Below are 55,760 nucleotides of genomic sequence, written 5' to 3' on the forward strand. Positions count from 1 at the left end.
AACGAGTACAAGCTCACCAAGCTGAAGGACCCCAAGGGCGGCTTCGGCAAGGGTGACACCATCCGCACCATCTCCAGCAAGGACTTCCCCGAGCAGTACCCGCAGCTCACCAAGTGGCTCAAGAAGTTCCACATGAGCGAGGGGCAGCTGGCCGGTCTGGAGAACGAGATCAACAAGGCGGGCAAGGGCAACGAGCCCAAGGCCGTCGACGCCTGGCTGAAGAAGAACCCGGGCTTCGAGGAGAAGATGACGGCCGTGCAGTAGGCCGGCACCTCCGCCGAGCACCGAGGGGTGGGCGTCGCCGTGTGGCGAAGCCCACCCCTCGGGGTGTTCCGGCGGGCCCGCCGGGTCTCTAACCTCGACGGGGCCCGCCCCTGTCGAACATCCGGGCGAGCCCCGCTCCTCGTGAACAGCTGAACGTGAGACCCCACCCGTGACCGCAAGGCAGCCAAGGACCGCGCTCCTCGTCGCCGTCCTCGCGCTCGCCCTGGCCGCCGCCCTGCTCGTCGCGCAACTGGCACGGGCCGACACCGCCCCCGCCTCCGCAGGCACCGCGCGCCTGGCCGCCCTCGCCGGGGACGTCACCGCCGCCGACGGCCACCGTTACGACGCCCGGGACCACACCGGTCGCACCATGGACGCCGCGCAGATCGAGCAGGCCCAGGACGGCACGTACCTCGCCGTCTACCACACGCTCCTGTCCGACGGCCGTTTCCACGCCGCCGTCGCCACCTCCGCCGACCTGCGCCACTGGCACCGCCGCCACGACTTCGGTCCCGGCACCCACCAGGCCACGCTCGCCCACGACGGCCGCGGCGGCTACGTCCTCGCCTACGAGAAGGACCCCCGCAACCACATCGCGGTCCGCGCCTACCGGAGCCTGCCGGCGCTGCTCGCCGGGCGCGCCCACCGTGCCTTCGACGCCCCGCGGACCCTCTCGCGCTGCGCCGAGGGCACCCCGAGCATCACCGCCGTACGTGGCGCCACCGTCCACCTCACCGGGCACTACCGGGCGGGCTGCGACACCGACCGCCAGCTGCGCGCCACCCTCACCGGCTTCCGGCACTGGCACGCCGAGCCCGACCGGCGCCTGGACCGCGCCGTGCGGAGCCGGGGCAACGGCGGCAACATCGGCGACCGGGCGCCCGTGGAGCTGGGCGGGCGGCGCGTGGTGCTCGTCGAGGGGCAGGGACGGCCCGGCGACTTCGGCAGCTGGGGGACCTACGCGTACGACCCCGTCAGCGGCCGGGCGGACCGTCTCGCCATCCGGACGCACGGCGGCAGCCACGCCTTCGCCAACCCCTCCGCGACCCTGCTCACCGACCCGCGGGGCCAACCCGCCCTGCTCGTCAGCCTGTTCGTGCCGAGCGAGGGCTCCGCCCCCGGTGAGGCCGGGCAACTGCTCTACTGGCGCGAGCTGTAGGGGCGCGAAAAACAGGCGCGCGGCGCACTTCCTTGCAAGGGTGGTGGTGCACGACGGGTGCGCGTCCGCGCAACGGGGCAAAACCGTTTGGCGAACATGCGTAGGGTGCAGGGAACCCCTCAGGGTGAGAGCGGGCCGATGCGCTGAAGGGAGCCGAGGCGATGGACGAGCACAAGGAGACCCTCCGGGTGGGCTCGGCCGTGCGGCGGCGCCGTCGGCAGCTCGAGCTCACCCTCGCCGTCGTCGCCGAGCGCAGCGGCCTCTCGGTGCCCTTCCTCAGCCAGATCGAGAACGAGCGGGCCCGCCCGAGCATGCGCTCCCTGCAGCGGGTCGCGGACGCCCTGTGCACCACCGACGTGGAGCTCCTCGCCGCCGCCGACCCGGCCCGCACCGTCGAGGTGGTGCGGGCCGGCGACGACACGGACCTGGACGGCTCCACGCCCGAGGCGCGGGTGCGCGAGCTGGCCCGCGGCCACCACCAACTGCACGCCCTGGAGTTCATCGGCGACCACGACGAGGGACGCGAATTCCAGCACCGCAACGACGAGTTGATGTACGTCGTGGAGGGCGCCGTGGAGATGGAGGCGGAGGGCCGGGCCTACCGTCTCGGGCGCGGCGACACGCTCTTCCTCACCGGCGGGGTGCGGCACCGGTGGCGGGCCACGGTGCCCGATACCCGGGTCCTGGTGGTCGCGGTCGGCGACCACATCGAAGCGGTGGACGACAAGGGGCGCTGAGGTGCGGGTCGTCTCGCTGGTGCCCTCGCTGACCGAGGCGGTGGCCGTCACCGTGCCGGGCGCGCTGGTCGGGGCCACCGAGTGGTGCAGCCACCCGGCGGACCTGGATGTCACCCGGGTGGGCGGCACGAAGAACCCGGACGTGCCCCGCATCGTCGGCCTCGCACCCGATCTGGTGATCGCCAACGAGGAGGAGAACCGGGCGCCGGACCTGGCGGCGCTGCGGGCGGCGGGACTGGACGTCCTGGTGACGGAGGTCCGGACGGTGGAGCAGGCCTTCCGGGAGCTGACCCGGGTGCTCGCGGCGTGCGGGGCGGGGCGGCCGGAGTGGCTGGCGGCGGCGGAGAGGGCGTGGGGGGAGCCGACCCCGGCGCCGGAGCGGCTGCGGGCGGCGGTGCCCATCTGGCGGCGGCCGTGGATGGTCCTCGGCCGGGACACCTTCGCGGGCGACGTCCTCGCGCGCCTCGGCGTCGACAACGTCTACGCGGGCCACACCGAGCGGTATCCGCGCGTCCCCGTCGAGGAGCTGCGCTCGTCGGGCCTCGACCTGGTGGTGCTGCCCGACGAGCCGTACCGCTTCACCCGCGAGGACGGCCCCGAGGAGTTCGTCCCGCACACCCCCGTCGCCCTGGTCGGCGGCCGCTACCTCACCTGGTACGGGCCGTCCCTGGCGGAGGCGCCGGCCGTGCTCAGCGCGGAGCTGCGAGCAGCCTTCCGCTGAGGACGCCGCGCAGGGTGTGGGTCAGCGCCACCGCCACGGCGGTCACGAGAAGGGCGAAGAGGCCGGTCGCGAGCCAGTCGAACACCGCGAGGCCGGTGTGCTTGCCGAGGCCCTCGGCGCCCGTCACACAGGTGCCCACCGGGAAGGTGAACGCCCACCAGGTCATCGCGAAGCCCATGCCGCGGCGCCGGGCGCGCACCACCAGGGCCGCGGCGAGCGCCAGCCACATCAGGGCGAAGCCCATCACGGGGACGCCGAAGAGTACGGCGAAGACGAGGAAGCCCCGGTCCAGCGGAGCGTGCACGACGCCCGGCGCGAAGTCGGCGAGCTTGTTGGTGGCGGTCGTGGACTGGCCGAGCGGGCCGAGTACCAGGAACAGGGTGGGGGTGAGGGCGAGGGGCAGCGGGCCCGCGGTCACCAGGCGGGCGAAGATCACCGGCAGCATCACCAGGGTGGCGAGCAGGCTCAGGCCGAACATTGCGAAGCAGGCGTAGAGCATCGTCTGCTGGGCCTGGCCCGCGGGCAGATGCGGGATGAGCAGGGGGCCGACGGCCGCCGACACCATGGGGGCCACGACGGGCAGCAGCCATACGGGGGAGGCCTGGTCGGCGGCGATGCGGTGCCGGGCCACCATCAGGTAGGGGATCGCGACGGCCGCGGCGAGGCCGATGGCCGTGCCCAGGGCGTACAGGACGGCGCCGAGCGCGACGGCGGCCTCCGTGCCGATCCAGTCCCGGCCGACGATCAGGGTGCCGCCGCCGACCGCGAGCAGCGCCATCGACAGACAGCCGTAGAACGGGGCCACCGCCGGGTCGAGGAGGTGGGCGCGGGCCTGGTCGCGGTGGTGGACCCAGTGGGCGGCGCGGGCGGTGAGCAGGACGGTGAGCATCGCGAGGGAGCAGGCCCACACGACGGTGCAGCCGCCGCGCAGTCCCGGAAAGCCGTACGGCAGGGTCGCGCCCGCGTTGGCGACGATGGCGGTGCCCATGACGGCGGCGTACCAGTTCGGGCCGAGGTGGCGGACCGCGAGGAGGCGGGTGCCGAGGGCGGGGACGGCGGTGCCCGCGGCGGCTGCGGGGTGTGCGGTGGTGACCATGGGTCCACGGTCGTACGGGGGAGGGGACGCCACCAGAGGCCGTCCTTCTATGGGGGCATAAGCTGATTTTATGAGTTCGTCCCCCGTGTCTCCCGAACCCACCGAGCCCCCTGGGCCCCCCGTACCTCCCGCGCCTTCTGCGTCCCCTGCGCCCTACGCCTACCCGAGCGCCACGGAGGCGTCGCTCTCGCACCGCGTCCCCGATCTCGGCGCGTTGCAGTTGCTGCTGGCCGTCGCCCGGCTCGGCAGCCTGGGGCGGGCGGCGCGGGAGCTGGGCATCACCCAGCCCGCGGCGAGCAGCCGGGTCCGTGCCATGGAGCGGCAGCTCGGCGTCGCACTCGTGGACCGCTCGCCGCGCGGCTCGCGCCTGACCGCGGCGGGCGCCCTGGTCACCGACTGGGCGGGCCGGATCGTCGAGGCGGCGGAGGCCTTCGACGCGGGGGCGCAGGCGCTGCGCGACCGCCGGGACTCGCGGCTGCGGGTCGCGGCGAGCATGACGATCGCCGAGTATCTGCTGCCAGGCTGGCTGATCGCCCTGCGGACGCAGCGGCCGGACACGGCCGTGTCGCTGCTGGCCGGCAACTCCGCGGCGGTCGCGGCCCGGCTGCTGGCCGGCGAGGCGGACCTCGGCTTCGTCGAGGGGCTCAGCGTGCCGGCCGGCCTCGACGAGGTGGTCGTCGCGCACGACCGCCTCGTCGTCGTGGCGGCGCCGTGGCACCCCTGGGCGCGGCGCAGGAAGCCGCTGGCCGCCGCGGAGCTGGCGGCGACGCCGCTGATCCTGCGCGAGGAGGGCTCGGGCACCCGGCAGGTCCTCGAAGCGGCGCTCGGTGCGCTCGCCCGTCCCCTGATCGAGCTGTCGTCCACGACGGCGGTGAAGGCCTCGGCGGTCAGCGGCGCGGGCCCCTCGGTCCTCAGCGAACTCGCCGTGGGCGAGGAACTGGCGGCCCGGCGCCTGGTGGAGATCCCGCTGGCGGACGTACGGCTGCACAGGGACCTGCGAGCGGTCTGGCCGACGGGGCACCGACCCGCGGGACCGGGCCGAGACCTGCTGTCGCTGACGCGGCGGACGTGAGTCGGTCCGGCAGCGGTACGAGCGCCTGGGGGCGCGGACGGCGAGTGACACCGGGAGCGCGGAAGGGGCCGCGAGGGCGAGTCCTGGCAACGCCTACGGAGTCGGCACCGGCGCGTAAATGCGTGGCGGGTGGCCGGGGCCGTCTCTCACCATGAGGGGCATGATCCCCACCGCGCCCCCGGCCACCGGCGTCCGCACGCCCTGGCGGCAACTCCCGGTGCACGTACGGGAAGAGCTCGCCGCCGCCCTCGGCGCGCCCGTCGTGGGCGCCACGACGCAGCGCGGCGGCTTCTCGCCGGGTGTCGCCGCGCGGGTCCGGCTCGCCGACGGCCGGCGGGCGTTCGTCAAGGCCGTCAGCGCCGACGCCAACCCCGGCAGCCCGGCCCTGCACCGCGCCGAGGCCCGCAACTCCGCGGCGCTGCCCGGCTCCGTGCCCGCGCCGAAGCTCCTCGCCTCCTACGACGACGGGACCTGGGTCGCCCTGGCCTTCGAGGACGTCGAGGGGCGCCAGCCCCACGTGCCGTGGCGGGCCGCGGAGTTCGCGCTCGTCCTGGACGCGGTGGACTCCCTCGGGCGCGCCCTGACGCCCGCGCCGCTCGGCGCTGCCTCCGTGGTCGACTCGGCGGCGGACGACTTCCTGGGGTGGGAGCAGCTGATCGCGGCGGAGGCCGGGGACGGGGCGGGCTGCGCCCGGCCGGTCGGGGTCTCGCGGCTCGACCCCTGGGCTCGGCGGCACCTGCGCGCCCTCGCCGAACTGGCCGCCCCCTGGCCCGAGTTCACGGACGGGGACACCCTTGCCCATGGTGATCTGCGGGCCGACAACATGCTGCTCACCGCCGACGGCGAGCGCGTCGTCTTCGTCGACTGGCCGCACGCCGTACGCGCCGCGCCCTGGTTCGACCTGCTCCTCATGCTGCCGTGCGTGCGGGCCCAGGGCGGGCCCGATCCGGAGGCCGTGTTCGCGTCCCGGCGGGTGGGCCGGGACGCGGATCCGAAGGGGGTGACGGCGGCGCTCGCCGCCCTCGCCGGCTACTTCGTGCACCACTCGCTGCTGCCCGGCCCGCCGGGGCTGCCGACCCTGCGCGCCTTTCAGGCGGCGCAGGGCGCGGCCGCCCTGGACTGGCTCAGGACGCGGCTCGGACCAGCGCTGCCATGACGCGCGTGTCCGCACCCATCTCCGGGTGCCACTGCACTCCCAACGCCCATGCGGGGGAGGGGAGTTCGATGGCCTCGGGTGTGCCGTCCTCCGCGTGTGCCGACACCGTGAGGTCCCGGCCGACGCGGTCCACCGACTGGTGGTGATAGGTCGGCACGTCCGTGGACGCGTCCGGCGCGATCGACTCGTACAGCGTGCCGGGGACCGGTTTCACCGTGTGGGTGCCGAAGACGCCCACCTCTTCCCGGTGCCCCTCCAGGTGCTGGACCAGTGTCCCGCCGAGCGCCACATTGAGCAGCTGCATGCCGCGGCAGATGCCGAGCAGCGGTGTGCCGGAGGCCAACGCGGCCTCGATCAGGGCGAGTTCCCAGGCGTCCCGCTCCCGCGCGGGCGGACCCGTACGCTCCTCGGGCCGTGCTCCGTACCGCGCCGGCTCCACGTCCGGGCCGCCGGCGATCACCACGCCGTCCAGCCGGGCGACGACGGCCGCCGCGTGCCCCGGGTCGTCCGGCGGCACCATCGCCGCGATGCCGCCCGCCGCCTGGACGAGGCGCGGATATCCGGCGGGCAGCAGGGCCGCGGGCAGCCGCCACACGCCCCAGCTCACCTCGGGCTCCAGATAGGTGCTGACACCGATCAGCGGCCTGGCGCCCCTTGCGTTCTCCCTCACCGTGCTCCGTTCTTCCTCACCGTGGTGATCAGTTGCGTTCCAACTCTGCCTCGGCCGCCGCCAGCGCCGCGAACTCCTCCTCCGGCGCGCGCGCCACGAGGTGCTTGCGGCTGTACATCCCGAAGTAGGCGATGGCGACCACGTACACCGCGAGCGCGATGACCGCCGCCGTGACGTCCACCAGGAACGTCGCGACCAGCGCCGCGCAGGCGAGCACCAGCGCGACGGACGAGGTCAGGACGCCACCGGGCGTCCGGTAGGGCCGCTCCAGGCCCGGCTCGCGGCGGCGCAGCACGATGTGGGAGAGCGACATCAGGGCGTACGAGATGGTCGCGCCGAACACCGCGACGTTCAGCATGCGCGCGCCGTCCCCGGTCGCCGCCGCCAGGCCGAAGCCGATCGCGCCCGGCACGAGCAGACCCAGGTAGGGGGCCTTGCGGCTGCTGGTGAGGGAGAGGAACCGCGGCAGGTAGCCGGCCCGGGAGAGCGCGAAGAGCTGGCGCGAGCCCGCGTAGATGAGGGAGAAGAAGGAGGCCACCAGTCCGGCGAGCCCCGCGTAGTTGATGACGCGGCTCAGACCCGTCGCCTCGCCGTCCGGCTGCAGGGCCTCGACCAGCGGGTTGCCCGCGTCCTGGAGCGCGTTCGCGCCGCGCGCGCCCGACGAGGCGAAGAAGGTGAGCAGCGCGAGGGCGACCAGGATCGCCATCGACCAGCGGATGGCGCGCGGCAGCGTGCGCGCCGGGTCCTTGGTCTCCTCGGCGGCCAGCGGCACGCCTTCCACGCCGAGGAAGAACCACATGCCGAAGGGGAACGCCGCCCAGATGCCCAACAGCCCCATCGGCAGCCAGGAGTTGGCGCCGAACGCGTCCGCCTCCACGGGGATGTCGTTGAGCTTCGAGGCGTCGAAGTCCCAGAACGCGCCGACCGCGAAGATCAGCAGCGCCGCCACCGCGACACCGGTCACCACGAAGCTGAAGCGCAGCGCCTCGCCCACGCCCCAGAGGTGGATGCCGATGAAGACGGCGAAGCAGGCCAGATAGACCGGCCAGCCGGAGGTCAGGCCGAAGAGGCCGAGCGACTCCACGTAGTCGCCGATGAAGATGGAGATGGCGGCCGGCGCGAGAATGTACTCGATGAGGATCGCCGTGCCGGTGAGGAAGCCGCCCCAGGGCCCGAGCGCCCGGCGCGCGAAGCCGTAGCCGCCGCCCGCCGTGGGCAGCACGGACGAGAGTTCGGCCAGCGAGAAGACCATGCACGCGTACATCACGCCCATGAGCCCCATGGCGATCGCGAGACCGCCGAAGCCGCCCTCCGCGAGGCCGAAGTTCCAGCCCGAGTAGTCGCCGGACACCACATAGGCGACGCCGAGCCCGGTGAGCAGCAGCCAGCCCGCGCTGCCCCGGCGGAGCGTCCGGCGTTCCAGATAGTCGTCCGCCGGTTCGGCGGAACTCGGCTCGGTGGCACTCGGCTCGGTGGACTCCACGGTCATGGCACGGCTCCTATGCGGCGGCGCTGAGGGCTTGCTGCGGGGCGACTCAATGGAACGGATCCATACCTTTGCCGTGTCGGGCGGGATAAATCAAGCCCCGTGCGTTACCCGCCGGTTAACAGCCCCTCACGTCAGGAAGCCCCGCAGCAGCGCCGCCGTCCCCGAGCAGTGCTCGCGCATCATCTCCCGCGCGCCGTCCGCGTCCCCGTCGAGCACCGCCTCCACCAGCGCGGTGTGCTGGCGCTGCGAGTGCTCCAGGTTGCGCACCAGGAGCGGGATGCAGTCGAGCAGGTCGTTGACGGTGGCGCGGACCGCCGCGTACTGCGCGGTGAGGGTCGGCGACCCGCACAGCTCGGCGAGGGTGAGGTGCAGCAGGGTGTCCAGGCGGCGGTAGTCCGCGAGCGGCGCGTCGTGCGTCCGGTCGAGCGCCGCGCGCAGCCGGTCCGCCTGCTCGCCGGTCAGCCCGTGCGCCGCGCAGAGCCCCGCCGCGCCGACCTCCAGGACCTCGCGGAAGCGCAGCGCGTCCTCGACGTCGACGTCCTTGATGCGGCGGCGCAGCTCGTCCTCGCCGGGCGCCTCGGGCCGCGCACGGACGAACGTCCCGCCGTACCGCCCGCGCCGCGACTCGACCAGGCCCTGGTCCTGCAGCACCTTCAGGACCTCGCGCAGCGTGACCCGGCTGATGCCGAGGCGGTCGGCGAGCTCCCGCTCCGACGGCAGGCGCCCGCCGCCGGGCACCAGGCCGAGGCGGACGACCTGGAGGATCTGCTCCAGGGCCTCCTCGAAGCCGTTGCCCGCGCGCACCGGACGGAGGACCGGCGTCAGCCGGTCGTCCTGCTGAGCGGACGCGGCGTCACCCGTGGTGCCCTCTTCCGTGTGCGACATGCCCGTACCCCCTTCCCAAGCAAAGGTTCTCCGCAATACCTTATGGCTTCCGGCTGACCCAAGGAGGCTTTTCCCGTGGCAGACCGCACACCCCCGCTCGCCGTCGAGGAGCTCGAAACCCTCGTCACGAGCGGCGAGATCGACACTGTCGTCCTGGCCTTCCCCGACATGCAAGGGCGGCTCCAGGGCAAGCGGTTCGCCGCCCGCTTCTTCCTCGACGAGGTCCTCGAACACGGCACGGAGGGCTGCAACTACCTCCTCGCCGTCGACCCGGAGATGAACACCGTCGACGGGTACGCGATGTCCTCCTGGGACCGCGGCTACGGCGACTTCGCCATGCACGCTGACCTGACCACCCTGCGCCGGGTCCCCTGGAACGAGGGCACCGCGATGCTCATCGCGGACCTGGCCTGGAACGACTCCTCGCCCGTGGTCGCCGCGCCCCGCCAGATCCTCCGCCGCCAGCTGGAGCGCCTCGCCGAGCTCGGCCTCACCGCGCACGTCGGCACGGAGCTGGAGTTCATCGTCTTCAAGGACACCTACGAACAGGCCTGGGACGCCGGATACAAGGACCTCACCCCGGCGAACCAGTACAACATCGACTACTCCGTCCTCGGCACCGGACGCATCGAGCCGCTGCTGCGCCGCATCCGCAACGACATGGCGGCCGCCGGCCTCGTCGTCGAATCGGCCAAGGGCGAGTGCAATCCGGGCCAGCACGAGATCGTGTTCAAGTACGACGAGGCCCTCGTCACCTGCGACCAGCACGCCATCTACAAGACCGGCGCCAAGGAGATCGCGGCCCAGGAGGGCGTCTCGCTCACCTTCATGGCCAAGTTCAACGAGCGCGAGGGCAACTCCTGCCACATCCACCTCTCGCTCCAGGACGCCGACGGCACCAACGTCATGGCGGGCTCCGCCGACGACCCGGGAGGCATGTCGCCCCTCATGCGGCACTTCCTCGCGGGCCAGCTCGCGGCGCTGCGCGACTTCTCCCTCCTCTACGCCCCGCACATCAACTCCTACAAGCGGTTCCGGCCCGGCTCCTTCGCGCCGACCGCCGCCGCCTGGGGATACGACAACCGCACCTGCGCGCTCCGCGTCGTCGGCCACGGCCGCTCGCTCCGCTTCGAGAACCGTCTGCCGGGCGGCGACGTCAACCCGCACCTCGCGGTCGCCGGCCTCGTGGCCGCGGGCCTGTACGGCCTGGAGCAGAAGCTCGAACTGCCCGAGGAGTGCACGGGCAACGCCTACGGCGGCGACTACGCCCACGTCCCGACCACCCTGCACGAGGCCGCCGAGCTCTGGGAGAACAGCCCCATCGCCAAGGCCGCCTTCGGCGACGAAGTGGTCGCGCACTACCGCAACATGGCGCGGGTCGAGCTGGACGCCTTCGACTCCGCGGTGACCGACTGGGAGCTCCGCCGCTCCTTCGAACGCATGTGAGGACCGACGTGTCGTACGAGCAGGTGCACGAGCACCAGGTACTGAACCCGGCGACGGAAGAGGTCGTCGCGACCGTCCCCGCCACCACCGCCCACGACGTCGACGCGGCCGTCGCCCGCGCCGCGCAGGCGCAGGAGCAGTGGTCGGCGGCCGCCCCCGCCGACCGCGCGAGGCTGCTGCGCCGCTTCGCCGCCCAGGTCGACGAACACCTCGAAGAACTCGCCCGGTTGGAGGTCCGGGAGGCCGGCCACCTCATCGGCAACGCCCGCTGGGAGGCCGGCAACGCCCGGGACCTGCTGGAGTTCGCCGCCGGGGGAGTGGAGCGCCTCAACGGCCGGCAGATCCCGGTCCCCGGCGGTCTGAACGTCACCGTCCTCGAACCCCTCGGCGTCGTCGGCGTCATCGCCCCTTGGAACTTCCCGATGCCGATCGCCGCCTGGGGCACCGCCCCCGCCCTCGCGGCCGGCAACGCGGTGATCCTCAAACCCGCCGAGACGACCCCGCTCACCGCGCTCCGCCTCGCCGAACTCGCCCTGGCCGCCGGGCTCCCCGAGGGCCTCTTCCAGGTCCTGCCCGGCGCGGGCGACGTCGCGGGCAACGCCCTGGTCGAACACCCCGGCGTCGCCAAGATCGTGTTCACCGGCTCCACCCGCGTCGGCAAGCAGATCATGGCCAAGTGCGCCGACCGGGTGAAGCGCCTCACCCTCGAACTCGGCGGCAAGAGCCCGAACATCGTCTTCGCCGACGCCGACGTGGAGGCCGCGGCGCTGGCCACCCCCATGTCCTACCTCGACAACTCCGGACAGGACTGCTGCGCCCGCACCCGCGTCCTCGTGCAGCGCTCCGTCTACGACCGCTTCCTGGAGATCGTCGCGCCCGCGATCGAGTCGGTCGTCGTCGGCGACCCCGCCGACGAGAAGACCCAGATGGGCCCGCTCATCTCCAGGGCCCAGCTGGAGCGCGTCCGCTCGTACGTCACACCGGGCACCGGCATCCACGGAACGGCGCCGGACGGGCCGGGCTTCTGGTTCCCGCCGACGCTGCTCACCGACGTCGGCCCGGACGCGCCGGCGGCGACCGAGGAGGTCTTCGGACCGGTCGCCGTCGTCCTGCCCTTCGAGGACGAGGCCGACGCGATCCGGCTCGCCAACGCCACCGAGTACGGCCTGTCCGGCTCCATCTGGACCCGTGACGTGGGCCGGGCGCTGCGCGTCTCGGCGGCCGTCAGGGCCGGCAACCTGTCCGTCAACTCGCACTCCAGCGTGCGCTATTGGACCCCCTTCGGCGGCTACAAGCAGTCCGGACTCGGCCGCGAGCTCGGCCCGGACGCCCTCACCGCCTTCACCGAGACCAAGAACGTCTTCATCAGCACGGAACGCACCGACAGCACGGAGGCCTGAGCACCCATGACCGAAGAGAACATCTGCCGCCGTCTCGTCGGCCGCACCGCCGTCATCACCGGCGCCGGCAGCGGCATCGGCCTCGCCGCCGCGCGCCGCCTCGCCTCCGAGGGCGCGCACGTCGTCTGCGGCGACATCGACGCACGGGCGGGCAAGGCCGCCGCCGACGAGGTCGGCGGGACCTTCGTACAGGTCGACGTCACCGACGCCGAGCAGGTCGAGGCGCTCTTCAAGACGGCGTACGACACCTACGGCTCCGTCGACGTCGCCTTCAACAACGCGGGCATCTCGCCGCCCGACGACGACTCCATCCTGGACACCGGCCTGGAGGCGTGGAAGCGCGTCCAGGAGGTCAACCTCACCTCCGTCTACCTGTGCTGCAAGGCCGCGATCCCCTACATGCGGCGCCAGGGCAAGGGCTCGATCATCAACACCGCGTCGTTCGTGGCGCGGATGGGCGCGGCCACCTCGCAGATCTCCTACACCGCGTCCAAGGGCGGCGTCCTCGCCATGTCCCGCGAGCTCGGCGTGCAGTTCGCCCGCGAGGGCATCCGCGTCAACGCGCTCTGCCCCGGGCCGGTCAACACCCCCCTGTTGCAGGAGCTGTTCGCCAAGGACCCCGAGCGGGCCGCGCGCCGCCTCGTGCACATCCCCGTGGGCCGGTTCGCCGAGGCCGAGGAGCTCGCCGCCGCGGTGGCGTTCCTCGCCAGCGACGACTCCTCGTTCGTGAACGCCACCGACTTCCTCGTCGACGGCGGCATCTCCGGCGCCTACGTCACGCCCCTGTAGTTCCGGCAGTTCACCCTCCAGCCACCACCCCGTCAGCCGGGCGTCGCGCGACGCCCGGCTGACCTGCGTAGACACAGGAGTGTGTACATGAACCTCAAACGCCGCTGCACCGCCGCAGCCGCCGTGCTCGCCGTCGCCGGGGCGGGCCTCCTCGGCGTCCAGGCCACCGCCGAAGCAACCCAAGCCCACCGGCCGAAGGCCGCGAAGTGCCCCACGCTCACCGTCTCCGACGGCTGGTACGGCGACAACAAGGCCAGGATCCAGCGCATGGTGGACCGGTACGGCCGCTGCGGCGGGAGCCACGGCGAGCAGCGCCCGGTCGCCGTCTTCGACTGGGACAACACCGTCGTCAAGAACGACATCGGCGACGCCACCATGTTCTGGCTGCTGCGCCACGGCAGGATACGCACCCCCGAGCACCGCGACTGGCACACCACCAGCCGCTATCTGACCGACCCGGCCGCCGGGGCCCTGGCGAAGGCGTGCCCGGCGACCGGCACCACCCTGCCCACCCACCGGAACACCGCCTGCGCCGACGAGATCCTCTCCGTCTACGGCGAGGGCACCACGACCGCGGGCACGGCGGCGTTCGCCGGCTTCGACCACCGCCGCATGGAGCCGCAGTACGCCTGGCTCGCCCAGCTCACCCGCGGCTGGACCACCGGCCGGGTCAAGGAGTTCGCGGCCGCCGCCCGCGCGGAGAACCTCGCCGCACCCGTCGGCGCACAGCAGCGCGTCGGCACCGGGCAGGTCACCGGCTGGGTCCGCTACTACGACCAGCAGCGCGACCTGATCCGCACCCTCAAGAAGGCCGGCTTCGACGTCCACATCGTCTCCGCCTCGCCCGAGCCCGTCGCGGAGGTCTGGTCGCGGGCCGTCGGCGTCGACGCCCGGCACACCCTCGGTATCCGCAACGTCACCGCGCACGGCCGGCAGACCGCCCACCTCAAGGGCTGCGGCACCGTCAGGGACGGCGACGACACGATGATCACGTACATCGACGGCAAGCGCTGCTGGATCAACCAGGAGATCTACGGCGTGCGCGGCGCGGCCGCCGAGAAGGCACAACCCGCCGCCCGGCGACCGGTGTTCGCCGCCGGCGACTCCGACACCGACGTCACCTTCCTGCGCGACGCCACCGGCCTGCGGCTCGCCCTGAACCGCAACAAGGACGAGCTGATGTGCCGCGCCTACGACAACGGCGACGGCCGCTGGCTGGTCAACCCCATGTTCATCGAGCCCAAGGGGAAGAAGGCCGACCCCTACCCCTGCGCCAGCACCGGGTACGTCCGGGGGGACGGCAGGAAGGCTCCGGTGCGCCGTACGGACGGCTCCGTGATCCCCGATCAGAGGGACACGGTGTACGAGGCGTCGACGCCATCGTCAGCGTCGTAGGACTGATGTACGGTCCACTCGCATGCGTAACAGAAACATTTTGGCGCTGACCCTGGCCGCGGCCGCCGCCCTGGCGGCCGTGCCGGCAGCCTTCCCCGCGGCCGCCGCCACGGCCGCGAACTCCCCCGCGGCGGCGGCGCATTGCCCGCAGCTGTCCAAGAAGTTGTCCTGGTACGGCGACAACCGCGCCCATCTGCAGCAGCTGATCGACGAGCGCGGCCGCTGCTCCCACCCGCGGCTCGGCCACGGCGAGAAGCGCCCGGTCGCCGCCTTCGACTGGGACAACACCGTCGTCAAGAACGACATCACCGACGCGACCATCGCCTGGGCCCTGCACCACGACAAGATCCTGCGGCCCAGGAGCTGGAAGTCCACCAGCAAGTGGATGACCGACGCCGCCGACCGCGCGCTGACCGAGGCGTGCGGCACCGAGGTGCCCGTCGGCAAGCCGCTGCCCACCTCCACCGACACCGCCTGCGCCGACGAGATCTTCGAGGTCCGCGAGGACGGGAAGACGATGAGCGGCGCCGCGGCGTTCGCCGGCACGTGGGACCACCGCCACACCGTCCCGCAGTACGCCTGGGTGCCGCAGCTCTTCGCCGGGCACACCGTCCGCGCGCTGGAGTCGTACGCGGCGAAGGCCCGCAAGGAGGCGCTCGCCGCCCCCGTCGGCGCCACCCAGACCGTCGGCACCCACGAGATCGCCGGGTACGCCCGCTACTACCCGCAGCAGCGCGACCTGATCCGCACCCTGAAGAAGGCCGGCTTCGACGTCTACATCGTCTCGGCGGGCTCGGAGCCGGTGACCGAGGTCTGGTCCGGCGGCAAGGACGGCGTGGGCATCGACCGCGAACACACCATCGCGATCCGCTCCGTCCTCGACCGCAAGGGCCGCATCACCACCTGGAACCAGGGCTGCGGAGACGTCCCCGTCAACAAGGGCGAGGCCATCCCGTACATCGACGGCAAGCGCTGCTGGATCAACCAGGAGATCTTCGGCGTCAAGGGAGAGAAGGCCTGGCACAAGCAGGACCGGGCGCACCGCATCGCGCTCGGCGGCGGCGACGCCGACACCGACGTGACGTTCGTCGGCGACGCGACCGGCGCGCACCTCGTCCTGAACCGCAACAAGAGCGAGGTCATGTGCCGCGCGTACGACGACGCGGACGGCCGCTGGCTGGTGAACCCCATGTTCATCGAGCCGCTGAAGCAGAAGCCCGACCTCTACCCCTGCTCGACGAGCGCGTACAACGAGCACGACGGCGACAAGGGCCCCGTCCGGCGCCCGGACGGCTCCGTCGTTCCCGACCAACGGGACTCGGTGTACTGATCTTCGCGGCAGGTCCTAGAGTGCCGGGATGAGCATGACGACCCCTCCCGGCTGGTACCCGGACCCCGCGGCGCCCTCCGTCGAGCGCTGGTGGGACGGGACCGCCTGGACGGAGCACCGGCGGACCCCCGAGTACGCCCAGGTGCAGGGCACGACGCAGGGTTTCGGCCCGGCCGCGCCCACCACGGCCGTGCCGGTCCCCGCCGCACCGGGCGGCGGCCGCGGCAAGGCCGTCGCGCTCACCGCGGCGGGGGCCGTCCTCGTCGGCGCGATCGTCGCGGGCGCCGTCGTCCTCACCAAGGACGACGGCGACCCGGCCGGCGGCGCACCGGCGACCGGCGCACCGGTCAAGAACGACCCGGCGCCCACCGCGACGAAGTCGAAGACGGCGGCGCCCAGCTCCGACCCCGACCCGGACACCCTCATCGACGACCTCAACGGCATCACGCTCCCCGTCCCCGACGGCTGGGAGAAGGACGACGACTCCCTCGGCGGCGGCGCCACCGTCCAGACCCCCGACATCGTCGACTGCCCGGGCGACTCCGGGCTCTGCCGCGAGGGCTCGGTCACGTCGAGCACCGTGACCGGCACCGACGAGACGGACCCCAAGGCCCTCGCCCTCGGTGACATCAAGGACGCGGCGGACGCCGCCTACGGCCACGACAAGCTGGACAACCGGCCCTACGGCGGCATCACCGGCCACGAGAAGGTCAAGGAGGGCCAGGTGGCCGTCGCGGGCCGCAGCGGCTACTTCGTGCGCTGGCGGGTGCGGACCGCCAAGGGCGCGGGGGGATACGTCCAGTCGCTCGCGTTCAAGTCGAGCGTCGGCTCCCAGTCGCCGGTCGTCGTCCGCTTCGCCGTCGGCGCCGGCGACGGCGCGCCGCCGGTCGCCGTCATGGACGAGATCACCGAGGGGATCCGGTCGGTCGACGACAGCGTGACGGGCGGCGGCGTCGGCGAGGACATCGGCCCGACGCCCTGACCCGACGCGGCCCCGGGACGGGCCGGGGCAGGCCACATCAGGTCAGCTCAGGGCAGGCCACGTCAGAGGAAGGTGTGGCCCTCGCCCCGGTACGTGGGCACGCTCGCCGTCACCGTCTCGCCCTCGACCAGGTGCAGCGTCGCGAACCGCTCGCACAGCTCCCCGGCCTTGGCATGCCGGAACCACACCTTGTCGCCGATCCGAAGGTCGTCCGCGGCCGGCCCGTGCAACGGCGTCTGCACCTCACCCGCGCCCTCCTGCGCGTCGTACCGCAGCCCCTCCGGCAGATACGGCACCGGCGAGCGGTCGGGCCCCGCGACCCCCGACGCCGGATAGCCGCCGCCGAGCACCGTCACGGTCCCCGGGCCGGGCCTGCGCACCACGGGCTGCGCGAAGAGCGCGGCCGGACGGCCGCTGAACGACGTGTAGTTGTCGAAGAGTCGCGGCACGAACAGCCCCGACCCCGCGGCGATCTCGGTGACCGCCCGCTCGGCCGCGGTGTGCTGCACGCTGCCGGTCCCGCCGCCGTTCACGAACTCCAGGTCCGGCGCGACCGCGCGGACGGCCGCGATGGTCTCCCCCCGGCGCGCGGCCAGTTCCCTGCGGGCCGCGCTCTGCATCAGCCGGATCGCCCGCGAGCGCGCCGGGCGCCCCTCCACCGCGTCGCCCACGCCCGCGACATGGCCTTCGTACGCCATCACGCCCACCAGCCGGAAGCCGGGCCGCCGCACGATCGCCCGGGCCAGCGCGGCGACCTGCACGGGGGAGTGCAGCGGGGAACGGAGCGCGCCGACGCGCACCCGGCCGCCGAGCACCTGGTACGAGGTGTCCAACTCCAGGCACACCCGCACCTCCTCGGTCCCGCCGTCCCGCGCCTCGTCGATCAGCCGCAGCTGCGCCGGGTCGTCGACCATCACGGTGACGGAGGCCGCGAGCTTCGGGTCGGCGGTGAGCCGCGCGAAACCGGCGCGGTCCGCCGAGGGGTAGGCGAGCAGCACGTCGTCGAAGCCGGACTCGGCGAGCCACAGCGACTCGGCGAGCGTGAACGACATGATCCCGGCGAACCCGTCGCGGGCCAGCACCCGTTCGAGCAGGGCACGGCAGCGCACGGACTTGCTCGCGACGCGGATCGGCTTGCCCGCGGCGCGGCGCACGAGATCGTCCGCGTTGGCGTCGAAGGCGGCCAGATCGACGATGGCCACGGGGGCGTCGAGATGCGCGGTGGCCCGGTCGTAACGGGCCCGGTCTGCTGCGGTCCGCGGCGCGTCGCGCGGCGTCGAGGGACGGGGGCCGGGGGACGGGTGGGCTGTCATGGCCGAAGCCTGCCAGACACGATTACCGGAGGGTAGGGGGATGATCCGGGCAGAACGCCCGGGGGTCAGGACTGGGTTCCCGTACGTCCGGCGTCAGTGCGTAGAGTGACGCGCACGGAGTCTGACGGAGCGGCGTGCACCAAGCCTCGCCGGCCTCGCGCTCCGGCCGGCCGAGCGCGAGGAAACGGGGGAGCATGAGCACGGAGGCGGCTCGCAGCCCCATCCCCCCACGCCCCGCCGCGCCGCCCCGCCCCGCGGACCCGCCGGAGCCCGCCGCGGCCCCGGCCGACGAGAGCGCCGAGCCACCCCCGGCCCCCTCCGCCCGCTTCCCCGACGTCCGGCCTTCCGTCGACCGGGACTGGGTCCTCGACTCCCCACGCCGGTCACCCGCCGGTGACGCCGACGACGGGGCGGACCAGGCGGCCCGCATCCAGGACCTGCTGGCCCCCTTCGAACAGGCCCGCGCAGACCGCGCGGCACCGGCCACCCCGGTCCACCGCCCGGAGACGCCACCGGCCCCCGCCGCACCCCCACAGACGCCCGCGGAACGCGAGACGGCCTCCGCCCCACCGCGCCCCGTTGTGCCGCCGCAGGTGCACACGGAACTCGAGGCCGCAGCGGCCCCGGCGGCTCCGCCGGCCTCGGCCCGTCTCCCGGAGACCCCGCCGCCCCCGACGGAGCCGGCCCCCACGCACGAACCGACCCCCGCACCCCCGCCCGCCTCGGCCCGCCTCCCCGACGCCCCTCCCGCACCGGCGGAGGCGGCCTCGGCCCGCGACGCGGCCGCCGCGCCGCCGCGCCCCGTCGTACCCCCGCAGCCCACCGGGCCCCCCGGCGCCACCTCCCCGGGCTTCGCCTCCGTGGTGCTGCCCGCCCGTGAGGGGCAGGACTCCTCGGCCGAGGAGACGACGGCCCGGTCGCGGCCCGTTCCCGGTGAGCCGGCGGGGCCTCCCGCGGCCGGTGACGTGGTCGCGCCGGCCTCCGCACCCGAGCGCGCACGGGCCTCCCGCCGTGCCGTCGGTGCCGTGGATCTGACGCCGGGGCCCGGGACCGGGCGGCCCTTCGTCTCCTTCGCGCGACCCGCGATGTACGACGACAGCACCACCCGGCTGCGGCCCATCGGCGCCTGGGCGCGGCCCCGCGTGGCTGCCGCCGCGGCCTGCGTCGTCCTCGGGCTCGGCCTCATCGGCGGTGCCGTGACCGGGAGTTGGCTGACCGGCGAGTCCGCGGCCGGCGGCTCCGACCGCAGCGCGTACACCGTCACCGGCGCACTCTGGCACAGCGTCTCCGTCGACCGGCTCTTCCCGCCCGCCCTGAAGGGCGAGGGCGCGGGCCCCGGCGGCGCCGACCGCTCCTGGACCCGGGTCGCCGTCGCCCCCGACAGCGGCTGCCGGGGAGCCTTCGACCCGCTGCTGCGCAAGGCGCTGGCCCCGGTCGGCTGTCTGCGGTTGCTGCGCGCCACGTACACGGACGCCACCCGCAGCCATGTCACCACCGTGGGCCTGCTGTTCACCAAGGCGGACGCCGACGCGATGCAGACCCTGCGGAACCGTTTCACGGAGGAGGGGCTCGACCGGCGCCCCGACCTCATGCCCCGCCCGTACGCGGCCAAGGGCACGCCGGCCGAGGGGTTCGGGGACGCGCAGCGCGCGTCCTGGACGATGTCCGTCCTGCCGGACGCCCCCGTCGTCGCGTACGCCGTCTCCGGATTCGCCGACGGCCGCGCCGTCACGGACCCCGAGCCCGCCACCGAGGCCATGGGCACCAACACCGCGTCGGCGCCCGCCCAGTCGGGCCTCGGCCACGAGGCGAAGGGCATCGCCGACCGGATCGAACGAGGTCTGCGCAAGACCATCGCGGCAGCGGAGAAGGCATCATGAGCGCCCGTCGGATCAGGAGCCGTCGGGTGAATGGCCGCCCCCTGAAGGCCCGCATCCTGAAGGCCCACGCCCTGAAGATCCGCCCCGTGGGAGCCCGGTACGCGCTCGTCGCCGCCGTCGCGGCCACCTTGGCCCTCGCCCCCGTCACCCCCGCCCGCGCCGACGACGGCATCCGCGCCCAGCAGTGGGCCCTCGCCGCCATGCACACCGACGAGGCCTGGCGGACCACCAAGGGCGCCGGCATCACCGTCGCCGTCCTGGACACCGGCATAGACGCCGAGCACCCGGACCTCGCGGGCAGCGTCCTCAAGGGCAAGGACATGGTCGGCTTCGGGGCCGGCCGCGGCGACCGGCCCTGGGCCCGGCACGGTACCGCCATGGCCGGGATCATCGCGGGCCACGGGCACGGCGACGGCCGCACCGACGGCGTGCTCGGCATCGCGCCCGACGCGAGGATCCTGCCGGTCCGCGTGATCCTGGAGGACGGTGACCCCGCCCGCAAGAAGGCCCGCGACACCCGGGGCAACGCCCTCGCCGACGGCATCCGCTGGGCCGCCGACCACGGCGCCGACGTCATCAACCTCTCCCTCGGCGACGACTCCAAGTCCGCCCACCCCGAACCGGCCGAGGACGCCGCCGTGCAGTACGCCCTGAAGAAGGGCGTCGCCGTCGTCGCCTCCGCGGGCAACGGCGGCGAGCGCGGCGACCACGTCTCCTATCCGGCCGCCTACCCCGGCGTGATCGCCGCGACGGCCGTCGACGAGAACGGCGCCCGCGCCTCCTTCTCCACCCGCCGCTGGTACGCCACCGTCGCCGCGCCCGGCGACGACATCGTCATCGCCGACCCCGACCACAAGTACTACGAGGGCTGGGGCACCAGCGCCGCCTCCGCCTTCGTGTCCGGCGCCGTCGCCCTGATCCGCGCGGCCCACCCCGGTCTCGCCCCCGCCCAGATCAAACAGCTCCTGGAGGACACCGCACGGGACGCCCCCGCCGGCGGCCGGGACGACTCCCGGGGCTTCGGAATGATCGACCCCGCGGCCGCGCTCACCCGGGCGGGCGGGCTCGAACCCGACGAGCCGCACACGGTGGCGTACGGCACGAAGTACTTCGGCGCGGGGCCGGACGCGACGGCCGGCGACGACGGCCCGGCGGGCTGGGTGGGACCGGTCGCCGGCGGCCTGGGCGTCGCGCTGCTCGCGGCGGCGGTCCACCTGTGGCGGACCAGGGCCGGGGCGACCCGGCGCGGCTGAGCGCGGCTGACCCGGGAGGCGTCGGCGGAGCCCCGGGCGACCGACCGGGACGGCACGGCCACTCTGTAGGGTCGACGCCGTGGCGAACATGGCGAACAAGAACATTCCCGACCCGGGCTTCTCCGACGACGACGGCACGGCCGACCCGCGACTGGCCGCGGCGCTCGCCGCCTGGTCGAAGGACCGCACGGCGCACGGCCCCGTCCTCGCGGCCCTGGCCGGCGCCCGGCTCCTCGTCCCCGTCGTCGCCGTGCTCGGCGAGGTCGAGGAGGACGAGAACGGGCTGCGCCGCGAGAAGACCAGCGACATGGCGGTGCCCACCCTCAAGGCGGGCGACCGCAAAGCGCTGCCCGCCTTCACCTCCATCGAGGCGCTCGCCCTGTGGGACCCGGCGGCCCGCCCCGTCGCCGTTCCGCTGCCCCAGGCGCTGCAGGCGGCCGTCCACGAGCAGGCCGACACCATCGTCCTCGACCTCGCGGGCCCCGTCCCCTACGAACTGGGCCGCTCCGCCCTGCTCGCCCTCGCCGAGGGCCGCGCCAGCGCCGACCCGCTCGCCGACCCCGCCGTCACCGACGCGGTGCGCGCGGCCGTCGCCGCCGAGCCCGCCGTGCTTCGCGCCCACCTCGGCCCCGGCCAGGCGGACGGCACTCTCGCCCTGGTCCTCGACCCCGCCGCGGAGCCCGCGGAGGCCGCCCAGCGGGTGGCCCGGCGGATCGCCGCCGACGAAACACTGAGGGCCCGCCTGGTGCGCGGTCTCGACCTGGCACTCCTGCCGGCCGAGGCGACGCCGCCGGGCGAGCCCCTCTACGTACGTACGGTGTGAAGCCACGTACGCACGCGTCAGCACGTACGTACGGTGTGACGGGTCAGCCGTAGACCGGGCCCGTGTACTTCTCGCCCGGGCCCTGGCCCGGCTCGTCCGCCACCAGCGACGCCTCGCGGAACGCCAGCTGCAGCGACTTCAGGCCGTCCCGCAGCGGCGCCGCGTGGAACGAGCTGATCTCCGTGGCGCTCGCGTCCATCAGGCCGGCCAGCGAGTGGATCAGCTTGCGGGCCTCGTCCAGGTCCTTGTGGCCCTCGCCGCCCTCGGCGAGGCCGAGGTTCACGGCCGCGGCGCTCATCAGGTGGACCGCCACCGTGGTGATCACCTCGACCGCGGGGACGTCCGCGATGTCACGGGTCAGGGTGTCGAAGTCGGGGGAGTCGGGCCCGGGGACCGCGGGGGACTCGGGGGTGGGGGTCGCGTCGCTCATGCCCTCCACGATATGCCGAGCCCCGTACGGCCCCGGCCGCGGGAGTCCCGTGCGCGTCGGTTCGCCCCACCCCCGCGGAGCTGCTAACCTTGTGTGACGACCGGCCGGATACCCGCGTGTCAGCGCGAGACCCGGCCCACAAGTGGAGGCTCCGATCTCCCACCTGGCCGCTCCTAGGGGCGGCGGGTCACCGGTCAGGCGGCCGAAGTCCCCGAGGCTTCGGGTCGCCCGATGTGCGCCCCGCGATCACCGCGGAGGTGCTCCGGTAGTACGTGGAGCCCCTTCAGTGTGATCGGTCGGGGCATTTTTTGTGGCCTCGTTCGGTTGGTCCAGTCAACAGACGTAACGCGGCTGTCCGCCAGACGGTCGCGTGGTGCTACCGAGGAGGATCCATCAGCGCCGAGCCCCGCATCAACGACCGGATTCGCGTTCCCGAGGTGCGACTTGTCGGTCCCAGCGGCGAGCAGGTCGGGATTGTTCCGCTTGCCAAGGCCCTGGAGCTTGCACAGGAGTACGACCTTGACCTGGTCGAGGTGGCCGCCACCGCGCGCCCGCCGGTCTGCAAGCTCATGGACTACGGCAAGTTCAAGTACGAGTCGGCCATGAAGGCCCGTGAGGCGCGCAAGAACCAGGCGCACACGGTCATCAAGGAGATGAAGCTCCGGCCGAAGATCGACCCGCACGACTATGACACCAAGAAGGGTCATGTCGTCCGGTTCCTCAAGCAGGGCGACAAGGTCAAGATCACGATCATGTTCCGTGGTCGCGAGCAGTCCCGCCCCGAGCTGGGCTTCCGACTGCTGCAGCGTCTCGCTTCGGACGTCGAGGACCTTGGGTTCATCGAGTCGAACCCGAAGCAGGACGGCCGAAACATGATCATGGTTCTCGGTCCGCACAAGAAGAAGACCGAGGCGATGGCCGAGGCCCGTGAGGCCCAGGCGGCTCGCAAGGCGGACGCGAAGGCCAACCCGGGCCGCTCGCAGAACTCCGCCGAGGGAGAGGAGCTCGACGAAGCTCCCGCCGAGGCCCCGGCCGAGGCTCCTGCCGAGGCCTGATCCCCCGGACGTGAGTCCAGGGGACGCCAACCGATACATATGGCTCCCGGATGCCCGGTTTCACGACCGGGCATCGGAGTGCCACTGACGAGGAGAGAACGGCGCTATGCCGAAGAACAAGTCGCACAGCGGTGCCAGCAAGCGCTTCAAGGTCACCGGCTCCGGCAAGGTGCTCCGCGAGCGCGCCGGCAAGCGCCACCTGCTCGAGCACAAGTCGTCCCGTCTGACGCGTCGCCTCACCGGCAACGCCGAGATGGCCCCGGGCGACGCCAAGAAGATCAAGAAGCTTCTCGGCAAGTGAGTCCGGGCGCGGATCGCGCCTGAACTCTGACCGGGACCCAATCGATATCGGGCCGTGTGAGTCCAACCACGGCCCCGCTACAAGGAGTTAACAAGTGGCACGCGTCAAGCGGGCAGTCAACGCCCACAAGAAGCGTCGGGCGATCCTCGAAGCGGCCAGCGGCTACCGCGGCCAGCGGTCGCGCCTGTACCGCAAGGCCAAGGAGCAGGTCACCCACTCCCTGGTCTACAACTACAACGACCGCAAGAAGCGCAAGGGCGACTTCCGTCAGCTGTGGATCCAGCGCATCAACGCCGCTGCCCGCCAGAACGGCATGACGTACAACCGCCTCATCCAGGGTCTGAAGGCCGCCAACATCGAGGTGGACCGCAAGATCCTCGCGGAGCTGGCCGTCAACGACGAGAACGCGTTCGCCGCGCTCGTCGAGGTCGCGCAGAAGGCGCTGCCGTCGGACGTCAACGCGCCCAAGGCTGCCGCCTGAGCCGTGCGTCTCTGAACGCCCTCCTCGGACCCGCAGGCCACCCGTGGCCTGCGGGTCCGAGTGCGTAGGTCGGCTAGGTCGGCTGTTCCCCGCGGGCCGTGGGGGCTTGTCGCGCAGTTCCCCCGCGCCCCTATGGGGCGCTCAACCCCCGCTCCACGAAGGTGAGTCCATGCCCGCCGCCCCCGAGTTGATCTCCCCCAGGTCGCCCCGCGTCAGTGCCGCGCGGCGGCTGGCCAAGCGGAACTTCCGGGGCAAGGAGCGGCTGTTCCTCGCCGAGGGGCCGCAGGCCGTACGGGAGGCCGCCGGGCACGGGCGGACGCTCGTCGAGCTGTTCGGCACCGTCGACGCCGCCGAGCGGTACGCCGACATCGTGGCCGAGGCCCGCGCCGCCGGGGCCCGGGTGCACCTCGCCGACGAGGACGTCATCGCCGACATCTCGACCACGGTCACCCCGCAGGGCCTGGTCGGCGTCTGCCGCTTCCTCGACGTGCCCTTCGAGGAGATCCTCGCCGCACGCCCGAAGCTCGTCGCCGTCCTCGCCCACGTGCGCGACCCCGGCAACGCCGGGACCGTGCTGCGCTGCGCGGACGCCGCGGGCGCCGACGCCGTGATCCTCACCGACGCCTCGGTGGACCTCTACAACCCCAAGTCGGTGCGCGCGTCCGTCGGTTCGCACTTCCATCTCCCCGTCGCCGTCGGCGTCCCCGTCGAGCAGGCCGTCCAGGGGCTGAAGGACGCGGGCGTCCGGATCCTCGCCGCCGACGGGGCGGGCGAGGACGACCTCGACACCGAACTCGACCGGGGCACCATGGGCACCCCCACCGCCTGGGTCTTCGGCAACGAGGCCTGGGGCCTGCCGGAGGAGACCCGCGCACTCGCCGACGCCGTGGTGCGCGTTCCGATCCACGGCAGAGCCGAAAGCCTCAACCTCGCGACGGCCGCGGCCGTGTGCCTCTACGCGTCCGCCCGCGCCCAGCGCGCCCGCGGTCCTCGCTGAGGGGGTCCGCTCGGTCACATCGAGCTAGTAGTGTGACGGCCTCGGGGGCGCAGGGAGGCACCCCCACCGACAGTGCGAGAGGTGGGGTACGGGGCATGAGTGTCGGCACGAGCAGAGCACCGGGAGTGCGGGACGTGGTCCGTGCCCGCGCGGACCACGACGCCCCCGGTGCCCTCGGCGACCTCGGACTCGACCCGGACGAGCTGCCCGACGGACTCGTCGTCGCCGACGAGGCGGGCCGCATCATCTGCTTCAACGCGGCGGCGGTACGGATCACCGCAGTCCCCGCGGCCGACGCCCTCGGCACCCCGCTGGAGCACGCGCTTCCGTTAGAAGACCTCGAGGGCCGCCGCTGGTGGCAGCTGACCGATCCCTACGGCGGCCTCGCCATCCGCATCGGCCAGCCCGAGCGCAACCTGCTGCTCCCCGGCGGCCGCGAGGTCCTCGTCTCCGCCCGCTACGTACGCACCGCCCGCACCGGGCCCGTACGCCGGGTGATCGTCTCCCTGCGGGACACCGAGGCCCGCCGCCGCACCGAGCGCAGCCACGCCGAGCTGATCGCCACCGTCGCGCACGAGCTCCGCTCCCCGCTCACCTCCGTCAAGGGCTTCACCGCGACGCTGCTCGCCAAGTGGGAGCGGTTCACCGACGACCAGAAGAAACTGATGCTGGAGACCGTCGACGCCGACGCCAACCGCGTCACCCGGCTGATCGCCGAGCTCCTCGACATCTCCCGCATCGACTCAGGACGCCTGGAGCTGCGCCGCCAGCCCGTCGACATAGGCGCCGCCGTCGGCCGCCACATCCAGGCGTACGTCGCCTCCGGGCAGGACCCGGACCGCTTCCTCGTCCGGGTCGCGCAGCCGCTGCCCGACTGCTGGGCGGACCCCGACAAGATCGACCAGGTGCTCAGCAACCTGCTGGAAAATGCGGTGCGCCACGGCGAGGGAACCGTCACCATCGAGGTGGCCGCCTCCTCCTCGGCACGCGAGCGGGGCGGCGCCGAGACCGCCGTGACCGTGAGCGACGAGGGTCCCGGCATTCCGGAGGAGTCGATGGGCCGCGTCTTCACCCGCTTCTGGCGGGGCAGCAAGCGCGGCGGGACGGGACTGGGGTTGTACATCGTGAAGGGCATCGTGGAGGTGCACGGCGGGACGATCACCGTCGGCCGCGCTCCCGGCGGCGGCGCCCGGTTCCGATTTACGTTGCCCGTGGGGGCCCCGGCGTATCTCCAGTGACCCTGCTGAGGACGCCCCGAGCAGCCCGCGGGCTCATGCGTTCACCGCACCCCCGTTAGACTCGGTGGTTGGCACTTTGTGTCCCCGCACCTGGGACAGCTTGTCTCCGAGTTGTTGACGGGGACCCATCCGCCAGCCAATCGGAAGCACGGGAAGAGATGTCGGCACCGAACAAGTCGTACGACCCTGTTGAGGTCGAGGCACTGAAACCTGAAGAGATCGAGCGCATGCGGGACGAGGCGCTCGCCGCCATCGCCGCCGCGGACACGCTCGACGCGCTCCAGGAGGCCAAGGTCGCGCACACCGGCGGGACCTCGCCGCTGGCGCTCGCCAACCGCGAGATCGGCGCGCTGCCGCCGCAGGCCAAGGCCGAGGCGGGCAAGCGCGTCGGCATGGCGCGCGGCGCCGTGAGCAAGGCCCTGGCCGCCCGCCAGACCGAGCTCGAGGCGGAGCGCGACGCCCGCGTCCTGGTCGAGGAGGCGGTGGACGTCACGCTGCCCTACGACCGCACTCCCGCCGGCGCCCGGCACCCGCTCACCACCTTCATGGAGCGCGTCGCCGACGTCTTCGTGGCCATGGGCTACGAGGTCGCCGAGGGCCCCGAGGTCGAGGCGGAGTGGTTCAACTTCGACGCCCTCAACTTCACGCCCGACCACCCGGCCCGGCAGATGCAGGACACCTTCTTCGTCCAGGGCCCGGACGGCGGGACCGGCGACGAGTCCGGTGTCGTGCTGCGCACGCACACCTCGCCCGTGCAGGCCCGCTCGCTCATCGAGCGCCGTGAGCCGCCGGTCTACGTCGTCTGCCCCGGCCGCGTGTACCGCACGGACGAGCTCGACGCCACGCACACCCCGGTCTTCCACCAGATCGAGCTGCTCGCCGTCGACGAGGGTCTGACCATGGCCGACCTCAAGGGCACCCTGGACCACATGGTCCAGTCGCTCTTCGGCCCGGACATGAAGACCCGCCTGCGGCCGAACTTCTTCCCGTTCACCGAGCCGTCCGCCGAGATGGACATGGTCTGCTACGTCTGCCGCGGCGAGTCCGTCGGCAACCCCGACCGCCCCTGCCGCACCTGCGGCAGCGAGGGCTGGATCGAGCTCGGCGGCTGCGGCATGGTCAACCCCAAGGTGCTCACCGCCTGCGGCGTCGACCCCCAGAAGTACAGCGGATTCGCCTTCGGGTTCGGCATCGAACGGATGCTGATGTTCCGCCACAACGTCGAAGACATGCGAGACATGGTCGAGGGTGACATCCGGTTCACCCGGCCGTTCGGGATGGAGATCTGATGCGGGTCCCGCTTTCCTGGCTGCGGGAGTACGTCGACCTCCCCGCCACCGAGACCGGCCGTGACGTGCAGGCCAAGCTGATCGAGGTCGGCCTCGAGGTCGAGACCGTCGAGCAGCTCGGCGCCGGCCTCAAGGGCCCGCTCGTCGTGGGCAAGGTCCTCACCATCGAGGAGCTGGAGGGCTTCAAGAAGCCCATCCGCTTCTGCACCGTCGACGTCGGCGCCGCCAACGGCACCGGCGAGCCGCAGGAGATCGTCTGCGGCGCCCGGAACTTCGCCGTCGGCGACAAGGTCGTCGTGGTGCTGCCCGGCGCCGTCCTGCCCGGCGACTTCGCCATCGCCGCCCGCAAGACGTACGGCAAGACCTCGCACGGCATGATCTGCTCCGGCGGCGAGCTGGGCATGGGCGACGACGGCAGCGGCGGCATCATCGTCCTGCCGCCCGAGCACGAGGCCGGCACCGACGCCATCGAGCTCCTGGAGCTCGTCGACGAGGTCCTCGACATCGCCGTCACGCCCGACCGGGGCTATGCCCTGTCGATGCGCGGTGTCGCCCGCGAGACCGCCATCGCGTACGGCCTGCCGCTGCGCGACCCGGCCCTGCTCGACGTGCCCGCGCCGAACTCCTTCGGCTACCCGGTCAAGATCGCCGACCCGATCGGCTGCGACCGCTTCACCGCGCGCACCGTCACCGGTCTGCAGCCCGGGGCCCGCTCCCCGATCTGGCTGCAGCGCCGGCTGCAGAAGGTCGGCATGCGCCCGATCTCGCTCGCCGTCGACATCACCAACTACGTGATGATGGAGCTCGGCCAGCCCCTGCACGCGTACGACCGCTCCCGCGTCCAGGGCGCGATCGGCGTGCGCCGGGCCGAGCAGGGCGAGAAGCTCACCACCCTCGACGGCGCCAAGCGCGTCCTGGACGCCGAGGACCTGGTCATCACCGACGACCGCGGTCCCATCGGCCTCGCGGGCGTCATGGGCGGCGCCAACACCGAGATCGCCGACTCCGAGAGCCCGGCGTTCGACCCGACCGGGACGGCGGCCGCCGAGGCCCGCGGCACCACCGAGGTGGTGATCGAGGCCGCGCACTTCGACGCGATCTCCATCGCCCGCACCGCGCGCCGCCACAAGCTGGCCTCCGAGGCGTCCAAGCGCTTCGAGCGCGGCGTCGACCCGCAGGCCGCGGCCGCCGCCGCGCAGCGCACCGTCGACCTGCTCGTGCTCCTCGCGGGCGGCAGCGCAGAGGCCGGCGTCACCGAGGTCATCGCCCCGACCGCGCCGCGCACGATCACCATGCCGGCCGACCACCCGGACAAGGTCGCCGGCGTCGCCTACGGCCGCGAGACCGTCGTGCGCCGCCTCCAGCAGGTCGGCTGCGACGTCTACGGGCAGGACGCGCTGACCGTCACCGTGCCGTCCTGGCGCCCCGACCTCGCCGAGCCGAACGACCTCGCCGAGGAGGTCATCCGCCTGGAGGGGTACGAGAACCTCCCCTCGACGCTGCCCAAGCCCCCCGCGGGCCGCGGCCTCACCGAGCGGCAGCGGCTGCACCGCAGGGTCGGCCGCGCGCTGGCCGGCGCCGGTTTCGTCGAGGCGCTCAGCTACCCCTTCCTCGGCGAGGCCGCCTTCGACCAGCTCCAGCTGGCCGAGGACGACCCCGACCGCCGCGTCGTGAAGCTGGTCAACCCGCTCTCCGACGAGGAGCCCGCGCTCCGTACGACGCTGCTGCCCGGACTGCTCGCCGCGCTGCGCCGCAACGACGGCCGCGGCAGCCACGACCTGGCGCTCTTCGAGACCGGCCTGGTCTTCCACCCGCGGGACGAGCTGAAGGTCGCGGTGCGCCTGCCCGTCGACCGGCGCCCCACCGACGAGGAGATCGCGTCCCTGACCGACGCGCTGCCCGTCCAGCCCCGGCACGCCGCCGTCGTCCTCGCGGGCGCCCGAGAGCAGGCCGGCTGGTGGGGCAAGGGCCGCCCGGCGGACTGGGCCGACGCCGTGGAGTCGGCGCGGACCATCGCCCGGGAGGCCGGCGTCGAGCTCATCGTCGACCAGGGCCAGTACGGCCCGTGGCACCCCGGCCGGTGCGCCGAGCTGAAGGTCGTCGTCGACGGCGAGATCGTCACCGTCGGCCACGCGGGCGAGCTGCACCCGCGCGCCGTGAAGGCGTTCGGTGTGCCCGCGCGCACCTGCGCGATGGAGCTCGACCTGGACCTGCTCGAGTCGGCGCGCGACGGGGTCGTCCGGGCGCCGCGCATCTCCACCTTCCCGGTCGCCACCCAGGACGTCGCCCTGGTGGTCGACGCCGCGGTGCCCGCCGCCGTCGTCGAGTACTACCTGCGCGGCGGCGCGGGCGAGCTCCTGGAGTCCATCCGGCTGTTCGACGTCTTCGAGGGCGAGCAGATCGGCGAGGGCAAGAAGTCCCTGGCCTACGCGCTGCGCTTCCGCGCGGCCGACCGCACGCTGACCGTCGACGAGGCCTCCGCGGCGCGTGACGCGGCCGTCGCGTGCGCGGCCGAGGCGACGGGCGCGGTGCTGCGCGGAGCGTAGTCACCGCCCGTAGCCGACACCAGGCGCATCAGGGGCGTACCGAGGGGCTTGTCCGGACCACCGGGCAAGCCCCTCACTCGTTCGGGTGACTAGGGGCGTCACCCCCGTCCGATCGGACCACACGGTCGACAGAATCGGTCCGGCCGTAGGGGCCGGCCTGCGCGCGGACACGCCCTAGGGGGGCCGACGGCATGATGCGGATCAGAGCGGGCGTGCCCCGCCGGGACGTGCTCCGGACCGGGCGACGCGGCCGGCGCCCTCGAAGGATCACCCGCATCCTCCCGCGGGTGCTGCGCGGGGCCCGCCCGGCACGGTGCCGCTGGGGCCGGCGCGTGTTCTCGCTGGGCCTGCCCACCATGTGGGGCGCCGTCGCCGTCACGTACAAGCTGACCTGTCCGCTGGCGCAGCAGGAGGGCATGGAGGCGCGGATCGTCAGCAGCGCCGTCTTCTTCGCCGTCGGCACCGGACTCGTCCTGCACGTCCGGCGCGCGCTGGTGCGGGAGCTGCGGCAGGTCAAGGAGGTCGCGGGCGCCGCGCAGAACGTGCTCCTGCGCCCGCTGCCGCCCTGCGTCGAGGGGCTCGCGCTTGCCGCCGGGCGGCTCTCCGCCTCGCGGGGCGCCTCGGTCGGCGGGGATCTGTACGAGGTGGCCGCCACCGAGTACGGGGTCCGGATCGTGATGGGCGACGTGCGCGGGCACGGTCTGCCCGCCATCGGGACCGTCGCCGCCCTCCTCGGCAGCTTCCGCGAGGCGGCTCACGACGAGCCCGAACTGCCGCTGGTGTTGCGCCGGTTGGAGCGCGCCCACGGCCGGCATCTGCGGGAGCGTGCGCGCACCGAGCAGCTCATGGGCGGGGCAGCGGCGGTGGATGCCCCGCCCGCCGAGGAGTTCGTCACCGTGCTGCTCCTGGAGATCAGCGAGGAGGGCGAGATCTCCGCGCTCAACTGCGGGCACCCCTGGCCGCATCTGCTGAGCGGGCACGCACGGCCGCTGACGGACGCCGACCCGCTGCCGCCGCTCGGCCCCTTCCCGCTCCCGGCCGAACTGCCCGTACTGCGCTGCGGGACGCTCCTGCCCGGTGAGGCGCTCATCCTGCACACCGACGGCATGGAGGACGAGCGGAACGCCGCGGGTGCCTTCTTCCCGCTGCGGGCCGCCCTCACCGAGGCCGCCCGCGGCCGGCCCGTCGCGCCACAGGCCCTGGTCCGCGCGGTCTACGCCCGACTGGCGCGCCACGCGGGCCGGTTGCCGTCCGACGACGTGGCCCTGCTCGTGGTGCGCAACGACCGGCCGCGGGTGCCCGCGCGGCCGGCCGAGTCCGGGCAGCACGCCCGCACGATGCGCTGATCCGACGTCAGGAGCGGACAGCGCGTCGGGAGTCGAACCGAGGGCGGCATGCGCCGTCCGCCCCGCCATGGAGTTGTCGGGCAGACGGCGGGACGGACGGCGCCCATGAGGGCCGCCGCACTGTAAGAGGGGGAGCCGGCGGCCCGGCCGGCCTCCTTAACTGATGAGGCATCTCAGTCAAGCGATTCCACACACCGTGCGGCAGAGCGCACACCCCCCGGATCCGGGCACTCCGTTCACACCCCGTGTGAAGGGGCCTGGACTACGCTGAACAGCACCGAGCCACCGGAGGGCATCCATGCAGCCCAACACCCTGCTCGACGCGATCCTCGACGAAGCGGGCATCTCCCACGCGGGACTCGCCGCACACGTGAACCAGGCGGGCAAGTCCAGAGGACTCGCGTTGCGGTACGAACACACGGCCGTCTCCCGCTGGTTGAAGGGGCAGCGCCCACGCGGTCAGGTGCCCGACCTGATCTGTGAGGTGCTCGCCGCCCGGCTGCAGCGGCCCGTCACCCTCGACGACATCGGCCTCGGCCTGCCCGGTGTACCCGCCGCCCGGGTCGGCTCGACGTCCTCCACGCTCTCCGGCTTCGTGGAACGGGCGACGGCCCTGTGGCGGTCCGACGAACAGCAGCGCCCGCATCTGCTCGGCGCGCCCGCCGTCACCGGCACGCCCGCGGTGATGCCCGTCTGGGAGTGGGAGAACCCGCCCGAGGACGTCGACGTCTCGCGCGGCGGGCGCCACCCGGTTAGCACGGCCGACATCGAGATGATGCGCGCCGCCCGCGCCCACTACGAGCAGATGTACCGCAAGACCGGCGGCATCGCGACCCGCACCCGCATCGTCGGCTTCCTCAACGCCGAGGCCGCACCGCTGCTGCGCGGCAGCTACACCGACGAGATGGGCCGCCAACTGCACCGCTCCACCGGCGGGTTGGTGGCCATAGCCGGGATCTGTGCCTATGACTCCGACGCGCACGGCCTCGCCCAGCGCTATTTCCACCAGGCGCTGCGGCTGGCGAAGGCCAGCGGTGACATGGGGCTCGGGGCGTATGTGATCGCGCTGCTCGTCAACCAGTCCCTGTTCATGCGCGAGTACCGCCAGGCCGTGGCGTTCGCGGAGGCCGCGCTGCGGGCCGCGGGGCGCGATCTCACCCCGGCGCTCGCCTCCGACCTCTACGCGATGCAGGCCAAGGCGTACGCGCACCTGGGCGACGGCAGGAGCGCGCTGTCCTGCATCCGGCGTGCGGAGGTCGCGGCCGACCGGATCCTGCGCGGCCGTGAGCCGGACGAGACGGGCTATGTCCAGCCCGGTCTCGTCAACGTGCAAGTGGCGGAGGCACTGTTGAGCCTCGGTGACCTGGCCAGCGCCCATGAACACGCCGCTGCGGCCGTGGGTACTCCGGCGCACGACCGGGGCCGGGTGCACCGGCTCGCCATGCTCAGCCAGATCGAACTGCGGCAGGGCAACACCGATGAGGCGGTGGCCACGGCGGTGGAAATGGCGGAACAGGCCCGGGGAATGGAGTCGCAGCGGCTGCGCGACCGGCTGCGCGCGGTCCGCGAACATCTGGTGCGCAGCGACTGCGCGGGCACGGCCGAGGCCGCCGAGCTGATCGACGGGGCGCTGCGCGTACCGCTGTGACAACCGGGCGCGGCCGTTCATCCGGGTAGGCGTACGCACCGCTCCGCGCCGCACACACTCTGCTCTGACGTTCCCCCTGCTGCGATATTGCCATCTACTCGTCGGAAGGTGGCAGAACCGTGCAGTGGACGAAACAGAGCGAACAAACTGTGTATGGAAACCGGTGGTTCACGGTCAATCTCGCAGACGTCGAACTACCCGACGGCCGGCATCTCGATCACTTCCTCATACGGCTGCGGCCCGTCGCCGTGGCGACCGTCGTCAACGAGGCCAACGAAGTGCTGCTGCTGTGGCGGCACCGCTTCATCACCGACAGCTGGGGCTGGGAGCTCGCGGCCGGTGTGGTCGAGGACGGTGAGGACATCGCGTACGCGGCGGCCCGTGAGATGGAGGAGGAGACCGGCTGGCGGCCGGGACCGCTGCGGCACCTGATGAGCGTCGAACCGTCCAACGGACTCACCGACGCCCGGCACCACATCTACTGGTCCGACGAAGGGACGTACATCGGCCACCCCGAAGACGACTTCGAATCGGACCGCCGCGAGTGGGTCCCGCTCAAGCTGGTCCCCGACATGGTGGCCCGCGGCGAGGTCCCGGCCGCCAACATGGCGGCCGCTCTCCTCCTCCTGCACCATCTGCGCCTCGGCCAGGACGCGCGCTAGCTAATGGCCGATGGCCTGCCAGACCGCCACGACGATCGACGCGACAGCCGCGAGGGCGACGATCGTGGGCAGCGGCCAGCGTGTGTGCTCCAGTGCGGCGACCCGGGCCTCCATGGTCTCCACGTTCTTGGACGTCTGCTCGTCGTGTTGGGAGAGCAACGCCAGCCGTCCGTCGACGCGGGCGAGGCCCACGTCCAGGCTTCGGCGTAACTCCGCGAGTTCTTCCGGGACCACGGCACTCTCGCCGTCGGTGGTCACGAGTCCACTCCTCTCTGTAGTGGCGCGTCCCCCCTTCATCCGCACGGGCAGTCAACTCGCGTGGTGACCAGGGCGGGAGAGTGTGCGATGGGCATATGCGAGCCCCCTGCGCACACGGTGTGTGAACGCCGCGGGCCCGGCACTCGCAGAGTGCCGGGCCCGTCGTGCACGGAGCGTGTCCGCGCGGGGAGTGAATGCGTCAGGCGTACGTGTAGAAGCCCGAGCCGGACTTCCGGCCGAGGCGGCCGGCGTCCACCATCCGCTGCAGCAGCGGGGGAGCGGCGTACAGCGGCTCCTTGTACTCCATGTACATGGAGTCGGCGACCGAGGCGACCGTGTCCAGGCCGATCAGGTCGGAGAGCTTCAGCGGGCCCATCGGGTGGGCGCAGCCCATCTCCATGCCGTTGTCGATGTCCTCGCGGCTCGCGATGCCCGACTCGAACATCCGGATCGCGGAGAGCAGATACGGGATGAGCAGCGCGTTGACCACGAAGCCCGAGCGGTCCTGGGCGCGGATCGCGTGCTTGCCGAGGATCTTCTCGACCACGGCCTGGGCGCGGCTGATGGTGCCCTCGGACGTGGTCAGCGCCGGGATCAGCTCGACGAGCTGCTGCACCGGGGCGGGGTTGAAGAAGTGGATGCCGATGACCTGGTCCGGACGCGAGGTCGCGACGGCCAGCTTCACCAGCGGGATGGAGGAGGTGTTGGAGGCGAGGATCGCGTCCTGCCGGGTCACCACCTGGTCGAGCACCTGGAAGATCTCGGTCTTGACCTGCTCGTTCTCCACCACGGCCTCGATGACCAGGTCCCGGTCGGCGAACTCGCCGAGGTCGGTGGTGAAGCTGAGGCGCTCGAGGGTCGCGTCGCGCTCCTCCTCGGAGATCTTGCCGCGCTCGGCCGCCTTGGAGAGCGAGTTGTACAGCCGCGTGCGGCCGATCTCCAGAGCCTCGCCGGTGGTCTCCGCGACCTTCACATCCAGTCCGGAGCGGGCGCAGACCTCTGCGATTCCGGCGCCCATCTGGCCACAGCCCACCACTCCGACGCGTGCGATATCGGTCATGGAGTCGGTCACCTCGTGCCTTTCGCTGATCTACGGGGCCGGCAGGTCCCCCGTATGGATGCGGTGCCTGCCTCGGCCGTGAACGTTACTCCGCAATGAAGGGTCCCCGGAGGGCCGGGTCGGGCATGCTGTGCGCAACCGGCCGGGCGTGCCGGAGGACAGCGAGCTCAGGGGGCATGCAGATGAGGCGTATGTCACGTCGGAGTTTCTCGGTGGTGGCGGCCGCGGCGGTCGCGGGCCTGGCGACGGCGGGGGACGCGGCCGCGTCCCCCGGCAGGCACCGGAGGAAGGAGCGCGAGCTGCGGGCGATGTGGCTGGCGAGCGTGGTCAACCGCGACTGGCCGTCCCGGCCGGGGCTCACGGCGGAGCAGCAGCGCGCCGAGCTCCTCGCCCACCTGGACACGGCCGTGCGGCGCAGACTCAACGCGGTGGTCTTCCAGGTGCGGCCGACGGCCGACGCGCTGTGGCCCTCGCCGTACGAGCCGTGGTCGGAGTACCTCACCGGCGTCCAGGGCCAGGACCCGGGCTGGGACCCGCTGGGCACCGCCGTGCGCGAGGCACACCGCAGGGGCCTGGAGCTGCACGCGTGGTTCAACCCCTTCCGGGTCGCCAACCACACCGACCCGTCACGGCTGGTGGCCACGCACCCCGCGCGCGTCCACCCGGACTGGGTGCTGCCGTACGGCGGGAAGCTCTACTACAACCCGGGCCTGCCCGCGGTGCGGCGCTTCGTGCAGGACGCGATGCTCGACGCGGTGCGCCGCTACCCGGTCGACGCCGTGCACTGGGACGACTACTTCTATCCGTACCCGGTCGCGGGCCAGGTCTTCGACGACGACGCGGCCTTCGAGCGGTACGGCGGCGGCTTCCCGGACCGGGCGTCCTGGCGGCGCGACAACATCGACCGGCTGGTGCGCGAGATGTCCGTCCGGGTCAAGAAGGCACGGTCGCGCACCCAGTTCGGCGTCAGCCCCTTCGCGGTCTGGCGCAACATCGCGACCGACCCGACCGGTTCGGACACCCGGGCCGGGGTGCAGACCTACGACGACCTGTACGCGGACACGCGCGGCTGGGTGAAGAAGGGCTGGCTGGACTACATCGTCCCGCAGGTCTACTGGAACATCGGGTTCGCCGCCGCGGACTACGCCAAGCTCGTCCCGTGGTGGAGCGACGTCGTGCGCGGCACGGACGTGAAGCTGTACATCGGCGAGGCCCTCTACAAGGCGGGCGACCCGGCCCAGCCCGCGGCCTGGCAGGACCCGGCCGAGCTCTCCCGCCACCTCACGTTCGCCGACGGCCGCCCCGAGGTGCGCGGGCACGTCTACTTCTCGGCGAAGGAGGTCGGCGTCGACAGAAACGGCGCGATGGACCGGGTGGTCGCCGACCACTACCAGGAGCCGGCGAAGCCGCCGCGCTGATCCCAGCCGTCAGGTGGCCGGGCCCTGATGCCGTACGACGGTGTCGGGGCCCGGCGACAGCAGGGTCTCGTGGCCGTCCTCGAAGCGGACGCGGAACGGCGGCCCGCCGTCCGCGCCGAGCACCTCGACGACCCGCGCGACGCGGTCGTGCTGCCCGACGATCCTGCCGTGCAGCACCAGGTCGTCGCCAACCGTTGCACGCATCTGGAGTGCCCCCTCGTCCCGCTCTGCGGTCGCGATCCGTGGCGGCAAGTGTACGACGGGTGGCGGGAGTTGAGGCCCTGTCGGGCGGGCGTGGGGTCAGTCCCGGGCGCGCTGGGTGACCGCGATGCACACGAGGACGGCCGCCGCCGTGAGCGGTGCGGCGGGCGTGAGGTGCTCGCCGAGCAGGAACACCGACCAGACCAGGGTCAGCAGCGGCTGGGCGAGCTGCAGCTGGCTGGCCCTCGGCACGCCGATCTCCGCCATGCCGCGGTACCAGACGACGAGGCCGAGGAACTGCGAGCCGATCGCGGAGTACAGCAGCCCGGCCGTGCTGTGCCCGGTGAGCTGGAAGGACTCGTGCGGCAGCGCGACGAGCGCGCCCACGGCGTTGAGCGGCAGGCACAGGACCAGGGCCCAGCCGATGACCTGCCAGCCCGGCATCTCGCGGGCGAGCCGGCCGCCCTCGGTGTAGCCGGCCGCGCAGATCAGCAGCGCGCCGAAGAGGTAGAGGTCGGCGGTGGTCAGGGCGCCGCCGCTCTGCTGCACGGTGAAGGCGATCACCGCGGCGGCCCCGGCGAGCGCCGCCGCCCAGAACGCGCGCGAGGGGCGCGCCCCGGTGCGCAGCACCGAGAAGACCGCGGTGGTCAGCGGGAGCAGGCCGACGACGACGGCGGCGTGCGCGGTGGTGGAGGTCTGCAGCGCGAGCGTGGTGAGCAACGGGAACCCGACGACCACTCCGGCGCCCACCACCGCGAGCCCCGCCCAGTGCCGGCGGTGCGGGACGGCGACCCGCAGGGCGAGCAGGCAGCCGCCCGCGACGAGCGCGGCGAGCGCGCCGCGCAGCGTCACGAAGCTCCAGGGGCCGATGCCTTCCAGGCCCCAGGCGGTGGAGGGGAAGGTGAGCGAGAACGCGGTGACGCCGAGAGCGGCCAGCACGGTGCCGGCGCGGCGGGAGGCGTGGGGCGCCTGCGGGGCGGGGCGCGGGGCGGCGTGTGGGGCCGGGCGGCCCGGCCCCGGCGCCTCGTCGAGGGCGGTGACCGCTATCCGGCTCGGGCGAGTAGCGCTATCCTGTGCTGTCATGCATGACAGTAGCAGTGTGGGTGAACTGGCGAAAAGGCTGAGAGTGGAGCTCGACCGCTACTCTCCGGGTGGGAAGCTGCCGTCGAGCCGGGCGCTGGTGGAGCGGTTCCGGGTGAGCCCGGTGACCGTGTCCCGCGCCTTGGCCCAGCTCGCCGCCGAGGGCCTCGTCGTCACCCGGCCCGGCGCGGGCGTCTTCCGCGCCGAGGCGCCGGTGGCCGCCGCCCCCGTCGGGGACACCTCGTGGCAGGAGGTGACGCTGAGCGCCGACGCCGCCGCCGAGCTGGTGCCGCGCTCGGTCGACGCGTCCGGCGTCCTCGCCACCCTCACCGCGCCGGCCGCGGGCATCATCGAGTTCAACGGCGGCTATCTCGCTCCCGCGCTGCAGCCCGAGCGCGCGATGGCGGCGGCACTGGCGCGGGCCGGGCGGCGGCCCGGGGCGTGGGGACGGCCGCCCGTCGACGGCCTGCCCGAGCTGCGCGCATGGTTCGCGCGGGGGATCGGCGGGCCCGTCACGGCCGCCGAGGTACTGATCACGGCGGGCGGCCAGAGCGCGCTGACGACGGCGCTGCGGGCGCTCGCCCCGCCCGGGGCGCCGGTCCTCGTCGAGTCCCCGACCTATCCGGGCCTGCTCGCCATCGCGCGGGCGGCGGGGCTGCGGCCGGTGCCCGTACCCGTCGACACGGACGGGGTGCGGCCCCACCTCCTGGCGGCCGCCTTCCGCGCGACCGGCGCCCGGGTCTTCGTCTGCCAGCCGCTCTTCCAGAACCCGACCGGCGCGGTGCTCTCCGCCGAGCGCCGCCCCGAGGTCCTGCGGATCGCCCGTGAGGCGGGCGCGTTCGTCGTCGAGGACGACTTCGTGCGCCGCCTCGTCCACGAGGACGCCGGGCCGCTGCCGCGCCCGCTCTCCTCCGACGACCGCGACGGCGTCGTCGTCCACGTCTGCTCGCTCACCAAGGCCACCTCGCCGAGCTTCCGCGTCAGCGCCCTCGCGGCCCGCGGCCCGGTCCTGGAACGGCTGCGCGCCATCCAGGTCGTCGACCACTTCTTCGTGCCGCGCCCCCTCCAGGAGGCGGCCCTCGAACTCGTCGGCTCCCCGGCCTGGCCGCGCCATCTGCGAGCGGTGGCGGGCGAGTTGAAGGAGCGCAGGGACACTATGACGGCGGCGCTCCGGCTCGACCTGCCCGAACTCGCCGTCCCGCACGTCCCGGCGGGCGGCTACAACCTGTGGCTGCGGCTGCCCGACGGCGCGGACGAGTCCGCGTTCGCCTCGGCGGCGTTGCGCGCGGGCGTGGCCGTGGCCCCGGGCCGCCCCTATTTCGCGGCCGAACCCCCGGCGGCCCACATCCGGTTGAGCTTCGCGGCGGTCGCCGGGCCCGGGGAGATCAGAGAGGGCGTACGGAGGCTGGGGGTGGCCTGCGACGAGGTGCTGGGGTGAGCCGGCGGCCGCCCGCGGGCCGGGCCGCACCGGCCCCGCAGGACCCGTCTCACCAGCCGAAAACGCTCGCCCCTGCCCGATCGTGGCTGACATGCTCGCACACATGACTGACAGGATCACGCTCCCTGACGGCTTCGAGATATCCGCCGACCCCGCCCGCATCGACGCGGCCCGCGTGCACCACTGGCTCTCCGCCGACGCGTACTGGGCGCTCGGCCGCTCGCGTGAGAAGCAGGACGCGGCGATCGCGGGGTCGCTCAACTTCGGGGTGTACGAACGGGCTTCGGGCGAACAGGTCGCGTACGCACGCGTGGTCACCGACCGGGCGACCTTCGCCTGGCTCTGTGACGTGTACGTCGCCCCGGAGGCCCGCGGCAAGGGGCTCGGCACCGCCCTCGTCGGCGCGGTCTGCGCCCACCTGGAGCCGTACGGCGTGCGCCGGACGCTGCTCGCCACCGGCGACGCGCACGGGGTCTACGAGAAGCTCGGGTTCGAGGCCCTCGAAGCGCCGGGGGACTGGATGGCACGCGGCGGCCCGTGAGGGGCGGTGCTGCGCGGGGGTACCTCCGGCTCACGCCGGCCGGCGGTACTCCGTGACGAGCAGCAGGTCCTTGGCGGGGCCGCCGACCCGCCACCGGGTGCGCCAGTGGCCGGCGTCGACCACCTCGAACTCGCCGCGATAGAGGTCGGCCGCGCAGGGATGGTCCGTCGTCCAGTGGCCCGTGCGCAGGTCGAGGTCGTGGAAGAAGCGCCCGTCGGCGAACTCCACGCGGGCGGTGCCCGCCGCCTCGCCGGGCAGGAAGCGCAGGGTGCGCTCGGCGGGGCGGGCGACGCCGTGCCAGGTGAAGGTGCCCGACTCGTGGTGGAGCAGCCCGTCCTCGTCCGGCGCGGGCAGCGGCGAGAAGAGCGTCGTACCGCTGAAGCGGCCCTCGGATCCGTCCGCGAGATCGCGGACGGTCCGCTCCACCCCCCAGGCGCCGCACAGGTGGGCCAGGACGTCCGGCACGGGGTGGAGCGGCGGGCCGGGACGTACGTCCGCCGGCCGGCCCCGGTGCGCGGCGGCCGCGCGCTCCTCGGGAAACGACATGCCCGCAGGTTACGCGGCCGCCCGCGAAGCGGACGAAAGCCCCTGGCGGACGAAAGCCCCTAGCCGTTTACCACCGCCATGCTGCGCTCGTCGTAGCGCGTGCCCGCCACCTGGCCGGCGGGGGCGGCCGCGTCGATGGCGGCGAGCTCGCCGGGGGACAGCTCGATCGCGACGGCCGCGACGTTCTCGGTCAGGTACTTCTCGCGGCGCGTGCCGGGGATCGGCACCACGTCGTCGCCGCGGTGCTGCACCCAGGCGAGCGCCAGTTGCCCGGCCGTGACGCCCTTGTCGGCGGCGAGCGCGTCCAGGGTCTGCACGATGGACAGGTTCCGCTCCAGGTTGCCGTCGGCGAACCGGGGCTGGGTGCGGCGCACGTCGTCTTTCTGGAGCTCGTCGAGCGAGGTGTAGCGGCCGGTGAGGAAGCCGCGGCCGAGCGGCGAGAACGGCACCAGGCCGATGCCGAGCTCACGGCAGACCGGCAGGATCTCCGCCTCCAGGTCCCGGGTCCACAGCGACCACTCGCTCTGCAGCGCCGCGACGGGGTGCACGGCGTGCGCCCGCCGGATCGTGGCCGCGCCGGCCTCGGAGAGCCCGATGTGGCGCACCTTGCCGGCCTCGACCAGCTCGGCCAGCGCGCCGACGGTCTCCTCGATCGGTACGGTCCGGTCCACCCGGTGCTGGTAGTAGAGGTCGATGTGGTCGACGCCCAGGCGGCGCAGCGACGCGTCGCAGGCCTCGCGCACATAGGCCGCGTCGCCCCTGATGCGGGTGGCATCGCCGAGTTTGTTCGCGAAGCCGAACTTCGTGGCCACGACGGCCTGTTCGCGCCGGGAACCGGCGAGGGCCCGGCCCATCAGCTCTTCGTTGTGGCCGCTTCCGTAGAAGTCCGAGGTGTCGAGCAGGGTGACGCCGAGGTCGAGCGCGCGGTGGATCGTCGCGATCGACTGCGCGTCGTCCGACGTGCCGTAGCCGTGGCTCATCCCCATGCAGCCGAGGCCCTGGGCGGAGACGGTCAGCGCGCCGAGGCGGCGGGTGGGAAGAGCGGTCATGGCGGTACCTCCTGAGGGGTGGTGCGCGTGCTGGTGCCGGCACGGGTGGTGCCGACCCCGTGATCGACATCGACACTAGGAGCTGGAGAGGACTCCAAGGCAAGGCGTCGGTTCTCGGGAGAACCGGAGGGCGGGTACGGGGGATGGCACCAGGCGCCTTCGGCCCGGTAGCACGATGGTTCGTCGCCGCGCGCCTTCCTACCGTGGTGATCGACCGAGCCCCACCGATCCAAGGAGCACGATGCGCGTCGCGTCAGCAGTCACCGCCGGCCTGGGCCTCGTCGGGTTACTGGCCGGGGGAGCGGTCGCCGCGGATGCCCACCGGCCGGCGGCCGACTCGGCCCACCAGACGCTTCGTTGGGGCCCCTGCTCCGCCGGCCAGAAGGAGCTGAACGAGGCGGGCGCCCGGTGCGCGAAGGTGACCGTACCGCTCGACTACGCCGATCCCGGCGGCCGTACGATCCAGCTCGCCGTCTCCCGCATCAAGGCCAAGGCGCCGGAGCGGCGGCGCGGCATCCTGCTCGCCAATCCGGGCGGCCCCGGCGGCACGGGCCTCGCCTACCCGCTCTCGCTGCGGCCCGCCCTGAAGGACGTCGCGGACCGCTACGACCTGATCGGCTTCGACCCCCGCTTCCTCGGCGAGAGCACCCCCGTCACCTGCGGCGAGGCCCCGCGGCCCGCACCGCCCGCTCGGACCACGACCCCCCGCGCGGACTTCGAGGCCGCCGCACGGTCCGCGCGCGCCACCGCGCGCCGGTGCCAGGAGCACGGCGACAACGCCGAGTTGCTCCCGCACGCCTCGACCAGGAACGTCGCCCGCGACATGGACGCGATCCGCGCCGCGCTCGGCGAGCGCACGTTCTCGTATGTCGGCACGTCGTACGGCGCCGATCTCGGCGCCGTCTACACCCAGCTCTTCCCGCGCCGGGCCGACCGCGTCGTCCTGGACTCCTCGACCGACCCGGCGGCCACGCAGTACGAGCTGTTCCAGCGGTCGGGGGCGCCCGCGGAGGCGGCGCTCGGCGCGCGGGTGCGGACGGACATCCGCGAGGTGCTCGCCCGGGCCGAGCGGCACCCCATCCCCGTCAAGGGGTACCGGCTCGACGCCCCGGTCCTGCGCATGATCTTCAAGCAGCTGGTGCAGCACCAGGAGAAGGACCCCGAACTGGCCCAGATGGTCGCCGACTTGAAGAAGGCGGCGGCGGGCGAGGCGATCGAGCCGGGGCCCGCGCTCGCCGGAATGCTGGAGTTCCTCGACTCACCCGCGCTCGCGGACAGCATGGTCGGCGGCGCGCTCTTCATGTGCGGCGACGGAGGCTGGCCGGCCGGGGGCTGGCCGAAGAACCCCGAGACGTACTGGAAGAACATGCAGCGCAGCCGCGCCACCCAGCCGGTGTTCGGGCCGTACGTCAACGGGATGATCGCCCCGTGCGCGTACTGGAAGGGCGCGCCCCGCGAGCCCGGCACGAGGATCGGCAACGACGTGCCCGTCCTGATGCTCCAGGCCCGGTACGACAACAACGTCCCGTACGAGGGCGCCCTCGCCCTGCACCGGAGGCTCACCGGCTCCCGCCTGGTGACGGCGGACATCCGCTCGCACGGCGTCTACGGACGAGGCGTCGACGGCCTCACCCCGGTCCCGTGCGCCGACCGCACGGTCAACACCTATCTGGCGGGCGGGAAATTGCCGGCGCGGGACTTCAGCTGCGGTGCCACGGACGAGGAGGGCTCCCGATGACCGGGACCAGCAGGAACACCGGGATCAGCAGGCGCACGGGGCTCGCGGCCACCGCGGCGGCGCTGCTCACGGGAGCGGCGACGGCTCCCGCCGCCACGGCCGCCCCTGCGCGAGCCGAGTCGTCCCGCCGGGGGCGGGCTCTCCAGCGGGACGTCGAGGCGGTCGTCGCCACCGGCGCGAGCGGCGTCCTCGCCGAGGTGGCAGGTGCGCACGGCCGGACGACGGCCCGGGCCGGCGTCGCCGACCTCGCGGAGAAGGGGTCCGTGCCGTGGGACGCGTACTACCGCATCGGCAGCGACACCAAGACGTTCACCGCGACCGTCGCCCTCCAACTCGTGGGCGAGGGGCGGCTGAAGCTGACGGACACGGTCGAGCGGTGGCTGCCCGGAGCGGTCCGCGGCCACGGCAACGACGGGCGCCGGATCACCGTCGCCAACCTGCTCGGCCAGACCAGCGGCCTCAACGACTACATCACCGGCGACAGCGGGGACTTCACGCCGGAAGGCTACCGCCGCACCCGTTTCCGCTCGCAGACGCCGCAGGAACAGCTGGCGGCGGCCCTTGCCACGCCGCCGCAGTGGCTGCCCGACGCGCACGATCCGGCGGGGGAGCGGCGCTGGGGCTACTCCAACACCAACTACATCGTCGCCGGCCTCGTCATCGAGGCGGTCACCGGCCATCCGTGGGCCCAGGAGGTCCACGAACGGATCATCGAACCGCTGGGCCTGCGCGACACGTTCACGCCCGGCACGTCGTCGTACGTGCCGCAGCCGACGGCCACCGGGTACACGTACTTCCCACAGGAGACGCGTCCGACGGAGACCACGCTCGGCTTCGGCGGCGGGGCCGACGGCTGCCTGATCTCGACGACGCGGGACCACGGGGTCTTCCTGCGGGCGCTGCTGGGCGGACGACTGCTGCGCCCGGCACAGCTGGCGGCGATGCGGCGGACGGTGCCGGTGCGGGACTGGGTTCCGGCGGAGGGTGTCCGCTACGGCCTGGGCATCGCGTGGCGCCCGGTCGCGGGCCGCAAGGACGGCATCTGGTTCCACGGCGGAACCAGCCTCGGCTGTGTGAGCGAGGGCGGGGTGACGCCTGACGGCAGGACATCGGTGACGAGCGCGGCGTTCACGCTGCGCCTGGACAGCCAGGAGGCCCACGAGGCGCAGGCGCGGGTGGCGCGCAGGATGGTGGAGAGGGCGCTGGGGGCGGCGTGACCGGGCCGGGCCCGGCGTGCTGACCGCCCGCCGGGCGCCTCTTCCTCGCCGAGGGCTGGGATCCGCCGGGCGGAAGCGGTGGGCGGGCGGCGCCCTGCGCTCCCGTCACCGGGACCAAGGGGCGGAGCGGCCCGTTGTGTCGGCGGAGTCGGGGAGGCCCCCGCACGCGCGGAGCCGCCTCGCCCGGCGGGGCCTTCCGGCCGCGTGGACGGTGGTGGGCGGAGCCTCGCCCCTCTCCGGCCTCTCCGGGTCGTTACCCGTGAGTCGCGCCGCCCGGCGGCGCCTGCGCGTGGGGTGGCGGACCCTCCTCCGCCACCCCCGCCCCTGAGGGCTCCGCCCCCTGTGTCACCGATCCGCGCGCCGTCGCCCGACGCCCCGGCAACCGCGTCGCCGCCAGTGCCCCCAATGCCGCCAGCGCGGCCAGAACCGTCAGGGTCGTCGGCATCGCCGCCAGGAACGGTCCGGCGGACCAGTGCGGGGCGCCGGGGCCGGGAGCCGGCGTGGAGGACGTCAGGGTCGTCAGGAGCGTCGTCGCCAGCGCGATGCCCAGGGCCGGCCCCACGTTCATCGCCGTCTGTTGCAGGCCGCCCGCCACCCCCGCCCCGGACTCCGGCGCATGGCGTACGACGACGGCCGTGGCCGCCACCATCACCGTGCCGAAGCCCGCTCCCACCAGCGCGAACGCCGCGCCCGTCACCAGCGGCCCCGACGTCTGGTCCAGCCGCGACAGGGCCAGGACACCCGCCGTGAGGACCGCCATCGCTCCGCTGATCGTCCGGCGCGGGCCCGCCCGGCGCAGGAGTACGGCGGAGAGCGGCGCGCCCACGATCATCGTCACCGCGAGGGGCACCCCGCGCAGCGCGCCGTGCAGCGGGTCGAGTTCCAGCACCTCCTGAAGGAAGTACGTGGCGACGAACAGCGCCCCGAACATCGCCGCCGACGCCGCGACCAGGATGCCGAGCGCCGGACCGACCGCCGGCGAGCGGAGCAGCCGCGGCGGCACCAGCGGGCCCGCCGTGCGCCTTTCGTGATGTGCGAAGGCCACGCTCGCCGCCACCGCCACCACCAGCCCCGCGACCGTGGTCGCCGTCCAGCCGCTCTCCGGGACGCCGACCAGCGTGTGCACGAGACAGGCCAGCGCGACCGCGAGCAGCCCGGCGCCGGGCAGGTCGAGCCGGGGCGCCGGGCCCGCCGCACGTCCCGCCGGTTCCCCTCCCCGTACCACCAGCGCCAGCACGCCGATCGCCAGCGACGGCACGACACCGAGGAAGAACACCGAGCGCCATCCCAGGTGCGTGGCCAGTGCCCCGCCCAGCACCGGACCGGCGGCGGCCGCGAGGCCGATGGCGCTGGTCCGCAGCGCGATCGGCGTACCGAGCCGGTCGGGCGGGAACGCGGCCCGCAGCATGCCGAGCGTCGCGGGCTGCAGCAGCGCCCCGCAGACCCCCTGTGCCACGCGCCACGCGATCACCGCCCCGATGCCCGACGCGAGGCCGACGCCCGCCGAGGCCGCCGCGAAGCCGAGGGTTCCGACGGCGAAGAGGCGCCGGTGTCCGTAGCGGTCGCCGAGCCGTCCCGCGAAGACCAGCAGGCTCGCTACGGCGATCAGATAGCCGGTGCTCGTCCACTGCACCTGGGCGAAGGACGCGCCCAGGTCGCGTTGCAGGGCGGGCTGGACGACGGTCAGGACGGTGCCGTCCAGCGCGACGATCATCGCGCCGACGACACTGCAGACGAGGGTGAGGTTCCGCCGGGGCGCCGGGGCCCCGCTCGCGTGGCGGTGGGGCGGCGCGCCCCGGTGGGCCTCCGGCGTCGCGCTCATCCGGACACCGGCCCGAGATGCGCGTCGAGCGCCGCGTCGAGCAGCGTCTCCACGTCCTCTGCGCCCGAGGCGAGCCGCAGGCTGCCCCAGCCCCACAACTGCGCGATCCCGTGCAGGTTGGCCCAGAGCGCGCCCGCGGCGACCCGCGCCTCCGTCCCTGTGCCCGTCCCGGAGGCGGTGGTCGTTGCGGGGCAGGCCTCGGCCACGAGGCCCACCAGGACGTCGAAGAGGGGCAGGCTCGTCTCCCGCAGGCCGAGCTGGTTGCTCTCCAGAAGGTCGTGGCGGAACATCAGCTCGAACATCCCGCGGTGCGTCGCCGCGAACCGGAGGTAGGCCAGGCTCAACGCCTTCAGCCGCGCCCGCGCGTCCCCTTCCGCCTCCGCCTCCGCCTCCGCCACGGGCGCCGCTTCCGCCGCCGCTGACGCCCCCGCGCCGGGACCGCCGCCTCTCACCGCACTCTGCGCCTCCGCCGCCAGCTCGGCGAAGCCCCGCCGCGCGATGGCGGACAGCAGCGCCACATGGGTGGGGAAGTACCGCCGTGGCGCCCCGTGCGAGACCCCCGCCCTGCGCGCGATCTCCCGCAGGGTCAGCGCCTGCACGCCGTGCGCCGCGAGCAGCTCCACCCCCACGTCCACCAGCCGGGCCCGCAGCCCGGCGTCCTCTCCCCCCGCGGTTCCGGGACCGGCCCCGCTCCCGTATCCCCTGTCGCTCTCGTCGTGCTCGTCGCTCTCGCTCATAGACACTGTCTACTGCATCGCGTAGACAGTGTCTACGGAGATTGGGGTCCTTAGGGCCCTGTCCGTGACGGGGGAGGTAGGAGATATCTTGATGTCGAGCAATGTTGCAGACGCGGAGCGGAGCACCCGGTGACTGACTCGACCATCATCTACACCCACACTGACGAGGCCCCGGCCCTGGCGACCCATTCGTTCTTGCCGGTGGTCCAGGCCTACGCCTCGACGGCCGGTGTCAGCGTGGAGACCCGCGACATCTCGCTCGCGGGCCGCATCATCGCGAGCTTCCCCGAGCGTCTCGAGGAGGGCCAGCGCATCAACGACGCCCTCGCCGAGCTGGGCGAGCTCGCCAAGACGCCGCAGGCGAACATCATCAAGCTGCCGAACATCTCGGCGTCGATCCCGCAGCTCAAGGCCGCCGTCGCCGAGCTGCAGGCACAGGGCTACGCGCTTCCCGACTACCCGGACGACCCGAAGACCGACGAGGAGCGCGACATCCGCGCCCGCTACGACAAGGTCAAGGGCAGCGCCGTCAACCCGGTCCTGCGCGAGGGCAACTCCGACCGCCGCGCCCCCGCGTCGGTCAAGAACTACGCCAAGGCCCACCCGCACCGCATGGGCGCCTGGTCGGCCGGCTCCAAGACCAACGTCGCCACCATGGGCGAGAACGACTTCCGCTCGACCGAGAAGTCCGCGGTCATCGAGGAGGCCGGTTCGCTGCGCATCGAGCTCGTCGGCGACGACGGCTCCACCACCGTGCTGCGCGAGTCCGTACCGGTCATCGCCGGTGAGGTCGTCGACGCCTCGGTCATGCGCGTCGCCGTCCTGCGCGAGTTCCTCAAGGAGCAGGTCGCCCGCGCCAAGGCCGAGGGCGTCCTCTTCTCCGTGCACCTCAAGGCCACGATGATGAAGGTCTCCGACCCGATCGTCTTCGGCCACGTGGTCCGCGCCTTCTTCCCGAAGACCTTCGCGGCGTACGGCGACGTCCTCGCCGCCGCCGGCCTGACCCCGAACGACGGTCTGGGCGGCATCTTCAAGGGCCTCGACTCGCTCCCCGAGGGCGCGAAGATCAAGGAGTCCTTCGAGGCCGAGCTGGCCGAGGGCCCCGAGCTCGCCATGGTCGACTCCGACAAGGGCATCTCCAACCTGCACGTCCCCAGCGACGTCATCGTCGACGCCTCCATGCCGGCCATGATCCGCACCTCCGGCCACATGTGGGGCCCGGACGGCGAGGAGCACGACACCCTCGCGGTCCTGCCGGACAGCAGCTACGCCGGTGTCTACCAGGTCGTCATCGACGACTGCCGCGCCAACGGCGCCTACGACCCGTCGACGATGGGCTCCGTCCCGAACGTCGGCCTCATGGCGCAGAAGGCCGAGGAGTACGGCAGCCACGACAAGACCTTCGAGGTCCCGACCACGGGCAACGTGCGGGTCGTCGACGGCGCCGGCAACGTCGTCCTGGAGCAGACCGTCGCCGCCGGCGACATCTTCCGGATGTGCCAGACCAAGGACGCGCCGATCCAGGACTGGGTCAAGCTGGCCGTCACCCGCGCCCGCGCCACCGGCAACCCCGCCGTGTTCTGGCTGGACGAGGCCCGCGCCCACGACGCCGTGCTGATCGGCAAGGTCGAGCGCTACCTCGCCGACCACGACACCGACGGCCTGGACATCCGGGTCATGTCGCCGGTCGACGCCACCGCGTTCTCCCTGGAGCGCATCCGCCGGGGCGAGGACACCATCTCCGTCACCGGCAACGTCCTGCGCGACTACCTCACCGACCTGTTCCCGATCCTGGAGCTGGGCACCAGCGCCAAGATGCTGTCGGTCGTCCCGCTGATGAACGGCGGCGGCCTCTTCGAGACGGGCGCCGGCGGCTCCGCCCCGAAGCACGTCCAGCAGCTGGTCAAGGAGAACTACCTGCGCTGGGACAGCCTGGGCGAGTTCCTCGCCCTCGCGGTCAGCTTCGAGCACCTCGCCACGAAGACGGGCAACGCGCGCGCCCAGGTGCTCGCCGACACCCTCGACCGCGCGACCGGCACGTTCCTGAACGAGAACAAGTCGCCGAGCCGCAAGCTCGGTGGCATCGACAACCGCGGCAGCCACTTCTACCTCGCCCTGTACTGGGCGCAGGAGCTGGCCAAGCAGACCGATGACACCCAGCTCGCGGAGGCGTTCGCGGCGCTCGCCAAGACGCTGGGCGAGCAGGAGGAGACCATCGTCGGCGAGCTCGCCGCGGTGCAGGGCTCCCCGGCCGACATCGGCGGCTACTACCGGCCGGACGCCGCCAAGGCCTCGGCGGTCATGCGCCCGTCCGCGACGCTGAACCAGGCGCTCTCGATCCTGGGCTGACCACCCGGTGACGTGCTGACGTAGCGAAGGGGCCTCCCGCCGATGCGGCGGGAGGCCCCTTTCGCGTGGACCGGCAGGTCAGGAGCGGCGGCGCGGCTTGCCCCGCTTGGCGGCCTTGGGACGGGCACCGCCACCGCCGCCACCCCGCTGCGGTTTCCCGCCCGACTTGCCCGCGGCGGGCTTCTTCTTCGCCTGTGCCGACGCCTTCGCCTGTTCCTTCGCCGGGGTCTGCGCACGGCCGCGCGAGCTGTTGACCGTCCGGCCGCGGACGATCCCGATGAAGTCCTCGACCAGGTCGGTGGTCCTGGCCTCCGGCCACGACAGGGCGACGCGCGACTCCGGGGCGCCGGTCACCGGGCGGTAGGTGAGGTCCTTGCGGTGGTGCAGACGGGCCAGGGACTGCGGTACGACGAGGAGACCCACGCCCGCGGCGACCAGCTCGATGGCGTCTTCGGTCGTGGCGGGGCGCTCGTACGCGGGCCTGCCGGGCCGCGGCTCCCACTCCAGCGTCTCGTCGAGCGGATGGAACACGACCTCGTCGGCCAGGTCCTCGGGGGACACCTCGTCGACCGCCGCCACCACGTGATCCTTCGGGACCACGACGACCGTGGTCTCGGTGTAGAGGGGGATCGCGCTGAGATCCGTACGGTCGATGGGCAGCCGTACGAAACCGGCGTCGGCGCCGCCCGCACGCAGCACGTCGGGCGCCTCGGCGGCGGGGACCGGGAGAAGGGTCAGCGGGATGTCGGGCAGCCGCTCGTTCCAGATCCGCACCCACTTGGCGGGCGTCACTCCCGGAACATAGGCGAGCCGGAACGACGGGGGTACTTCCGAGCCTGTCACCTCGCCAGGCTACCCGCCGTGGTCAGCGGTAGCGCACATGCTCGATACCCTGGACCCATGACGTCGCACCAGACCACCCAGACCATGAAGCCCGCGACCGCGGCGAAGAAGCTGGGTGTGTACCTCCAGGCCACGCCCGCCGAGTTCCAGGAGGGCGTCGTCTCGCGCAGCGAGCTCGACGTGCTGCAGGCCGACCCGCCCGAGTGGCTCCAGGAGCTGCGGCGCACCGGCCCGCACCCCCGCCCCGTCGTCGCAGCCAAGCTCGGCGTCTCCATCGCCGGCCTCGCCCGCGGCGGAGTGACCGAACCCCTCACCACGGAGCAGATCGAGGCCCTGCGCCAGGAGATGCCCGGCTGGCTTCGCCAGGAGCGCGCCACCCAGGCCGAGGTCCGCCAGGAGGCCGTCCGCATCAAGGAGAAGCAGGCGGAACAGGCCGCGAAGCGCGCGGCGCGCGGCGACGACCCCCGGGCCTGAGCCTCCGCGCGTCAGCCGCGTGAGCGCAGCGTGCGGAAGAATCCGCGGATGTCGGAGACCAGCAGGTCGGGCTGTTCCATGGCCGCGAAGTGGCCGCCCCTGTCGTACGTCGTCCACTGCACGATGTTGTTCGTGCGTTCCGCGATGTGGCGCAGCGGGATGAAGTTGTCGCGGGGGAAGTCGGCCAGCGCCGTCGGTGTCGGGGACGGCGCCGGCGGGTTGCCGGTGTACGCGGCCTGCGCCCGCTCGTAGTAGATGCGGGCGGACGAACCCGCCGTACCGGTCAGCCAGTACAGCATCACGTTGGTGAGCAGCTGGTCCCGGTCGACGGCGTCCTCCGGGCGGTCCGCCGAGTCGGTCCACTCCTTGAACTTCTCCGCGATCCACGCCAGTTGGCCCACCGGTGAGTCGGTCAGGCCGTATGCCAGGGTCTGCGGGCGGGTGGTCTGGATGTCGGCGTACCCCTGCCGGTCCCGGATCCACGCCCGCATGCGCTCCCAGGAGGCGAGCGTGCGCTCGCGCTCCGCGGCGTCGAGCGCGGCCAGTTCCCGCTCGTCGGGTTCCTCGGTCTGGGCCGCGTTCGGCAGCAGGTTGAGATGGACCCCGATGACGTGGTCCGGGCGCAGCCGGCCGTGTTCGCGGGAGATGCCCGCCCCCCAGTCGCCGCCCTGGACGCCGTACCGCTCGTAGCCGAGCCGCCGCATCAGCTCGGCGGAGGCCAGGGCGACCCGCCGGAACTCCCAGCCGGGCTCCGGGGTCGGGCCCGACAGGCCGAACCCCGGAATGCTGAGCAGCACCACGTGGAACGCGTCGGCGGGGTCCCCACCGTGCGCCCGCGGGTCGGTGAGCGGCCCGACGACGTCGGCGAACTCGACGATCGAGCCGGGCCAGCCGTGGGTCAGCAGCAGCGGCGTCGCATCGGGTTCGGGGGAGCGGACGTGGGCGAAGTGCACGTTCGCGCCGTCGATCGTGGTGGTGAACTGCGGCCACGCGTTGAGCGCGGCCTCCGCGGCCCGCCAGTCGTACACGTGCCGCCAGTGGTGTACGAGCTCCTCCAGATAGTCGCGCGGAATGCCGTACGCCCAGCCGACGCCCGGGAGTTGATCGGGCCAGCGGGTGCGGTCGAGCCGCGCGTGGAGATCGTCCAGGTCTGCCTGGGGTATGGCGATGCGGTAGGGGCGGATGTGCGTGTCACCGAAGGTCGTCATCGCTGCGCATGCTACGTCCGGGTGCCCGGACACGATCGGTATTTATTCCGGTGGCCGCCCCGCGGCCCGCATCAGCTTCCGGACCTCACGGTCGACGGCCCAGGCGTCCGCCACCGGACCCAGGTGGCCGAGTTTGTCGGGGTTGCTGATCAGGCGGATGGCCTGGATCCGCCCGTCCGCCATGTCCAGCGCCAGCGTGTGCAGCACCCTGCCGTCCCGGTCCCGGAAGATCGCGCCGGGCCCGCCGTTGAGCTCGTGCGCCTCGTACGTCACACCGATCCGGGTCATCACCGGGAAGCCGGCGGTGAGCAGACGGGCCACCTTCTCGGTGCCGACGACGGTCCTGGACAGCTGCGGCCCCTTGCCGCCGCCGTCGCCGACCATCGACACATCGGCGGCGAGCAGTTCCCGCAGACCGGCCAGGTCACCCGCGCTGAGGGCGTCGAAGAACCGCGACGCCAGCTCCTCCCGGTCCGCACGGGCCGGCTCGAAACGCGGCTGCCCGGCCCGCATGTGCCGTCGCGCCCGTACGAGCAGCTGACGGCACGCGGCCTCCGAGCGCTCCACCGCCGCGGCGACCTCGTCGAAGCCGAAGCCGAACACCTCCCGCAGCACGAAGACGGCGCGCTCCAGCGGGCTGAGCCGCTCCAGCAGCACGAGCGCGGCGACCGACACCGACTCGGCCAGCTCCACCGCGCGCTCCGGATCCTGGTACGGGTCGTCGAGGAGCGGTTCGGGGAACCACGGCCCCACGTACTCCTCCCTGCGCACCCGCGCCGATCGCAGCACGTCGATCGAGATCCGGGTGACCGCCGCCGACAGGTAGGCCTTGGCCGACGTGGGCCGGGTCGCCGTGGCGTCGAAGCGCAGCCACGTCTCCTGCACCGCGTCCTCGGCCTCGCCCACGCCGCCGAGGATCCGGTAGGCGATGGAGAACAGCAGCGGCCGCAGCTCCTCGAACTCCTCGACCTTGCTCATGCCGTACCCCCTCCGGTGCGGGGCCTGTCCGGCCCCGCACCGGCTCCGTTCGTCAGTGGATCCGGCCGGGCACGTAGTCGCCGGCCGGCTGCCGGGTGATGATATTCATCCGGTTGACCATGTTCATGAACGCGATGTGCACCACCAGAGCGGCGAGCTGCTCCTCGTCGTAGTGCACGGCGGCGCGCGCCCACACCTCGTCGGGCACGCCGCCGGCCGCGTCCGCGACCCGGGTGCCCTCCTCCGCGAGTTCGAGCGCGGCCCGCTCGGCCTCGGTGAACACGGTGGCCTCGCGCCAGGCCGCCACCAGGTTCAGCCGCACGGCGGTCTCACCGTCGGCGGCGGCCTCCTTGGTGTGCATGTCGATACAGGCCGCGCAGCCGTTGATCTGGCTGACGCGCAGCGCCACCAGCTCCTGGGTCGCGGGCGGCACGGAGGTCTCCTTGAGCGCCTTGCTCCCCGAGAGGAAGTACTTCAGCGCCTTGGCGGCGTTCGGCTGGGCCATGTAGTCCACTCGCGCGTCCATGGTGTGCTCCCTCGTCCTGGTCCTCGTCGTCTTGCGTGTGCCATCCGCGTACGTGGTGACATCCCCTGAGACGAGACAGCCCCGGCCCCTGTGACATGGCCGGATGTGACCTGCGTCTCGCGGTGGTCCGGGGCGCGGGGACGGCGTCGCCGGGGCGGCCGCCCGGGGGGAGAATCCTTCCGTGCCCGTGACCCACCTCCTGAGCGGCCTCGCCGCCGACCCGCCCCTGCCGCCCGAGCTGGTCGACCGGCTGATCGCGCTCGGCGCGCCGGCCGCCACCACCCGGATCGGCGCGACACTGTTGCCGCGCGTCGCCGACGCCTCGCCCGCGGAGGCCGCGGAGTTGGCCGCGTCACCGGTGCCGGCCCTGCGGATGCTCGTCGCCCGGCGCCGCGGCCTCCCGCCGGAGATCCGCTCCGCGCCGGCCCGCGATCCCGACGCGAAAGCCGTCAGGTCCGTCGCGGCGCATCCGGGCCTCGACGAGGGACAGTGGCGCGCCATGGTGACGCGGCACGGCGCCCAGCCGTCGCTGCCGCGGGCCGTGCCGGCGGGGCGGGTCTCCCTGGCGGAGCACGTCTCCCCGGCGGGGCGCTCTGACGAGGAAGGGGCGTCGGCATGATCGACGTGATCGTGGTCGGCGGCGGCCCGACCGGCCTGATGCTGGCGGGCGAACTGCGGCTGCACGGCGTGCGGGTGGTCGTGCTGGAGAAGCTGACCGCGCCGACCGGGCAGTCCCGCGGCCAGGGGCTGCACGTGCGCAGCGTCGAGATCCTGGACCAGTGCGGCCTGCTGGAGCGGTTCCTCGCGGTCAGCGAGACGTTCCGGGCGGGCGGGCTGTTCGGCGGCATCAGGAAGCCCTGGCCGGAGCGGCTGGACACGGCGCACCCGTACGGCCTGGCCACCCCGCAGCCGGTCACCGAGCGGCTGCTCGACGCGTACGTCCGCGAGGCCGGCGCGGAGATCAGACGCGGCCACGAGGTGGTCGGGCTGAGCCAGGACGCGCACGCCGTGACCGTCGAGCTGGCGGACGGCACACGGCTGCGCTCGCGCTACCTCGTCGGCTGCGACGGCGGCCGCAGCACGGTCCGCAAGCAGCTCGGCGTCGGCTTCCCGGGCGTGCCCGCGACGGCGGAGACACTGCTGGGCGAGCTGGCGCTGACCGAGGACCCGGCGACGGTCGCCGCCGCCGTCGAGCGGGTCCGCGCGACCGAACTGCGCTTCGGCGCAAGCCCGTTGGGCGACGGGATGTACCGCGTCGTCCTCCCCGCCGACGGCGTGGCAGAGGACCGGGCGGCGGCGCCGGACATCGAGGAGTTCAGGGACCGGCTGCGGGCGTACGCGGGCACCGACTTCGGCGCGCACGCCCCGCGCTGGCTGTCCCGCTTCGGCGACGCCACCCGGCAGGCCGAGCGCTACCGGGCCGGCCGGGTGCTGCTGGCGGGCGACGCCGCGCACATCCACCCGCCGACCGGCGGCCAGGGGCTCAACCTCGGCCTCCAGGACGCGTTCAACCTCGGCTGGAAGCTGGCCGCCGCGGTCGACGGCTGGGCGCCCGAAGGTCTCCTGGACAGCTACCACGACGAGCGCCACCCGGTGGGCGCCGCCGTCCTGGACAACACCCGCGCCCAGATGCTGCTCCTGGGCTCCGACCCCGGCGCGACCGCGCTGCGCGGGCTCCTCTCGGAGCTGATGGACTTCGAGGAGGTGAACCGGTACGTGACCGGCATGATCACGGCGCTCGACGTCCGCTACGACCTCGGCGAGGGCCACGAACTCCTCGGCACACGGCTGCGCGACGTACGGCTGCGGCGGGGCCGGCTCTACGAGCTGATGCGCACGGGCCGCGGCCTGCTGCTCGACCGGACGGGCCGCCTCGCGGTGACCGGCTGGGAGGACCGCGTGGACCACGTCGTCGACGCCGGCGAGGAGCCCGCCGTCCCCGCGGTCCTGCTGCGCCCGGACGGCCATGTGGCCTGGGTGGGCGAGGACCGCCGCGAGCTGCTCGCCCACCTGTCGAGATGGTTCGGCCAGCCCGGGGAGTGAGCCGTGACGCGGCGCCGCAGCCGCACGAGCGGCGCCGCACGCCGGGCAGGCCCGGACCGGACCGGTGTGCGCGGTCGGCCGCCCCATTCACCCACACAGGTGAATCGGGCGGTCCCGTGCGGCTTGTACGGGTCCACGTCGGCGGAGGCTCGGCATCGTGGCGGGCGGTACCCGCGGACCCGCTCACCCCCAGGAGGCATCATGCTCGGCACCGACTTCCGCACCGGATCGCCCAACTGGCTCGACCTCGGCAGCCCCGACACCGCGGCGGCCGCCGCGTTCTACGGCCGGGTCTTCGGTTGGGAGTTCGCCTCCGCCGGGCCCGAGGCGGGCGGCTACGGCTTCTTCCGCATCGGCGACAGGACCGTCGCCGCGCTCGGC

General features: G+C 73.3%; 53 protein-coding genes (2 of these 53 only partly in view). 35 read left to right on the forward strand and 18 right to left on the reverse strand.

All coding sequences use genetic code 11. From position 1 onward, the window contains the following. From ACZ6B8_RS27690 to ACZ6B8_RS27705, 4 genes are all read left to right on the forward strand, one after another. Positions 1–264: the 3' end of an ABC transporter permease/substrate binding protein gene (locus ACZ6B8_RS27690; protein WP_471609033.1), read on the forward strand. Its footprint begins 2,346 nt before the window's first position; only the last 264 of its 2,610 coding nucleotides appear in the window; the start codon falls outside the window, past its left edge; its stop codon occupies positions 262–264. Between the two features lie 169 nt (positions 265–433). Next, complete coding sequence (locus tag ACZ6B8_RS27695) at positions 434–1,423, forward strand: hypothetical protein (protein ID WP_471609034.1); 990 nt, start codon at positions 434–436, stop codon at positions 1,421–1,423. A gap of 161 nt (positions 1,424–1,584) precedes the next feature. Next, positions 1,585–2,160 (forward strand): helix-turn-helix domain-containing protein, encoded by a 576-nt coding sequence (locus ACZ6B8_RS27700; RefSeq protein WP_471080598.1) that lies wholly within the window; start codon positions 1,585–1,587, stop codon positions 2,158–2,160. 1 nt (position 2,161) lies between these two features. Then, positions 2,162–2,881, forward strand: coding sequence for a helical backbone metal receptor (locus tag ACZ6B8_RS27705; protein WP_471609035.1), 720 nt, complete (start codon positions 2,162–2,164; stop codon positions 2,879–2,881). Here ACZ6B8_RS27705 and ACZ6B8_RS27710 read toward each other — a convergent pair. Continuing rightward, positions 2,850–3,977 (reverse strand): TDT family transporter, encoded by a 1,128-nt coding sequence (locus ACZ6B8_RS27710; RefSeq protein ID WP_471609036.1) that lies wholly within the window; start codon positions 3,975–3,977, stop codon positions 2,850–2,852. The genes ACZ6B8_RS27705 and ACZ6B8_RS27710 overlap by 32 nt on opposite strands. Positions 3,978–4,047: 70 nt before the next feature. Here ACZ6B8_RS27710 and ACZ6B8_RS27715 point away from each other — a divergent pair, with 70 nt between their 5' ends. Together ACZ6B8_RS27715 and ACZ6B8_RS27720 are read left to right on the forward strand one after the other, a co-directional pair. After that, positions 4,048–5,049, forward strand: a complete 1,002-nt coding sequence (locus ACZ6B8_RS27715; RefSeq protein WP_471609037.1) for a LysR family transcriptional regulator — start codon at positions 4,048–4,050, stop codon at positions 5,047–5,049. A gap of 160 nt (positions 5,050–5,209) precedes the next feature. Then, positions 5,210–6,205 carry an aminoglycoside phosphotransferase family protein gene (locus ACZ6B8_RS27720; RefSeq protein WP_471609038.1) on the forward strand — a complete coding sequence of 332 codons (996 nt, stop codon included), beginning with the start codon at positions 5,210–5,212 and terminating at the stop codon, positions 6,203–6,205. On the opposite strand, the gene ACZ6B8_RS27725 is transcribed toward ACZ6B8_RS27720, so the two are convergent. From ACZ6B8_RS27725 to ACZ6B8_RS27735, 3 genes are all read right to left on the reverse strand, one after another. Next, complete coding sequence (locus tag ACZ6B8_RS27725) at positions 6,174–6,875, reverse strand: gamma-glutamyl-gamma-aminobutyrate hydrolase family protein (RefSeq protein ID WP_471609039.1); 702 nt, start codon at positions 6,873–6,875, stop codon at positions 6,174–6,176. The genes ACZ6B8_RS27720 and ACZ6B8_RS27725 overlap by 32 nt on opposite strands. 28 nt (positions 6,876–6,903) lie before the next feature. After that, on the reverse strand, positions 6,904–8,364 hold the full coding sequence (gene eat / locus ACZ6B8_RS27730; protein WP_471609040.1) for an ethanolamine permease: 1,461 nt from the start codon (positions 8,362–8,364) through the stop codon (positions 6,904–6,906). 126 nt (positions 8,365–8,490) lie between these two features. Further along, on the reverse strand, positions 8,491–9,249 hold the full coding sequence (locus tag ACZ6B8_RS27735) for a FadR/GntR family transcriptional regulator (protein ID WP_471609041.1): 759 nt from the start codon (positions 9,247–9,249) through the stop codon (positions 8,491–8,493). Positions 9,250–9,324: 75 nt separating this feature from the next. Here ACZ6B8_RS27735 and ACZ6B8_RS27740 point away from each other — a divergent pair, with 75 nt between their 5' ends. The 6 genes from ACZ6B8_RS27740 to ACZ6B8_RS27765 all read left to right on the forward strand — a co-directional run bounded on the left by ACZ6B8_RS27740 (position 9,325) and on the right by ACZ6B8_RS27765 (position 16,591). Beyond that, positions 9,325–10,695 carry a glutamine synthetase family protein gene (locus ACZ6B8_RS27740; RefSeq protein WP_471609042.1) on the forward strand — a complete coding sequence of 457 codons (1,371 nt, stop codon included), beginning with the start codon at positions 9,325–9,327 and terminating at the stop codon, positions 10,693–10,695. A gap of 8 nt (positions 10,696–10,703) precedes the next feature. Beyond that, complete coding sequence (locus ACZ6B8_RS27745) at positions 10,704–12,095, forward strand: aldehyde dehydrogenase family protein (protein WP_471609043.1); 1,392 nt, start codon at positions 10,704–10,706, stop codon at positions 12,093–12,095. Between the two features lie 6 nt (positions 12,096–12,101). Next, positions 12,102–12,884 carry a 3-oxoacyl-ACP reductase gene (locus tag ACZ6B8_RS27750; protein ID WP_471080629.1) on the forward strand — a complete coding sequence of 261 codons (783 nt, stop codon included), beginning with the start codon at positions 12,102–12,104 and terminating at the stop codon, positions 12,882–12,884. Positions 12,885–12,971: 87 nt separating this feature from the next. Then, on the forward strand, positions 12,972–14,279 hold the full coding sequence (locus ACZ6B8_RS27755; RefSeq protein ID WP_471609044.1) for a haloacid dehalogenase-like hydrolase: 1,308 nt from the start codon (positions 12,972–12,974) through the stop codon (positions 14,277–14,279). A gap of 22 nt (positions 14,280–14,301) precedes the next feature. Continuing rightward, on the forward strand, positions 14,302–15,609 hold the full coding sequence (locus ACZ6B8_RS27760; protein ID WP_471609045.1) for an HAD family hydrolase: 1,308 nt from the start codon (positions 14,302–14,304) through the stop codon (positions 15,607–15,609). A 28-nt stretch (positions 15,610–15,637) separates the two neighbouring features. Then, positions 15,638–16,591 (forward strand): DUF2510 domain-containing protein, encoded by a 954-nt coding sequence (locus ACZ6B8_RS27765; protein WP_471609046.1) that lies wholly within the window; start codon positions 15,638–15,640, stop codon positions 16,589–16,591. Between the two features lie 62 nt (positions 16,592–16,653). On the opposite strand, the gene ACZ6B8_RS27770 is transcribed toward ACZ6B8_RS27765, so the two are convergent. After that, the gene (locus tag ACZ6B8_RS27770) at positions 16,654–17,904 is read right to left on the reverse strand and encodes an amino acid deaminase/aldolase (protein WP_471609047.1); all 1,251 of its coding nucleotides are present in this window, start codon (positions 17,902–17,904) and stop codon (positions 16,654–16,656) included. A gap of 194 nt (positions 17,905–18,098) precedes the next feature. Between ACZ6B8_RS27770 and ACZ6B8_RS27775 the strand changes: the two genes are divergently transcribed. The 3 genes from ACZ6B8_RS27775 (at position 18,099) to ACZ6B8_RS27785 (ending at position 21,860) form a co-directional block, all read left to right on the forward strand. After that, positions 18,099–19,784: a hypothetical protein gene (locus ACZ6B8_RS27775; protein ID WP_471609048.1), complete on the forward strand. Its 1,686-nt coding sequence runs from the start codon at positions 18,099–18,101 to the stop codon at positions 19,782–19,784. A 77-nt stretch (positions 19,785–19,861) separates the two neighbouring features. Beyond that, entirely contained in the window at positions 19,862–21,037 is a 1,176-nt protein-coding gene (gene mycP / locus ACZ6B8_RS27780; protein WP_471609168.1) for a type VII secretion-associated serine protease mycosin, read from the forward strand. 88 nt (positions 21,038–21,125) lie between these two features. Continuing rightward, the gene (locus ACZ6B8_RS27785) at positions 21,126–21,860 is read left to right on the forward strand and encodes an SseB family protein (protein ID WP_471609169.1); all 735 of its coding nucleotides are present in this window, start codon (positions 21,126–21,128) and stop codon (positions 21,858–21,860) included. A gap of 43 nt (positions 21,861–21,903) precedes the next feature. Here the strand turns inward: ACZ6B8_RS27785 and ACZ6B8_RS27790 are convergent, their stop codons facing one another. Further along, positions 21,904–22,290 (reverse strand): DUF1844 domain-containing protein, encoded by a 387-nt coding sequence (locus tag ACZ6B8_RS27790; protein ID WP_355810411.1) that lies wholly within the window; start codon positions 22,288–22,290, stop codon positions 21,904–21,906. A 392-nt stretch (positions 22,291–22,682) separates the two neighbouring features. Here ACZ6B8_RS27790 and infC point away from each other — a divergent pair, with 392 nt between their 5' ends. The 10 genes from infC to ACZ6B8_RS27840 all read left to right on the forward strand — a co-directional run bounded on the left by infC (position 22,683) and on the right by ACZ6B8_RS27840 (position 33,853). Continuing rightward, positions 22,683–23,345, forward strand: coding sequence for a translation initiation factor IF-3 (gene infC, locus ACZ6B8_RS27795; RefSeq protein WP_268775508.1), 663 nt, complete (start codon positions 22,683–22,685; stop codon positions 23,343–23,345). A gap of 106 nt (positions 23,346–23,451) precedes the next feature. Continuing rightward, positions 23,452–23,646 carry a 50S ribosomal protein L35 gene (rpmI, locus tag ACZ6B8_RS27800; protein ID WP_007829094.1) on the forward strand — a complete coding sequence of 65 codons (195 nt, stop codon included), beginning with the start codon at positions 23,452–23,454 and terminating at the stop codon, positions 23,644–23,646. Between the two features lie 94 nt (positions 23,647–23,740). Then, positions 23,741–24,127: a 50S ribosomal protein L20 gene (gene rplT, locus ACZ6B8_RS27805; RefSeq protein ID WP_362371362.1), complete on the forward strand. Its 387-nt coding sequence runs from the start codon at positions 23,741–23,743 to the stop codon at positions 24,125–24,127. Positions 24,128–24,296: 169 nt separating this feature from the next. After that, positions 24,297–25,124 carry a TrmH family RNA methyltransferase gene (locus ACZ6B8_RS27810; protein ID WP_471080650.1) on the forward strand — a complete coding sequence of 276 codons (828 nt, stop codon included), beginning with the start codon at positions 24,297–24,299 and terminating at the stop codon, positions 25,122–25,124. 95 nt (positions 25,125–25,219) lie between these two features. Then, the gene (locus ACZ6B8_RS27815; RefSeq protein WP_471609049.1) at positions 25,220–26,362 is read left to right on the forward strand and encodes a sensor histidine kinase; all 1,143 of its coding nucleotides are present in this window, start codon (positions 25,220–25,222) and stop codon (positions 26,360–26,362) included. Between the two features lie 158 nt (positions 26,363–26,520). Beyond that, entirely contained in the window at positions 26,521–27,651 is a 1,131-nt protein-coding gene (gene pheS / locus ACZ6B8_RS27820; protein WP_471080656.1) for a phenylalanine--tRNA ligase subunit alpha, read from the forward strand. Beyond that, positions 27,651–30,197, forward strand: a complete 2,547-nt coding sequence (gene pheT, locus ACZ6B8_RS27825; protein WP_471080659.1) for a phenylalanine--tRNA ligase subunit beta — start codon at positions 27,651–27,653, stop codon at positions 30,195–30,197. The genes pheS and pheT overlap by 1 nt, the downstream gene beginning before the upstream one ends. 356 nt (positions 30,198–30,553) lie before the next feature. Continuing rightward, on the forward strand, positions 30,554–31,543 hold the full coding sequence (locus ACZ6B8_RS27830) for a PP2C family protein-serine/threonine phosphatase (RefSeq protein ID WP_471609170.1): 990 nt from the start codon (positions 30,554–30,556) through the stop codon (positions 31,541–31,543). A gap of 298 nt (positions 31,544–31,841) precedes the next feature. After that, positions 31,842–33,191: a transcriptional regulator gene (locus ACZ6B8_RS27835; RefSeq protein ID WP_471080665.1), complete on the forward strand. Its 1,350-nt coding sequence runs from the start codon at positions 31,842–31,844 to the stop codon at positions 33,189–33,191. A 119-nt stretch (positions 33,192–33,310) separates the two neighbouring features. Continuing rightward, positions 33,311–33,853, forward strand: a complete 543-nt coding sequence (locus ACZ6B8_RS27840) for an NUDIX hydrolase (protein WP_471080668.1) — start codon at positions 33,311–33,313, stop codon at positions 33,851–33,853. Here ACZ6B8_RS27840 and ACZ6B8_RS27845 read toward each other — a convergent pair whose 3' ends face one another. After that, complete coding sequence (locus ACZ6B8_RS27845) at positions 33,854–34,111, reverse strand: hypothetical protein (protein ID WP_471080671.1); 258 nt, start codon at positions 34,109–34,111, stop codon at positions 33,854–33,856. It abuts the gene before it with no gap. Positions 34,112–34,310: 199 nt separating this feature from the next. After that, positions 34,311–35,171, reverse strand: coding sequence for a 3-hydroxybutyryl-CoA dehydrogenase (locus ACZ6B8_RS27850; RefSeq protein ID WP_355810435.1), 861 nt, complete (start codon positions 35,169–35,171; stop codon positions 34,311–34,313). A gap of 182 nt (positions 35,172–35,353) precedes the next feature. Between ACZ6B8_RS27850 and ACZ6B8_RS27855 the strand changes: the two genes are divergently transcribed. Further along, the gene (locus tag ACZ6B8_RS27855) at positions 35,354–36,589 is read left to right on the forward strand and encodes a glycoside hydrolase family 10-like protein (protein WP_471080675.1); all 1,236 of its coding nucleotides are present in this window, start codon (positions 35,354–35,356) and stop codon (positions 36,587–36,589) included. A gap of 9 nt (positions 36,590–36,598) precedes the next feature. On the opposite strand, the gene ACZ6B8_RS27860 is transcribed toward ACZ6B8_RS27855, so the two are convergent. Further along, positions 36,599–36,793 carry a DUF1918 domain-containing protein gene (locus tag ACZ6B8_RS27860; RefSeq protein WP_471080678.1) on the reverse strand — a complete coding sequence of 65 codons (195 nt, stop codon included), beginning with the start codon at positions 36,791–36,793 and terminating at the stop codon, positions 36,599–36,601. 96 nt (positions 36,794–36,889) lie between these two features. Next, complete coding sequence (locus ACZ6B8_RS27865) at positions 36,890–37,873, reverse strand: DMT family transporter (RefSeq protein WP_471080681.1); 984 nt, start codon at positions 37,871–37,873, stop codon at positions 36,890–36,892. Here ACZ6B8_RS27865 and ACZ6B8_RS27870 point away from each other — a divergent pair. Both ACZ6B8_RS27870 and ACZ6B8_RS27875 read left to right on the forward strand, forming a co-directional pair. Continuing rightward, on the forward strand, positions 37,872–39,308 hold the full coding sequence (locus ACZ6B8_RS27870) for an aminotransferase-like domain-containing protein (RefSeq protein WP_471609050.1): 1,437 nt from the start codon (positions 37,872–37,874) through the stop codon (positions 39,306–39,308). The two genes, ACZ6B8_RS27865 and ACZ6B8_RS27870, sit on opposite strands and share 2 nt — an antisense overlap. 103 nt (positions 39,309–39,411) lie before the next feature. Continuing rightward, positions 39,412–39,849, forward strand: a complete 438-nt coding sequence (locus tag ACZ6B8_RS27875) for a GNAT family N-acetyltransferase (protein WP_471609051.1) — start codon at positions 39,412–39,414, stop codon at positions 39,847–39,849. 30 nt (positions 39,850–39,879) lie between these two features. On the opposite strand, the gene ACZ6B8_RS27880 is transcribed toward ACZ6B8_RS27875, so the two are convergent. Together ACZ6B8_RS27880 and ACZ6B8_RS27885 are read right to left on the reverse strand one after the other, a co-directional pair. Beyond that, positions 39,880–40,395: a DUF6314 family protein gene (locus tag ACZ6B8_RS27880; protein WP_471609052.1), complete on the reverse strand. Its 516-nt coding sequence runs from the start codon at positions 40,393–40,395 to the stop codon at positions 39,880–39,882. Between the two features lie 59 nt (positions 40,396–40,454). After that, positions 40,455–41,444, reverse strand: a complete 990-nt coding sequence (locus tag ACZ6B8_RS27885) for an aldo/keto reductase (RefSeq protein WP_471609053.1) — start codon at positions 41,442–41,444, stop codon at positions 40,455–40,457. 241 nt (positions 41,445–41,685) lie between these two features. On the opposite strand from ACZ6B8_RS27885, the gene ACZ6B8_RS27890 reads away from it, so the two are divergent. Next, complete coding sequence (locus ACZ6B8_RS27890) at positions 41,686–43,182, forward strand: alpha/beta hydrolase (protein WP_471609054.1); 1,497 nt, start codon at positions 41,686–41,688, stop codon at positions 43,180–43,182. Next, positions 43,179–44,399, forward strand: coding sequence for a serine hydrolase domain-containing protein (locus tag ACZ6B8_RS27895; RefSeq protein ID WP_471609055.1), 1,221 nt, complete (start codon positions 43,179–43,181; stop codon positions 44,397–44,399). The genes ACZ6B8_RS27890 and ACZ6B8_RS27895 overlap by 4 nt, the downstream gene beginning before the upstream one ends. A gap of 253 nt (positions 44,400–44,652) precedes the next feature. Here ACZ6B8_RS27895 and ACZ6B8_RS27900 read toward each other — a convergent pair whose 3' ends face one another. Further along, the gene (locus ACZ6B8_RS27900) at positions 44,653–46,221 is read right to left on the reverse strand and encodes an MFS transporter (protein ID WP_471609056.1); all 1,569 of its coding nucleotides are present in this window, start codon (positions 46,219–46,221) and stop codon (positions 44,653–44,655) included. Next, a complete protein-coding gene (locus ACZ6B8_RS27905) occupies positions 46,218–46,958 on the reverse strand; it encodes a TetR/AcrR family transcriptional regulator (protein WP_471609057.1) in 741 nt (246 codons plus the stop codon). Before ACZ6B8_RS27905 ends, ACZ6B8_RS27900 begins: the two co-directional genes overlap by 4 nt. 129 nt (positions 46,959–47,087) lie before the next feature. On the opposite strand from ACZ6B8_RS27905, the gene ACZ6B8_RS27910 reads away from it, so the two are divergent. Beyond that, complete coding sequence (locus ACZ6B8_RS27910) at positions 47,088–49,307, forward strand: NADP-dependent isocitrate dehydrogenase (protein WP_471609058.1); 2,220 nt, start codon at positions 47,088–47,090, stop codon at positions 49,305–49,307. 78 nt (positions 49,308–49,385) lie between these two features. Here ACZ6B8_RS27910 and ACZ6B8_RS27915 read toward each other — a convergent pair whose 3' ends face one another. Next, positions 49,386–50,150, reverse strand: a complete 765-nt coding sequence (locus ACZ6B8_RS27915) for a LysR substrate-binding domain-containing protein (RefSeq protein WP_471609059.1) — start codon at positions 50,148–50,150, stop codon at positions 49,386–49,388. A gap of 57 nt (positions 50,151–50,207) precedes the next feature. Between ACZ6B8_RS27915 and ACZ6B8_RS27920 the strand changes: the two genes are divergently transcribed. Then, a complete protein-coding gene (locus ACZ6B8_RS27920) occupies positions 50,208–50,624 on the forward strand; it encodes a DUF5997 family protein (protein ID WP_471609060.1) in 417 nt (138 codons plus the stop codon). 11 nt (positions 50,625–50,635) lie between these two features. Here the strand turns inward: ACZ6B8_RS27920 and ACZ6B8_RS27925 are convergent, their stop codons facing one another. The 3 genes from ACZ6B8_RS27925 to ACZ6B8_RS27935 are packed head-to-tail and all read right to left on the reverse strand — an operon-like array spanning position 50,636 to position 53,336. Next, on the reverse strand, positions 50,636–51,832 hold the full coding sequence (locus ACZ6B8_RS27925) for an epoxide hydrolase family protein (protein WP_471609061.1): 1,197 nt from the start codon (positions 51,830–51,832) through the stop codon (positions 50,636–50,638). Positions 51,833–51,874: 42 nt separating this feature from the next. Next, the gene (locus tag ACZ6B8_RS27930) at positions 51,875–52,810 is read right to left on the reverse strand and encodes an RNA polymerase sigma-70 factor (RefSeq protein ID WP_471609062.1); all 936 of its coding nucleotides are present in this window, start codon (positions 52,808–52,810) and stop codon (positions 51,875–51,877) included. A gap of 52 nt (positions 52,811–52,862) precedes the next feature. After that, positions 52,863–53,336 (reverse strand): carboxymuconolactone decarboxylase family protein, encoded by a 474-nt coding sequence (locus ACZ6B8_RS27935; RefSeq protein WP_471080718.1) that lies wholly within the window; start codon positions 53,334–53,336, stop codon positions 52,863–52,865. Between the two features lie 181 nt (positions 53,337–53,517). Here ACZ6B8_RS27935 and ACZ6B8_RS27940 point away from each other — a divergent pair, with 181 nt between their 5' ends. From ACZ6B8_RS27940 to ACZ6B8_RS27950, 3 genes are all read left to right on the forward strand, one after another. Next, positions 53,518–53,955 carry a hypothetical protein gene (locus tag ACZ6B8_RS27940; protein WP_471609063.1) on the forward strand — a complete coding sequence of 146 codons (438 nt, stop codon included), beginning with the start codon at positions 53,518–53,520 and terminating at the stop codon, positions 53,953–53,955. Beyond that, on the forward strand, positions 53,952–55,379 hold the full coding sequence (rox, locus tag ACZ6B8_RS27945) for a rifampin monooxygenase (protein ID WP_471609064.1): 1,428 nt from the start codon (positions 53,952–53,954) through the stop codon (positions 55,377–55,379). The genes ACZ6B8_RS27940 and rox overlap by 4 nt, the downstream gene beginning before the upstream one ends. A gap of 201 nt (positions 55,380–55,580) precedes the next feature. Further along, positions 55,581–55,760 carry the start of a VOC family protein gene (locus tag ACZ6B8_RS27950; protein ID WP_471609065.1) on the forward strand. The gene runs 606 nt beyond the window's last position, so the window shows 180 of its 786 coding nt (coding positions 1–180); its start codon is at positions 55,581–55,583; the stop codon falls past the right edge of the window.

The organism is Streptomyces sp. NPDC041122 (genome assembly GCF_055592445.1).

Coding starts and splice junctions, on each gene's coding strand:
- ACZ6B8_RS27850 (WP_355810435.1), bottom strand. CDS start 35,171: ATGACCGATATCGCACGCGTCGGAGTGGTGGGCTGTGGCCAGATGGGC.
- ACZ6B8_RS27855 (WP_471080675.1), top strand. CDS start 35,354: ATGAGGCGTATGTCACGTCGGAGTTTCTCGGTGGTGGCGGCCGCGGCG.
- ACZ6B8_RS27735 (WP_471609041.1), bottom strand. CDS start 9,249: ATGTCGCACACGGAAGAGGGCACCACGGGTGACGCCGCGTCCGCTCAG.
- ACZ6B8_RS27760 (WP_471609045.1), top strand. CDS start 14,302: ATGCGTAACAGAAACATTTTGGCGCTGACCCTGGCCGCGGCCGCCGCC.
- ACZ6B8_RS27830 (WP_471609170.1), top strand. CDS start 30,554: ATGTGGGGCGCCGTCGCCGTCACGTACAAGCTGACCTGTCCGCTGGCG.
- ACZ6B8_RS27775 (WP_471609048.1), top strand. CDS start 18,099: ATGAGCACGGAGGCGGCTCGCAGCCCCATCCCCCCACGCCCCGCCGCG.
- ACZ6B8_RS27720 (WP_471609038.1), top strand. CDS start 5,210: ATGATCCCCACCGCGCCCCCGGCCACCGGCGTCCGCACGCCCTGGCGG.
- ACZ6B8_RS27930 (WP_471609062.1), bottom strand. CDS start 52,810: ATGAGCAAGGTCGAGGAGTTCGAGGAGCTGCGGCCGCTGCTGTTCTCC.
- ACZ6B8_RS27770 (WP_471609047.1), bottom strand. CDS start 17,904: ATGACAGCCCACCCGTCCCCCGGCCCCCGTCCCTCGACGCCGCGCGAC.
- rpmI (WP_007829094.1), top strand. CDS start 23,452: ATGCCGAAGAACAAGTCGCACAGCGGTGCCAGCAAGCGCTTCAAGGTC.
- ACZ6B8_RS27710 (WP_471609036.1), bottom strand. CDS start 3,977: ATGGTCACCACCGCACACCCCGCAGCCGCCGCGGGCACCGCCGTCCCC.
- ACZ6B8_RS27890 (WP_471609054.1), top strand. CDS start 41,686: ATGCGCGTCGCGTCAGCAGTCACCGCCGGCCTGGGCCTCGTCGGGTTA.
- ACZ6B8_RS27765 (WP_471609046.1), top strand. CDS start 15,638: ATGAGCATGACGACCCCTCCCGGCTGGTACCCGGACCCCGCGGCGCCC.
- ACZ6B8_RS27715 (WP_471609037.1), top strand. CDS start 4,048: ATGAGTTCGTCCCCCGTGTCTCCCGAACCCACCGAGCCCCCTGGGCCC.
- ACZ6B8_RS27810 (WP_471080650.1), top strand. CDS start 24,297: ATGCCCGCCGCCCCCGAGTTGATCTCCCCCAGGTCGCCCCGCGTCAGT.
- ACZ6B8_RS27925 (WP_471609061.1), bottom strand. CDS start 51,832: ATGACGACCTTCGGTGACACGCACATCCGCCCCTACCGCATCGCCATA.
- eat (WP_471609040.1), bottom strand. CDS start 8,364: ATGACCGTGGAGTCCACCGAGCCGAGTGCCACCGAGCCGAGTTCCGCC.
- ACZ6B8_RS27815 (WP_471609049.1), top strand. CDS start 25,220: ATGAGTGTCGGCACGAGCAGAGCACCGGGAGTGCGGGACGTGGTCCGT.
- ACZ6B8_RS27755 (WP_471609044.1), top strand. CDS start 12,972: ATGAACCTCAAACGCCGCTGCACCGCCGCAGCCGCCGTGCTCGCCGTC.
- pheT (WP_471080659.1), top strand. CDS start 27,651: ATGCGGGTCCCGCTTTCCTGGCTGCGGGAGTACGTCGACCTCCCCGCC.
- ACZ6B8_RS27750 (WP_471080629.1), top strand. CDS start 12,102: ATGACCGAAGAGAACATCTGCCGCCGTCTCGTCGGCCGCACCGCCGTC.
- ACZ6B8_RS27865 (WP_471080681.1), bottom strand. CDS start 37,873: ATGACAGCACAGGATAGCGCTACTCGCCCGAGCCGGATAGCGGTCACC.
- ACZ6B8_RS27860 (WP_471080678.1), bottom strand. CDS start 36,793: ATGCGTGCAACGGTTGGCGACGACCTGGTGCTGCACGGCAGGATCGTC.
- ACZ6B8_RS27870 (WP_471609050.1), top strand. CDS start 37,872: ATGCATGACAGTAGCAGTGTGGGTGAACTGGCGAAAAGGCTGAGAGTG.
- ACZ6B8_RS27875 (WP_471609051.1), top strand. CDS start 39,412: ATGACTGACAGGATCACGCTCCCTGACGGCTTCGAGATATCCGCCGAC.
- ACZ6B8_RS27920 (WP_471609060.1), top strand. CDS start 50,208: ATGACGTCGCACCAGACCACCCAGACCATGAAGCCCGCGACCGCGGCG.
- ACZ6B8_RS27700 (WP_471080598.1), top strand. CDS start 1,585: ATGGACGAGCACAAGGAGACCCTCCGGGTGGGCTCGGCCGTGCGGCGG.
- ACZ6B8_RS27895 (WP_471609055.1), top strand. CDS start 43,179: ATGACCGGGACCAGCAGGAACACCGGGATCAGCAGGCGCACGGGGCTC.
- ACZ6B8_RS27790 (WP_355810411.1), bottom strand. CDS start 22,290: ATGAGCGACGCGACCCCCACCCCCGAGTCCCCCGCGGTCCCCGGGCCC.
- ACZ6B8_RS27835 (WP_471080665.1), top strand. CDS start 31,842: ATGCAGCCCAACACCCTGCTCGACGCGATCCTCGACGAAGCGGGCATC.
- ACZ6B8_RS27785 (WP_471609169.1), top strand. CDS start 21,126: ATGGCGAACAAGAACATTCCCGACCCGGGCTTCTCCGACGACGACGGC.
- pheS (WP_471080656.1), top strand. CDS start 26,521: ATGTCGGCACCGAACAAGTCGTACGACCCTGTTGAGGTCGAGGCACTG.
- ACZ6B8_RS27900 (WP_471609056.1), bottom strand. CDS start 46,221: ATGAGCGCGACGCCGGAGGCCCACCGGGGCGCGCCGCCCCACCGCCAC.
- ACZ6B8_RS27880 (WP_471609052.1), bottom strand. CDS start 40,395: ATGTCGTTTCCCGAGGAGCGCGCGGCCGCCGCGCACCGGGGCCGGCCG.
- rox (WP_471609064.1), top strand. CDS start 53,952: ATGATCGACGTGATCGTGGTCGGCGGCGGCCCGACCGGCCTGATGCTG.
- ACZ6B8_RS27935 (WP_471080718.1), bottom strand. CDS start 53,336: ATGGACGCGCGAGTGGACTACATGGCCCAGCCGAACGCCGCCAAGGCG.
- ACZ6B8_RS27905 (WP_471609057.1), bottom strand. CDS start 46,958: ATGAGCGAGAGCGACGAGCACGACGAGAGCGACAGGGGATACGGGAGC.
- ACZ6B8_RS27885 (WP_471609053.1), bottom strand. CDS start 41,444: ATGACCGCTCTTCCCACCCGCCGCCTCGGCGCGCTGACCGTCTCCGCC.